The following is a 50,481-nucleotide window of genomic DNA, read 5'->3' as shown; positions in this document are numbered from 1 at the left end:
TGGAACTTCAGCAACCATTGCTTCTGTTGTGATCAGAAGGCTCGCAATTGAAGCCGCATTCTGAAGAGCAGAACGCAAAAACTTTCACGGGATCAACAATTCTTGAAAGCAATCAAATCACCAAATTCACCGGTTGGAAAACATGAAAAAGCATAAAAAAAACGGGCCCAGAAGGCCCGTTTCTTTATTACTTCTATGGAATAAGAGCTTAGAAATCCATTCCGCCCATTCCACCCATTCCGCCAGCAGGCATCGGAGGCATTGGTGTATCTTTCTTTGGAACTTCAGCAACCATTGCTTCTGTTGTGATCAGAAGGCTCGCAATTGAAGCCGCATTCTGAAGAGCAGAACGCACAACTTTCACAGGATCAACAATTCCCAAAGCAATCAAATCACCGAATTCACCAGTTGCGGTATTGTAACCATAAGTGTCAGCATTATTTTCCAGCACTTTGCCCACAATAATAGCGGCTTCTTCACCAGCATTGCTTGCAATCTGGCGCGCTGGTGCTTGTAGAGCACGACGAACGATACTAATACCAGCTTCTTGGTCAGGATTACTTCCCTTAACGGTCAACGCATTTGCTGCACGCAACAATGCGGTACCACCACCAGCAACAATACCTTCTTCAACAGCAGCACGTGTTGCATTCAAAGCATCATCAACACGGTCTTTCTTTTCTTTCACTTCAACTTCTGTTGCACCACCCACACGGATAACAGCAACACCACCAGCGAGTTTAGCAAGTCTTTCTTGCAATTTTTCACGGTCATAGTCAGAAGTTGTTTCTTCAATCTGAGCCTTGATTTGATTGACGCGAGCAGTAATTTCGCTCTTTTGTCCAGCACCATCAATAATGGTGGTGTTTTCTTTAGAAATATTCACTTTCTTTGCACGTCCAAGCATATCCAAAGTGACATTTTCAAGTTTAATGCCCACATCTTCAGAAATAACCTGTCCGGATGTCAAGATAGCGATATCCTCTAACATTGCTTTACGACGGTCACCAAATCCAGGAGCTTTTACAGCAGCAATTTTCAAACCACCACGCAATTTGTTGACAACGAGCGTTGCCAAAGCTTCACCTTCCACATCTTCAGCGATAATGAGAAGTGGTTTTCCAGACTGAACAACAGCTTCAAGCACAGGAAGAAGAGATTGCAAATTAGACAATTTCTTTTCGTGAATGAGAATGTAAGGATCATCAAGATCAGCGACCATTTTCTCAGCATTTGTGACAAAATAAGGGGAAAGATACCCACGGTCAAATTGCATTCCTTCAACGACTTCTAATTCCGTTTCAGCGGTTTTAGCTTCTTCCACGGTAATGACGCCTTCATTGCCCACTTTTTCCATAGCATCAGCGATCATTTTACCGATTTCAGCAGCGCCATTAGCGGAAATTGTTCCCACCTGTGCAATTTCTGCTGAAGTTTGAATTTTTTTTGCTTTTTTGAAGAGGTTTGCCACCACTTCTTCAACAGCAGCATCAATCCCACGCTTCAAATCCATTGGGTTCATGCCCGCAGCAACAGCTTTAACACCTTCTTGCACAATAGCTTGTCCTAAAACAGTTGCTGTTGTTGTTCCATCACCAGCGATATCATTGGTTTTAGAAGCAACTTCGCGCAACATTTGTGCACCCATATTTTCGAACTTATCTTCCAGTTCGATTTCCTTTGCAACGGATACACCATCTTTTGTGATGCGAGGTGCACCGAATGATTTATCAATCACCACATTGCGACCTTTAGGGCCGAGTGTCACCTTAACAGCATTAGCAAGGATGTCGACACCGCGCAACAAACGCTCACGCGCTTCACGGCCAAATTTGACTTCTTTAGCAGCCATTTAATTTCTCCTTGGAGTTTTCTCAAAATAGTACACAATGAAAAACTAAGTGCTTCAATTAGCCCATAATTCCCATAATGTCAGATTCTTTCATGATGAGGAGATCTTCCCCATTAATCTTGACTTCAGTTCCAGACCATTTTCCAAACAAAATACGGTCTCCTGTTTTGACTTCTAAAGGCACGCGCTTTCCGTTATCATCGAGAGCGCCATTGCCAACAGCAATCACTTCGCCTTCTTGGGGTTTTTCTTTTGCTGTATCAGGGATGATAATCCCACCAGCCGTTTTATTTTCAGATTCAACCCGACGGACAACGACACGGTCGTGAAGTGGGCGGAATTGTATATTAGCCATGTTTTAAATCCTTAAAACTGAACATAATTGAATTAATCTTAAAAGTTCTTGCTAGCACTCTCAAATTACGAGTGCTAGCATGTGTTAGATATAAAATCGGCATCTCTCAATGTCAAGAATAGCCATAAAAATAATTTCTCTAAATGAAGCTTCAAAGTCTTGCCTCTTATTGCACTTTCGCGTTATCTATCTTTTTTGAGAACCCGTGAACAAAAAAGGATCTTATCATGGTTGAAACACGTCAGGAAACGGATAGCTTTGGAACGATTTCGGTACGTCAAGATCGTTATTGGGGCGCACAAACTGAACGTTCTCTGCATAATTTTAATATTGGCAGTGAAAAGCAGCCTCTTGCCATCATCTATGCCTTAGTCCTTGTCAAAAAAGCAGCAGCGATTGTAAATATGGGCAAAGGAAAACTACCAGAAAATATTGGAAAAGCAATTATTGCCGCCGCTGATGAAGTGCTTGCTGGCGATTTTGATACGCATTTTCCACTGTCCGTCTGGCAAACAGGTTCTGGCACACAAAGCAATATGAATGTCAATGAAGTCATTGCTAATCGTGCTAGTAAGATTTTGGGAGGAAAACTTGGAAGCAAAAAACCAGTTCATCCCAATGACCATGTCAACATGAGCCAATCATCGAACGATTCCTTTCCCACGGCGCTTCACATTGCCACCACGTTGCAAACACGCCAACACTTACTGCCAATCCTTGAAGCTCTTATTGCGACATTAAAACAAAAAGAGCAAGAATTTGCAGATATCATTAAAATCGGCCGCACCCATACGCAAGATGCAACCCCTTTAACCTTAGGGCAAGAATTTTCAGGCTATCGTGCCGCATTAGAAGCCAATTTTCAGCGTATTGAAAATGCTCTAACCGATGTCCAAATGCTTGCTCAAGGTGGTACGGCTGTTGGCACAGGGCTGAATGCGCCAAAAGGTTTTGACGTTGCTTTTGCGCAAACAGTGAGCACTCTCACAGAAATAACGTTCCAAACTGCCAGCAATAAATTTGAAGCACTTGCCCATCATGGCGCCCTTGCGCATTTCCACGGGAGCTTGAATGCTCTCGCTGCTGATCTGTTTAAAATTGCCAATGACATTCGGTTTTTAGGCTCTGGTCCACGTTCCGGTTTAGGGGAACTCAGTCTTCCTGAAAATGAACCAGGCTCTTCTATTATGCCCGGCAAAGTCAACCCCACACAATGTGAAGCCTTAACCATGGTCGCATGCCAAGTTTTTGGTAATCACACCAGCGTAACCTTTGCCGCAAGCCAAGGACATTTTGAACTCAACGTTTATAAACCTGTTATTGGCTATAACGTTTTACAATCAATTACCCTTCTTGGTGATTGCATGCGTTCTTTTGATATGCATTGCATTCAAGGATTACGAGCCAATCGTGTTCATATTCACTCACTCATGGAGCGCTCACTCATGTTAGTCACAGCTCTTGCACCAGAAATTGGCTATGAAAAAGCTGCTGAAATTGCCAAAGCAGCGCATAAAAATGATACAACTTTGCGCACCGAAGCATTAAAAGCAGGTGTTTTTGTAGAGGATTATGACCGATTAGTTGATCCTAAAAAGATGATTGCTCCCCAATAAACAACCCACTAAAAAAGATGCAAACATCTTAAAACAAATCTTTCTGTCAAAAGATCGGGGTGTAAACACCCCGATGATGACCGATAACAATTACCCACAGCGTTCATTTTAGGCTCTGATCCGCATTTATGCTATGGGTGGTTTTGTTGCTTATATTGTACTTAAAAGGCACAACGGTTTTGCAAAGGCATGGATAGTCATAGCTCAACACCCAATGGCTATACTGGCAGAAAGTGATTTAAATGGATATGACCTTAAGGTGTTTTTCATTCTAGCTTCGCGTCTTGATTTTGAAAATCTATTAGCTATCAACCAAACAGAATTAGCTCAAAAAAATCGGTATTATCGGTATTAATAGACATAATTTCAATCAAAGTATAAAAAGATTAATGAATTCATCGTAGTTACGCTTTACAATGTTATCATTATTGATAACATTGGGTAGATAACTCTTATCTCAATGAGATAATGTGTTTATTTATAATGATAATCTAGCGTTATCCATATTGAACGAGAATCCTAAAGACCGTAAGATTTTCTCATTTTAAATCGGTCCCATGTTGCATCAATCAAAATCACTGACTTGCACATCACAAACGCAATGAATGTATGAATAGAAATTGTATCCGATAAGGACTACAAACGCCTCTAATGAACCACCTCAAGTGCCAAGGACTGTCACAACGGACAAAAGGGGCCTCTGTCACAACATTGTGGAGAGGACTGTCACAACACCCCACGAACTGGCAAATATAGTAATGGTACCGGCGTGCTCCTTTATGAAGCGTAAAAGAGGTGCTCAATAGATTTATTATTATACCATTCACAATCGCTGTCATGAAATGGGTTTAGGAACATTGAGAAATGTCTCCTTTATGAAGCATGAAGATGGGAGTGCTCAATAGAGGAACAGCTGTTGGAACAAAATTCAATGCACCGAAAGGTTTTGACCTTTGCTGAAACAATCAGCTCTCTAACGGGGATATCCTTGACAGCTCGCAAGAAATTGGAGGCATTTGCCCATTATAGCGCCCTCACCCATTTCCACAAAAACCTGAATGGCACGCGCTAATCTCTTTAAAATCGCCAACGACATTCAGTTTTTAGGCTCTCATCCACGTTCCGTCTTTAAGCGAACGGAACGGAGAGTTTATCCGTTTTACATGACGTATAAGAAACCTCATGAGACTTGAGATTCTCGCACTTTACTCCTTCTTATTCTTCGTATTCCATTCAATCAATCAAAACTATTCGCTTGGATTATCATAAGCAAAAGTGGCATATAGATAAAAAAGAAATAAAGTCGCTCATCCCCTCAAGTGCTCAAAAGGCTATCGCAATACAAAGCTACGCAACATCAGAAACGAGCAAAGAATATGATGGTGCCAATATGCATTTTTTACGATCAATTGAATATGTAAGCACATTGATGTCAATCATAATGGATAATACATTTAATAACAAAAAGTGTTTTAATATGTATAAAATAATGTTTTTTAAATAAGTAAAAAGCTTATTTACTATACTATAATTTTTTCTAAAACACAGAGAACACTGAAGGCGTATAAAAAAATCCTGAAAAATCAATATAAACCCGGCATAATAGCATGAAAACAAGTTTTAAGAACGCTTAAATATGGATAATTATAGAGTTTTTGAGTGTTTTAGTTTTCATAATGATATTAAGTATAGATTTTTTTAACCAATTTGTATATAATACGATTTGTATCTGAAATAAATTGGGGACGTTTTTATGAAAACAAAATGTTTAGTTGCACTATCTATTTTCACCTTCATTACCGCTTCAACAGCGCAAGCAGCAGATACGGTAATCTTTAAGCAATCAGAACCGAAGGTTTCATTGCAAGATGTTTCATCGTCACGTATTTCACCGGTTACTGTTTCTGCGCCTTTTTCTTGGTCTGGTTTTTATTTTGGAGGACAAATTGGATATTTTTCCAATAAAAATACTCTAAATTACGCACAAGAAGCTAGGGACGGAAAATGGGCTTGGGTTGATAGAGATTTATCACCGAAACTATCAGGATTGAGAGCAGGTTTGTATGCAGGTTCTAATATTGATCTGGGAGATCTTGTTTTCGGTTTTGATACCGATATGGTCTGGTCTGGAAGGAAAAGCACCCAAACAGACAATGGAAAGAAAATTCTAGATGAATCAAACTCCATTAACATTGCCTTTAAAAAAGCTGGGATTCCTATCATAAAACCTGCAGCTCAGGGTGAAACGATATCCAACTATGGTGACATTGTTGTTAGCAGTGTAACATTGAAAGAAACGTGGTCTGGTGCCACGCGCGCGCGTATTGGTTTTGCTTCCCATCGTCTTATGCCTTATATTGCAGGGGGTATAGCCTATAGACAGATGCAATATATCATGTCACTTTTATCAAAATCGCAAGAAGATTCGACAATTTTTGCTTCTGGCAATGTGTTAGATGAGACAAAAACAATGTTTGGTTACACTGTTGGTGGTGGTTTTGATCTTGCAATGACAGATAATATCATCATGCGTACAGAATATCGTTATTCAGATTTTTTTAAAAAGAAATTTGCAAACGATAACCTTAAAATCTCTTCTCAAACGCATGATGTTCGCTTTGGTATCGCTTATAAATTCTAAGTTTTGTAGAAAAATTGAACGATTAAAAAACCCTGTTAAAAACGGGGTTTTTTAATGCCCCTTTCCCCCTAAAAAGACGTAGATTCTAAAAACCTGTACTAAACTGTAAACAAATAGTCACGAAACAATAAAGCCTCTCCCTCTCTTAAAGCAAGCTCCTATCCTCTCAGCCTTTCATGTAATGCCTTTGGAATATAAAGCTTTACCATCATACCACTGGGCGCCATCGTAAAATAAATGAGAGCCGTTATTTAAGAGATATTTCTTTAAAATAAATATAGATATTGTGCATCAATTGCAGTTTTATAAGATGATGTTGACTTGGCCTCCCCGCTCTTAAAGGATAAAGATTCTAAAAACCCATTTTTAAACACCCATTTTTAAACACCATGTCCGTTTATAAAAGCACAAAAACCCTTGGAGACTCTTGGGAGATATTGGGGGATATTGGGCGGGCTTCTTTGGGCTCCTCCTCATGGAATGCCCTTAAATCTCAAGCAAGACAAACACTGAAGAATATCCAACACACACCGAAAAAAATACTGTAACGTTTCAAGGAAGTATGCCCTATATGACCACACTTCAAACAACAGTATTTTACCGCTATTATATGCCAAGAGTGGAGAGAGAATATTGCGGTTCTCTGTTTATGTAATTTCTGTAACGAGAAGACAGCTTCATTTGGAGAGAACATGAAGTTGTCAAGGTAAAAAAACAATTTCCAACCTTACCATTTCCCTCTGCTTTACAACTTTCAAAAGCCTCTAAAGCAAAATCTTTTAAGCCTCTCATGCTCCTGCCTTTTAAAGAGTGGAGATTACGCACTACCCCATGTTTTTGTTGCTCACATATCTTTTTGGCGATCACGCCCCTCATGTCATACGACAACGCTTCAAACCAAACACACTCAAATTCAAGACACTTTGGTTGCCAATTCACATGCGTGTTTTAAAGAAACAGCTCTCAAAACCCTCAAGCCCATTTTGCGAAAGCACCTACAAGAATATAAAATCTATAAAGCCTCTAAAGCATAATCTTTTAAGCCTCTCATGCTCCTGTCTTTTAAAGAGAGGAGATTACACATTGCCCCATGTTTTTGTTGCTCACATATCTTTTTGGCGATCACGCCCCTCATGTCATACGACAACGCTTCAAACCAAACACACTCAAATTCAAGACACTTGGGTTGCCAATTCACATGCATGTTTTAAAGAAACAGCTCTCAAAACCCTCAAGCCCATTTTGCGACAGCACCTACAAGAATATAAAATCTATAAAGCACCATCTCTACACTTCATAAAAGTGCAAGCAGGCACCCCCATCCATCATACACTTTAACCTCCAATGATGCCCTTGAAACGGCATAAGAGGCATTTTTATTCATTTTTTGTAAAATTTCACTCCACGCGAGCTCATCTAGCTTGTAACGCACGAGCGACATGATTTTGGTTGATTTACTATAAGCAGACTTGAAATGAGAGAATCCTACGGTATTCGAGGTTTTTCATTCAACATACAAAACATTGAACACGGTCTATAAATTCCATGTTTTATAAATCCCATGTTCTATAAAACAACGTGATGCACCATAACAGGATAAAGGAAAATATTTATGAAGTGGTGCGGGTGGTCGGACTCGAACCGACACTCCTCTCGGAACCAGATTTTGAGTCTGGCGCGTCTACCAGTTCCACCACACCCGCACACTGCTATAAAAGACAGGACTATAAAAGACAGACTTGTCGATTATTCCTTTGCACTATATGAAGAAGAACAGATTCGTCAACAGAAGACTTCTCATTTTTTAAGAATTCATATCATTTTCTTATCTATTTTATGAAATACTTTCTTTATTGGATTTCTCTACCGGATTTATAGCAATCTCATTTGTAAAGTCTTTACCTCTTAAACTTATAAAAGCCTCATGATATTAAACAAATTAAAGCTTTGGACGATTTCTTTAGCAAATCGGCGTACAGCACCACACTGGCTTGGTTTCATTGCCTTTATTGAAAGTTCTGTTTTTCCAATTCCCATAGATGTTTTATATATTCCGATGCTTCTTATCCATCAAAAGCGGGTTTATCGCTATGCTTTGATTGCGACAATCTGTTCTGTATTAGGAGGCATTGCCGGTTGGTTTATCGGACATTTTGCCTATGATACCCTTGCCAAACCCATTTTAGAAATTTATGGTAAGGTTGAAAGTTTTGAATCACTGAAAAATAGTGCAACCCTGCAATTTCTCATCATTTTACTGATAACATCAGGTTTTTTTCATCTTCCCCCCATCAAGATTGTCACAATTTTGGCCGGTGTAATGAGTGTACGTCTTGAACTTTTCATGCTTATTTGTATTTTTTCTAGAGGCGCTCGTTTTTATCTTCTCGCGTGGCTGATTAAACATTTTGGACAAAAAGCAATGAATTTTCTAGTACAGCATTTCAAATGGATTGTTCTCATTGGTTGTGTTAGCCTCCTTTTAATTTATGGGATTTTCATAGCTTTTTTAAACAGGAAGCTTTTATAAGGAACAGACTTAATGGCATGCGTTTTGTCTTCTCACCCACTTTTACACAAACACCTTCATCTTGAACCCAGCAGAAAAGAACAAAGTTTATGGGCTTTTTTTCTCGCTTTTTGCTTGTCTGCCACAATAGGGATTGCCCTTGGTTTTGAATATTTCGGAGGATATCTTCCTTGCGATTTATGTCTCATAGAGCGTTTTCCTTATTATGGAGCCATACCATTTTTGCTCTTAGCAGGTTTTGGAGCATGTTTTTTTCGCATAACTGCTTGGATACAACTTTTATTTTTTTGTGTTTTTGTCTTAATGTGCATCAGCCTTGTTTTAGCCGTCTATCATGCGGGTGTTGAATATGGCTTTTGGGAAGCTCCCCTCAGCTGTGGTTTAAGCGCAGTCAGAAAAACCTCAGACATTAACCAGCTGCTTAACCAATTAAACAACATTCATCCCCCTTCTTGTTCTGAAGCATCCGCACGCTTTCTTTTTCTCTCATTTGCCGGTTGGAATGTCGTCTCAAGCCTATTTTTCTCCCTTATAAGCCTCTATATTACTTCAAAAGGGCTCCTTTCAATCCATAAAAAACTCTAACCATAAAATAGAAACGAAACCGCGCGCACTCGTTCTCTCCAATCGCTTCCCCCTAACCAACACCCCTCCAATCACCAATCCCCACCCAAAACCACCCACCGCCAAACCAACCCACCCACACCAACGAGTCACCAACATCCCTCCTCTAGCGTTGTACTCAAAAGACAAAAATAAGCAGATACATCCATTTTATGGTTTCACCTCTCTGTACTTATAAGCAACATTTTGATAAAAACTCGTGATAGAAAAGCCGTAAAATAATAAGTGAGGGGACCAATAAATATAAATGGTCTGCTATGGCTGAAGATAAGAACACAGAGCCTTCTACCCTATCACCTATTTCCTTAGATATAACCAAACTTGAAGAACCATGTGTTATGATGGAACATGATCATAATGCATGGCGCGAGCATATAAAAGAAAGGGATTTAAATGCGCCTTACGAAAAACCACCTCATATAAAACCACGAATCAAATCGGCACCACGCATCAGGCAAGTTTTTTGGTGCGATTTTCCTCATGATTCGATACTCCCTGAATTTTGGAAAAAGCGGCCTGTTTTAGTGCTTTCTAAGAATGCAAAATTATATGGAAATGTGACAGTTTTACCTTTTTCAACGAAATCACAACCCAATAATCCCGCTGCGTATCCAATACAATCTCCCATAGAGAATAAAAAAGCATGGATTATCTGCAATTATGTCACAACAGTTTCTGTAAGTCGTTTAAGTTGCTCACGTACCGTTCCAAGGTTATCCTGCGAAGATTTTCATAAAGTTGTAGCTCTGATGCTCAAATATTTACCGCATTTACACTATTGACTTTTGAGAAAAATAAGTGTATCTATATCACCATACACGGCATCAGTAATGGTGGCCGCTTCCCCGCAAGGGGAGATAGGAACGAAGGAGTGGGAAACCGCTCCTTTCGTCATTTTTGGTATTTTTTTGAAAACTGCCATTTTTTGCAACCTTCCCTAGAACATATCCAACATTCATTCTCCACCGTTGTTGTTTTGAAATATCTGCGATTTGGGATAAGCAGAAGACAATATCCACACCTTGGATCCGGTAAAGTTTCCCATGGAGATTACCGAGATATTGTACATACTTATCATTTCATTGCACAAAAAATCGTGCTGCCGTTGCTTAAACTTTATATGATTTTCCGCAATAAGAATATCTTTCCAAGATTGAAAAAAATTTTTCATAATTTGGTATAACAAACAATCCCTTGTTCTTCGCGCTCTTGAAGTGTTCAATCGCTCAATTTACCAAAAGATATTCGACCTCACAACTTGTTTATTTACGTCCCTCAATACGGATGAAGCGGATGAAAAAGCCAGCATTTTTGAAAAGAAAAAAATAGTAAAGAGCATTTAATGATTCAAACGCTTTAAGACTACACAGAATACTCCATTCATCTTTGAACGCATCTGTTTCTGTTAAAGAGAGCTAATAATGCTTATATAATCTGAATAATATTAGTTTACTTACCATATGATAACCGATTGATAACGATAACGCTAAACACAGAACTTACATCACCACACCTCAAAATAGTATTTTTACGAGATAACAAAGAAAATTCTGTAGTAAAACAGAAATCAACACCCAACCGATTTCTATCTCTTCACCAATAACAATTGTTTATTGCCCTAACCGCATTATTTCACCTGTCACACGACCCAACATAGCTTTTGCAGATAGACTTTCTTCCTCTTCTCCTAGAAACGATATATTAAGCTATTTTGGGATTTACTGCTAAATTGCTTATGCTTGCACTTTGAATACCTTTTTCTCATTATACAAAAGGTAGATAAAAAAATAATTTCGTTTATCAGCTTTATTTTAAAGACACACCTATTTTTACAGGATACGTTCTCCTTTCTATCAGCCCTATCACATTTAATACACTTGTCGTTTCTAAACATGAACAACCAAGCATCACAATGGAGCAATAGACACCCATCACTTTCATGGGCACTTGCATTGACAAGAGATAAACAAGAGCATTGATCACCACACACAGAGCAAAAATCTATAGCGACTACGCCATAGACTTTCGCCACGCAAGGGTTATTCTTAAAGCATATTTATGATGAGATAATCATTTATGACATCCTTTTTGTTGCGCCATAGAACGGGTTTTGCTAACGAGTTTTACTATTGTGCAAATTTTTCAAGAGAAATCCTCACTCGCTCATAGATGACAAGATTTCTTTATGGAGAGCGCACATGACGCTCAGCTTTGACCTTTTCCATAACAAGGGTAAGTTCAAACTTTAACCAACACGACAATACACCTATTCTAAACGATTTACGCACCACCTCATCGGCAACAGGCTGCTCCAATATTGGTGTATTTATCGGTGCACTTACTTGAGAATTTTTTGCACTTCCACGCACCGTAAAAAAAGAAAGTATTTTTATCATATTTAAATCCATTTCAGTTGATTTGGATTTTAAAAGTGCCCCAAAAAATCAAACAAAAATAGAGAGGTAAGTTACGAAAACTACAGGGTAAATTTTACTGCCCCAAAATGTCTATTTTTCCCCGCCTGAACAGTCAGAGGAACACTATAAAAATTATTTTTATTGAAAAACAATTACTTATAATCTAGGGAAGAAAAGTAAAAATCTCCCCCAGAAAAAGAGTTTATCTTCAAAATTATCAAAAAAAACAGCGCAATTTTAGTGATCTTTTTATTTTTTTTCTTTTGATAAAAGAGAGCTGGCAGGTGTCTTAGGCGCCCCTCCGGTAGGTTCCCAATTCGCAACAGCCGCTAACTCCTCAATAACATCCTTTTTTAACTTACCACTTTTCTTATTGTGTAAATCATATTGATCAGCATTCTGTTGCAACCATTTTGCAAGCGTTCCTTTAACAGTTTTACCACCCTCAACCTCACTCACCGCTTCCCATGCCGCAACAATAGCAGCAAGCTTTGGAGCATAACGTGGATGCGTTGGATCTTGAAACGCATATTTTTGGTCCTTAGTCTCAGCAGAATCATCCTCAGGAAAAAAAACTTTAGGTCTCTTACCACACAATAAAAGCCATTCTTTCAAATCATCTAGGGAAACAGAAGAATATTCAACAATAGGATTCTCGTCCAAACGACCCCCCCGAAAATCACGATGATAGTACCATTCTACCCTTAATTTTCCCTCTTCTACTACTCTTACTATCTCATTATAAACAGCTCGGAACAAAGCAATTTTAGCGAGCGGTACTCGCTCCCCTCCTTTCGTAAATACCACTGTCTTTAGGTCTGTCTTCGTTGGTAAATTCACATATAAGTGGATTCAAGCCCACTATCAATAACGCTGCCTGCAGTATTGTTAGTTTTTGAGAACGTAAAAGCCATTCTAAACTTTCATCAATTTCCATATATTCCCCGCCTTTTTCTACGAAACTTAACATATTTTTTAAAACGCTAAGAGCAATCTCCTTCACTGACACGGAGATTATCCTCCCCTCACATTGCAACTTATCACACTTTTTAATAATCCCACACCCACACCCCTCCTTGTGATACACAAGAAAATGATTTGAATTGCTTCAATATAAGAAGTTTTGAAGTGAGAGGAATCCTACTGAATTTTGGGCTTTCATACAAGATATCAGGCAAGTTACAAGGCGATAAATGCCCCTTCATAAAGCATAAATTTTTATGCGTGATCAAACAATTTGATATGATAATATCTCTTTCATTTATGCACCCCCACCCTTAAACCTGCCCCTGCAATCACAGCACAAAAGATAATTCGTTACACGCTAACAAATCCACCTAAATGCAAAAGCTGTAACAACGCTAAAATGCGCGTAAATATCATAAGAATACCGTCTTACACCTCCACAAGCAGAATGAGTGGCGTAAAACTGTACAATAAAATGTCATGCCTATAATGAACAGTGCTAAAGACTGTCGCAACACTGGGAGCTAAGGTGTATGATGATGCCGGCTTGCTCTTTTATGAAGCGTAAAGATTAAGAAGACTCAATGGAGTTTATATTATTTCATGGAAATTTTGCCGCTCCACCCTTCTATACTCTTCACGGGGCCCCCTCGCGAAATGGGCTTTTATCCCTTGAATAAAGATCTCCTTTAAAGAATCATTTCAAATTCTAAGAGCTGACAGTCTTTTGAACGCATCGAATGAATGATGATGCTAGCTTATTCCTTTCCTATATTCTCGAGCATCAATACATTGAAATGCTCCATTCAAACGCCCCTTTAGCAAAATAAAGCACATTGTCTCTTAAATTTTTTCACGTAATCATTTCTTTCATGCGCCCCTGTCGTCTCCATTTGATGAATCTCCTTGTACTTTCTCAACATCCCAGCACCTTTTTTCTCAGTGCAACCTTTTTGTAATTTGTCAGTTTTTAACTTTTAGATTGACTTTCGGTTTATTTTTCTTATGTTTTAGAATTATTCTAAAGTGCAGAGGAACAGAAAATGTTGAGATCGTTTTTTTCATTTGTACAACGTAAAGCTCTGTCCTTTCGTTCAGCACAAAACGTGATACTTAAAGCGCTCAAATTAAAAGAGCAACATGCGGCGCTCTATTTAAAATATGCAAAAGCTCTAGAACCTTATTCCTCTAAGGAAGCCGCGGTTTTTACCGCCATGGGGCTTCAAGAGCTTAAAAATTATAAGCAACTTTTGTGCCTTTCTTGCCATAATCGTGCAAACACTATCGGTTCATTATGTGACAAAACTTCTCTTGTGAAAGGCAAGAACCGCCATCCCTCCCAAAAAACAACAGCGGCAAATCACACCATAAAAAAGCCTTCGAAAACGCAAAGACAAACACTTTTGACTTGGATTCAACCAGGTCTTGCAGGGTTAATGGATGGCTCTGTCTCTACCCTTGCCCCCATTTTTGCCGCAGCTTTTGCCACGGGAGACACGCATCAAACTTTTTTGATAGGGCTCTCAGCTTCAATTGGTGCGGGACTTTCAATGGGTTTCACAGAAGCAGCCCATGATGACGGAAAATTATCAGGGCGTGGTTCGCCATTAAAAAGAGGTCTTGCCAGCGGCATTATGACAACATTAGGAGGACTAGGTCATACTCTTCCCTATTTGATCAACTCTTTTTATGTAGCGACAATTATTGCTTTTATCATTGTTTTTTTTGAACTAGGCGCCATCGTCTGGATTCAGAACAAATTCATGTCCACTCCCTTTTGGCGCGCCTCTTTACAGGTTATCATTGGGGGAGCTCTGGTTTTTGCCACGGGTATTCTTATCGGTAGTATCTAAAAAATCTTATCTGTAACCATAATTTAGATCTCAAATAAGCGCATGCCCCTAGGCATAAGCCATCCTTGATGATGCCATTATTGAAAAATGCCTTTGATGATGTTAGGTGGTGTTGTGGAATATTTTAGGTCAGCAAGAGATGATAAGCAAGCTCTGGGGACAACCTATATCCACACACCTTTATCGACTTGGTTTTATAGATATCTTTTGTTAAAGTATCATTTTCTTCTAGACCTCATATTTTGGAAATGCCTTGATCATGTCGCACACTGAAACCAACGCCTCTCTAAACAACCATCCTGTCTCTTCTCAATCTTCACATGCCCAGACTTTATTTGTTCAGCGTCTTGCACACGGACAAGGTTTAGAACTTCCTTGCTACGCGACGGCGGGTTCTGCGGGTCTTGATCTACGGGCAGCAATTGGAGAAGAAGAAACGCTTGTTCTTGCCCCTGGGCAGCGGGCACTTATTCCAACAGGTCTCATTTTTCATTTATCACTTGGGTTTGAAGCACAAATACGTCCACGCTCTGGCTTAGCCTTAAAACACGGCATCACATGCCTCAACACTCCAGGAACGATTGATAGTGACTACCGTGGTGAAGTCAAAGTCCTTCTTATCAATTTAGGACAAGAAGACTTTTCAATCCAACGGGGCATGCGCATTGCCCAAACAGTTATCGCCCCCGTATCTCAAGTTAATGTTTGCGCCATTGAACCAGAGCAAAATACCCAAAGCCATAACGAGAGCCGTGGAACAGGAGGTTTTGGTTCAACAGGACACACTTAAGAAGCTCTGAAAAATCGCTATCCTTAAAATATAACACACACTTATTCTAATCACCTTTTCACTTAAAACCCCTTGGGCTTTTAAAGTGCACAAGGAGTGCGCATTTGCTTTCAAAGTTTTTTCACTAAACGCCCCTCTAAACAAGTATCCTTACTCTTCTCCTGTCTCTTCTCAATCTTCACACCCCCCTTGACTTTATCCGTTCAGCATCGCACGCTTGGGACAAGAAAGCTTCCTCACTACACAACGGCTGATTCTGCGGGTCTTGGATTTACAAGCAGCAATTGGTAAAGAAGAAACGCTTGTTCTTGCCCCTGAGCAGCGGGCACTTATTCCAACAGGTCTCATTTTTCATTTATCACGTGGGGCTTGTGAAGCACGCATCCGTCCACGCTCTGGCTTAGCCTTAAAACACGGGCATTACATACCTCAACACTCCAAGAACGATTGAGTGTGACTATCCGGAAGTGAAGTCAAACTCCTTCTTAATCAATTTAGGCCAAGAAGACTTTTCCATTTAAACGGGGCATGCGCGCCATTGCCCAAACAGTCATCGCCCCTGTATCCCAACTTAATGTTTGCGCCATTGAACCAGAGCAAAGTACCCAAAGCCATAACGAGAGCCGTGGAACAGGAGGTTTTGGTTCAACAGGACACACTTAAGAAGCTCTGAAAAATCGCTATCCTTAAAATATAACACACACTTATTCTAATCACCCTTTCACTTAAAACTCCTTGGGCTTTTAAAGTGCAAAAGGAATGCGCATTTGCTTTCAAAGTTTTTTCACTAAAAGCACCTCTAAACAAGCATCTCTCAATTACGTCTCGTGCACTATACAAAACTTCATTATCACCAGATACCCCTCCCTCATAACAAAAACATTGGCATTAACCATTGAGCGTTCACACACTACTTGTAATGTCGACAATCTATACATCATATTGATTTATAATAATAATGAATTGTCTTTCAACTTAAATGAGAAATCTCAATACTGTAAGATTGTTTTATGGCAAGCCTATTTATATTAAATCAATCAAAAGCATGTTTCTCACATTCCAAACGTGGCTAGCATGCAGATAAAAACTGGAAAAATGCCTATAATGAATACGTGTCCTAAACACTATTGCAACATTGGGAAAAAAATATAAATACGGTAATGGTGCTCGCTTGCTCTTTTGTTAAGCGTAAAGATGGTGATGTTTGATAGATTTTTTTATTATTTTACGGGGGCTTTACGGTTATACCATTTATGAACACCGCCGCAAAAAAGGCTTTAAGATGTATTAAGATACACAACAATCGCCTCTGCTGTTTTCTTGATCGCACCTCTTGCGGCAAGATGAGTAGAGCTTAATCCTAAAAAAACCGATTCGATATATGAACCCCCTGCATAATATCAAACCCATGCGTATTTGGTTTAACAAATCCACGGAACCCTCATCAATTTCACTCTACGACTTTGAGTAATATGCTTTGCTTCCTGCAACAAAGGCTGTTTTTTATCACTGATCAGAGACATCGGCTGGAATATTAGCGTTTCCCGCAGTGCCCGTTGTTACAGCATCCACATGCCCCACAACGTTACCACCCGCTCCATCGACAGCAGCATCCGCTATCCCTGTTGTTTTATTATTGATCTCACCTCTTGAAACAAGATTGGTAGAGTTTTGCAATCCTACAAGACCGATTTTATGATATCCAGCCATGCGTATTTGATTTAATAAATCGATGACAGTACCATAATCAATTTCGCTATCCGCTTTGATTAAAATTTTTGCCTCTAAATTTTGCGTCGTTTCCCTCAACAAAGCTTCTCTCAAAGCTGCTTGTTCTACAAGATGATCACCAATGTAAAGAGAACGATCTTTTTGCAACGTAACATAAAGAGGTTCATCAGACTGAACCACTGAAGGTGCTTGAGTTATAGAAGGAAGCTGAACGGAAATGGCAGATGTTGCCAAAGGCGCAGCAACCATAAAAACAATAAGCAACACCAATACAACATCAATAAAAGGGGTTACATTGATTTCGCTTTGCAACCCACTCTCGTCTATATCCCAATCATTATTAAGGCTTGCTTTCATTTTTTATGACTTTTCTGTTGTCTTTGTCTATCAAGTTCACGGCTCAAGAGCCTTTCAAGAGCAGCAGCGATATCGCCTAAATCACTGCGATAACCACTCAAAGCACGCATAAGGCTATTATACATAACAACGGCGGGAATAGCCACAAAAAGCCCAACAGCCGTTGCGAATAAGGCTTCAGCAATTCCAGGCGCCACCACATCAAGTCGCGTTGTTTGAGACTGAGCAATCCCAATAAAAGAATTCATAATTCCCCAAACAGTTGCAAAAAGACCAACAAAAGGAGCAATTGCGCCAATAGTTGCAAGAACAGCGCTTCCACATGCAACACGGCGTGTAGCAGCCAGCAAGCAGCGTGACAAAAGTGAATGAACCCTTTCTTTTAAACCTTCATGAACATCACGAGCCTTAGCATCGCGAACATCGCGGGAAACATCTTCATATTGATTGCTCTCCTCATAAAAGAGAATATCTTCAATCGTTTGTGCACTTTCCCCTGTACTGTTTTTTTCACCAGAGCTTTCGTTTATCCCTTCAGGAGCAGAAAAATGAACCTGTTGTGCAGAAAGATACACCTCTTTAAGGACTTCTTTGAGAAAAAACACACCAGCTCCTTTGCTTTCTTTCAAGCTAGCTGCCAAACGCGTAAGAGTCTGAGCATTTAGAACCAATTGAAGTTCATGACGTACTCTTCGTTTTACCAAAGTGATCTCGACAATTTTCACAAAAGCAATTGTCCAAGACACAAGTGAAGCAAGTAACAAAATAATGATAACGGCTTTCACCACCCAATCAGCAGCCATAAACATAGAAAGAGGAGAAAAATCATGCACTGTCAATACAGAAGACATATTATCTAAAGGGACTGTTTTATCTAAAGGGACTGTTTCAGATTCCATTTTTATCTCACATTCTTGTGCTCTTATCTTTATTTATGAGCTGGATCGTCACCCCGCATAGCATCACTCTTCCACAATGCCACGACCCTTTTAACGTCACTTGTGTATTCCTCTTAAGAAAGAAAACTTGATAAATCAAGTATAGTTTTATTTCACAAGCTCTCTCTCTTAATTCTAAAGAAATTACTCAAGAAATTTTTCTCTAACAATTCAACAAGTTTATCTTACCCAATCAATTTATTGCATAAATTAGGCAAAATGATAAACTTACAAGAAGTATCGCATATAATATTTTAATTTATAAGAATAATTTATCATCGTTCCTGTCAAATAAATCTCTCATATCGCAAAGCTTTTCTCATTTCAGCGGCTCTTTTAAATCCAACAAAATATTTTCTTACATGAAACAAGCAGCAAAAATATCATAAAACTCTTGAAGAAAAGGATATGCACATCTCTAACAACCCCTACACTGAAGTACCTCTCCTATCCTAAAATAAAAATATACCTTACGTTTTAAAAAAAGAACTATCGCAATATCTTAAACTGACCAAAAGTATCATGGGCAGCGCGTGTTGCCCCCAAATACATAGAGAGCAAAGAGCCGCAATATTCTTTTCTTTTTCTTTGCTTCAAAAGCATAAAAATGACAGTACTTCTGCCGCAAAATCGCAACAACGATGTTTTTTACCTGTCACAAGCCTAAAAAATAAACCTCAACACGCTTTTTAAAAAACTTTTATAAAAAAACTGCGCCACGAGAAACTGAAGAATGGTGCTAAATTACTGCAAAAGCATAAGACAATTCTCAACAGATGCGACCCTTTACAGACAAAGCATATCGTATAGGAAAGATTTATTTTATCAAAAACAGTTTTAAATTCGACAAAATGAAAGGAACCAAAAAAAGCTTTTGGCGTTACTCAAGCAGTGAAAATTTTCACTCCAATGCAAATGATCACTATGAACACACCAATACAAATATAATGAATCAAGAGGGAAAAATACCATGGCCCATAATAAAACAACACAGCACGATAAATCAGCCGTAGAAAAAGACCTACAAGGACAATTAGAAACGTTACGCACTGAAATTTCAGGGATTACCTCAACCCTAACAGATCTTGGTGCAAACAAATTCAACGCCGCCAAAGACAAAGCGGAAAAACTATATCACTCAGCGAAAGAAAGTGGTGAAGACATGATGTCTCAAGCAAAAGACAAAATCAGTGATCTTGAACAAACCATGAACCAATGCGTTCGCAAAAATCCTGGCAAAAGCGTTCTTTTTGCAGCAGGCGTTGGTTTTATTCTTTCTCAATTACTACGTCGTTAAGCAATGCATAAGTTTATCGCTCCTCTTTTAAACCATCTTGTCGGTGGAGGGCTTAAAAGCACAGTCAAGCAAGTACGCCTTCAAGCAATTTTCTATGGGTTTATTAGCATTTCATTCTTCATGTCTTTGCTTTTTTTATGTACCATCGGTTTTATTGCGTTATGTTCTGTTATGAAGCCTCTTGCTGCCGCCAGTATCATGTTTTTAATTTGTCTTTCTCTTGCGGGATTAGGTCTTATTATCAGTCGCGTTCTCAAAACTTATCAACGCTATGACCAACAAAAAAAGACAGAAGAACAACGCCACAAACTCATGACAGATGCGACCGTTTCCAGTCTTGCAGCTCTCAGTCAACATCTCCCTTTTGCCAAATTGGGTGTTCCCATTCTCGGACTTGCAACTTATTTTTTGTGGAAAAAAGATAAAAAAGACCGCTTTTCAGAGTAAAATATGTAAAGCTGTCACTCTAAATCCCCCTCTCAATGTGCTTTCTTTTGTTATAAAAGAAAGCACATTTTTTTCCTCATAGTCTCTTTAGCTTCTTCAAATACCTGAAAAAAATCCCCTTCATTTTGCTAAAAATTCCATAGAACCGCTACACTCTCTTTCAGATTGCAACCCATGTTTCATGAACATAGCAACATGAGGCAAAGCTTGCATTAAAAGTTCTGGTTTGATTTGAAGCAATTGATTGTTTTTTGAAGGCAAGGTATTTTCAGTTTTACCTTTTCTCTATTTTTTCATAAGCCTTTTTTCATGACCATAGGTCACATCAGTAGTTTGCATGTGTTTATATTTTTCTGAACACTCATGTTTGTTACAATGACTATTTTGTTTAGGGGAAGGAAACGCGCTCTCCCATAGCGCTGTAGTAAATAACCTATAGGATATTTTAAACACAACAATTTTCCATGAAGAGCGTTGTCCACCAAGGACTGTGTGGATTATCATTAACTTTTTTCTGATAAGATTTGCAGTAGAATATTGTCTTGATTTTTAAATAGCGCTTGAAAAGACGCTTTATCAATAATGGTCAATATTAATTATGGTCAATGGGATTATAGCTTCCATGATCTCTTCGCCAATCTTCTGGTTGTTGAAATTGGCTCGACCACAAGCCATTTTGTGCTTTTTGAGCAGCAGATTGTAGGGTTTTATAGTCTGCTGGGGATGGAAAATGATGCTGATCTTTTGTCAACACCATCAACCCTTCTGCCAGCCCCAACCGCGCCAGATCAACCCCATCTACAAAACATTGTGCATAATGAACCTGTTGAACGACACGTGCTTGCCGACAAGTAACCTTTTTATCAATTGTTTTTGAAACAAGCCAAGCCGTAACAAAAGCACCGCAAGGCCACTTAACTCCGTTGCGTGAGGCAAATTGTCGTGTTTCACAGCTTTCCACACCATATAATCGGATATCACGGATGATCTTTTTTCTCCATCCATCATCTACAAGCGTGATCATTTTAAAGGTCACACCACTTGTGACCTGTATAGCACCGGAATAGACCGGCACATTTTCTTCATAAAATTGTGATGCGATTGGTTCTGAATGCAATACCACATTTTGTTGATTTACGTCTTGTTGGTTTGCATAATCTATCAATTGTAACTTCGGATTTTGAACGGGGTTTTCTATTGTCTTTTCTGATCCTTCAAAAAGAGAAAATTGCATAATATTTTCATTATGTTGACTGAAATAAAAGTATCCTAAAATAATAATACAAATTAAGACAATATATTTAGGCGCTGCTCGAAGATATTTTAAAATTATCATTTTGAATATTACTATATTTTTTGTTCATTAAATAATAAAAGATTAAATATTATTAATTTATCGATAGAAAAATTTATTTTTTTCATTTATATGATTCCCGATTAATATTTTGAATATTAATTTTATGATCAACTTAAACATAAAGCGGGGGAATTTTCATGAAAAACATGAATAATTCGTTCATTAATGAACATACCTTACAAAAAACTATTCTATCCAACACCCAAAAGAAATGGTTAACAGCAGCATTGATGCTGTTTATTGCCTTCATGGCACTGAGTGAACCAGCATTTGCTGATGGCGGCTTCGGAAAAATTGAAACTGCTCTTCAAAAAATAGTTGATGCTTTAAAAGGACCAATTGCAAAATCAATCGCAACCATTGCGATTGCTGGTGTTGGGCTTGCATGGATTGCTGGTTATGTTGAAATGCGTAAAGCTTTCTTTGTTTGTGTTGGCATCGGCATTGTTTTTGGTGCATCGCAAATCGCATCAATGTTTATGTCTTAATTCGCTTAACTTTAGCCTTTCAAAGCCATGAAAGAGCACGACAAGCTAACAGAAGATACGTTATTTCTTGCTTGCACGCGCCCTGCAATGATTGCAGGCGTGACGGTGGAAGCTATGGGATTAAATGGGATAGGAACGATGATATTGTTCATTATGGCAGGCAATATTTTTTTTCTAACCTTTGGTGTGATGCTGCATTTCATATTCAAGGAAATCCTAAAGCATGACCATAACAAATTTCGTATTCTTCTGACATGGCAAAAAACAAGTATTTTTGCCAGAAATTCGAGTCTATGGGGTGGGGGAAGTATTTCTCCATTACGATTAATTCGTAATTATGAGGAATTACAATGAATAGAACAGAGCGCAAACGTGAAAAGCAGCCAGAGGCGATCATTCCTTATGTGCGCCATGTCAACAAGCACATCATTGCGCTGGATTCACGCGCTCTCATGAGCGTTATTAAACTTGAAGGGATTAACTTTGAGACAGCGGATATTATTGATCTGAATGTGCTTCACGAACAGCTCAATAATCTGTTTAAAAACATAGCGGATGAACGGATAGCGCTTTATAGCCATATTATCAGAAAGCGTGAAACGATTTATCCGAATGGGACTTTCAGATCGGCATTTGCCAAGCAATTAGATGATAAATATCGCGACCGGATGATTTCACAGGAGCTTTATCGCAATGATCTTTATCTTTCGATTTTGTGGAATCCACACATTGATCAAACGGATAAATTAGTGGAGTTTTTCAAACGTTTAGGCAAAGCCAAGCAAGAAAAGACAGAAGTTGATGCAGAGTCCATTCGCAAGCTTGAAGATATTACCACAGATCTTATTCAAAATTTAGAGCGTTATGGTGCAAAAAGACTGAGTCTTTATGAACATGAAGGTAATATTTATTCGCAGCAAAGTGAGTTTATCCACCAATTGGTGGGAGGTCGTCGTGAACGGATACCTCTCACATGGGGGACGATAGCTTCGACTGTTTATTCAGACCGTCTCATTTTTGGGAAAGAGATCATAGAAATACGCTATGAGGCGGCACAGCGGTTTGCGGGCATGTTTGGTTGGAAAGAATATCCAGCAAAAACCAGGGTAGGCATGGCGGATGGTTTGCTCACCCTTCCCTTTGAGTTTATTTTCACCCAATCTTTTATTTTCAAGAGCAAAAATGCTGCCAAACAGATTATGGGGCGCAAACAGAATCAAATGGTCAATGCAGGAGATCGAGCAGGTTCACAAATTATGGAACTGGATGATGCGCTTGATGATCTTGAATCCAATCGTTTTGTTTTAGGGGAGCATCATTTATCATTGGCAGTTTTTGCTGATACGCCGCAAGAGTTAGCGGATAATCTTGCCAAAGCGCGTTCTCGTCTTACAGATGGTGGGGCTGTGATTGCGCGGGAAGACTTAGGGTTAGCAGCAGCTTGGTGGGCACAATTGCCTGGCAATTATGCTTATCGCACCCGCTCTGGTGCAATAACAAGCCGCAATTATGCAGCGCTTTCTCCTTTTCATTCTTTTCCGGTTGGAAAAATAGATGGCAATGTGTGGGGACCAGCGGTAGCCTTGATGAAAACCTCTGCTGGTTCACCGTTTTATTTTAACTTTCACTTTGGTGATTTAGGCAATACGTTTGTTTGTGGTCCTTCTGGTTCTGGGAAAACGGTTATTGTCAATTTTCTTTTAGCGCAACTTCAAAAGCATGATCCCAATATGGTCTTTTTTGATAAAGATCGGGGTGCAGAACTTTTTGTCAGAGCGGGTGGCGGCACTTATATGCCCTTGAAGAATGGTAGACCGACAGGCATAGCACCGCTAAAAGGCTTAGACTATAACAATCCAGCAGATAGAGTTTTTTTACGCCAATGGATTATAAAGCTTGTTTCGTCTGAAGATCAAAAGATCAGTGAATCAGAAAGACAAGATATCACGGCGGCTGTTGACCAACTTGCCTTGTTGCCAAAAGAACAACGGACGATCTCCGCCTTACAAATGTTTTTTGACACCACGCACAGGGAGGGGATAGCGGGTCGTTTAGAAAGATGGTGTAAAGGCAATGCCTTAGGGTGGGTTTTTGACAATCCTGATGACGACATTGGCATTGATGCAAAATTTATTGGTTATGACATGACGGATTTTTTAGACAATAATGAAATTCGTCCCCCCTTAATGATGTATCTTTTTCATAGGATTTTGTCTCTGATTGATGGGCGTCGTATTATCATTGTCATTGATGAGTTTTGGAAAGCCTTAGAGGATGATTCCTTTAAAGCCTTTGCGCAAGACAGGCTGAAAACTATCCGTAAACAAAATGGTTTGATGTTGTTTGCAACGCAATCTCCCAAAGATGCGATCAATTCGACCATTGCCCACACCATTATAGAGCAATGCCCCACACAAATTTATTTTCCCAATCAAAAGGGCAATCATGGGGATTATGTAGAAGGTTTTAAATTATCGGACAGAGAATTTAACCTGATACAATCAGAATTAAGCCGTGAGTCACGGCGTTTTCTCATCAAACAAGGACAAAGTTCAGTTGTAGCAGAACTGAATTTACGCGGCTTTGATGATGAAATAGCCATTTTAAGTGGCACCACCAAGAATATTGAACTCCTAGAGACCATTATGGATGAAGTTGGACAATCTCCAGAAAAATGGCTTCCTATTTTTCAAGAAAGGTCAAAGCAATGAAAAAACTTTTATTGGCAACAGCTCTTTGCGCAATTTCTTTTGGACCTCAAGCAAATGCATTTGGAGGTGGTCCCTTTGATTATAAAATACTGCTGGAAAATATAGAGCAAGCCAAAAGATTGAGAGAACAAGTTGCAAAAGCAGAACAACAAATTCAACAAGGTGCACAACAGCTTGAGCAATTAAAGAGCCAACTCGATCAAGCGAAACAGTTATATAACTCCTTAAATGTCAAGCCTGACATTTCGGGATTGAAAGAGATGTTTAACAAGCAAGGGAGCAGTGGCGCCCTTCCTTCAGACTTTAACCACTTTCAACAATCGATGGGCAGTGGCGGCGGTGGCGGTGGCGGTGGCGGCAGCAAAAACACGCAAAAATGGCAAGAAGAACTTAAATACAAAGAGCCCGCGGGGGGTGCTGGATCAAAAGAGGCAGTAGATGCTTTTTACGCACAAGAAGTGAAAAAAGCCGAACAGAACACGGTAGGACAAGCAGCAAAAGGCCAAGACGTCTACGAAGAAGCCAGTGAAACACAAAAAACCATTACCAAGCTCCTTGACGAACTTGGAAGTACTGAAGATGCGGGTAAAATTCAAGGCATTCAAGCACAATTATCAGCGATACAAGCAAAACTCCAAACACAAGTTCTCCAAATGCAAGCCGCCGCGATGATTCAACAAGCAGAGTACAAAGCTGCCGAACAACGAGCTTACGAAGAATTTTCAGCGCGATATGCAGATTATGCCAAAAAACTGCGTGGTCAATAAAGAGTAAAAAAGAGGGGCTTGAATATGAACAAGATCATCATAACAACATTGCTACTTTGCACAGGGCTCATCACCACTGGATGTGAAAAAACCCACAGCGTAGAAGAACTTAAAAAAAATAAAAAACTGATGGAAGAAGTATTAGTGAAATGTTTGACGTCAGGGGATTTGAATTCGAAAAATTGTAAAAATGCAGAGCAAGCTGAATTTGAAACCCGTAAAAAATGGAGAGGCTTTGGCTCGACAAATGACGATAAACAAGAATCTGAAAAGAAACAGGACAATAAATAATGAATAAAGTTCTCATAACAACATTGCTACTTTGCACAGGGCTCATCACAGCTGGTTGTGAAAAAACTTATAGCGTCGCAGAATTTAAAAAAAATGAAAAATTGATGGAAGAATGGGGAGCAAGATGTGGATGGTCAGGAACTTCAAAAAATTGTGAAAACCTAAGAGTAGCAGCTTTAGAACTTGAAAAGGAACGCCGGAAAAAAGCTGAAGAACATAATCGCAAACTAGATGAAGAATTTAAAGCTGAACAAAAAGCTTGGATTGAAAAAATGAGAGCTGAGAATGAAAAATTCCGAGCTGAACAAAAAGCAAAAGAACAAGCCGAACGAGAAGCAGAAGAGCGCGCTAAACAACAACAGGACAGTCATTAATCATGAATAAAGTTCTCATAACAACATTGCTACTTTGCACAGGGCTCATCACAGCTGGCTGTGAAAAAACTTATAGCGTCGCAGAATTTAAAAAAGATAAAAAATTGATGGAAGAGTGGAATGCTAAATGTGGATTCGCAGGAACTGCCAAAAATTGTGAAAACCTAAGATTAGCACAACTTGAACTTCAAAAGGAATATTACCATAACCTTGCAAATGAACTTCTTGAAGATAATCAAGAACAAAAAGAGTCCGAAAAACAACAGGACACCCATTAATCATGAATAAAGTTCTCATAACAACATTGCTACTTGGCACTGGAATTATCGCTGCTGGCTGTGAAAAAACCTATAGCGTCGCAGAATTTAAAAAAGATGAAAAATTACGCCTAGAATGGGATGCTAAATGTGGATTTGCAGGAACTTCAAAAAACTGTGAAAACATGCGGTTAGCATTCTTAGAACTTGAAAAAGAATATAAAGCACAAGCTGAAGAAAGAAGTCGTAAAGCAGCAGAGGAACGGAAAAAAAGTATGGATGAACTTTGGGCTGAACAAAAAGCTAGACAAGAAAAATGGGAAGCTGAATTTGAAGCAAAACAACGAGCTAAAGCCGAACAAGAAGCAAAAGAGCGCGCTAAACAACAACAGGACACCCATTAATCATGAATAAAGTTCTCATAACAACATTGCTACTTTGCACTGGGCTCATCACAGCTGGATGTGAAAAAACCTACAGCGTAGAAGAATTTAAAAAAAATGAAAGCTTAATAAGAGAGTTTCAATGGAAGTGTGGAGCTTCTGATAATTCGAAAAATTGTCAAAATGTGCGACAAGCCGCGAAGGAACTTGATGAAGAACATTCTAAGAGAGCGTTAGAAAATTATAATAAAGCTCTAGAGAAAATAAATAAAAGGCGAGAAGAACGAGAAGCAGAAGAGCGCGCTAAACAACAACAGGACAATAAATAATGAATAAAGTTCTCATAACAACATTGCTACTTTGCACAGGGCTCATCACAGCTGGCTGTGAAAAAACCTATAGCGTCGCTGAATTTAAAAAAGATGAAAAATTACGCCTAGAGTGGGATGCTAGATGTGGATTTGCAGGAACTTCAAAGAATTGTGAAAACATGCGGTTAGCATTTTTAGAACTTCAGAAAGAATATGAAGCAAAAGCAGCAGAAAGAGAGCGTGAAGATGATGAAAAGTTTCAAAAAATGATTAGAGATTCCGAAGCTGAAATGAGAGCCAGAATTAAAAAAATGAGAGCTGAGAATGAAAAATTCCGAGCTGAACAAAAAGCAAAAGAACGCGCTGAAGAAGAACGAAGAGCAAAAGAGCGCGCGGCAGAAGAACAACAGAATAATAATTAAGACATAATGAAGAGCGGAGCATCTCAATGGCAATAGTAACCAAAGGTGTATTTACTGACATAGATAATACTGTAATGCATTCCCTTACAAAGACAATGGATAGCACCATTACACATCGCTATTGCGCTTTAGCTGCTCAACTTAAAGAGCTTCGTACACTCTAATATATTTATGGCAACATTATGTTTGTGCTCTAGATTTATCATCACTGGTTATAAAAACCGATAACACAAGCATAATTTAAAGATTGTGCTCAAACCTTGTAAAACTGAAAGGAAAAAGGGGAAATATCTATGAATAAAGTTCTCATAACAACATTGCTACTTTGCACAGGGCTCATCACTGCTGGATGTGAAAAAACCTATAGCGTAGCAGAATTTAAAAAAGATAAAAAATTGATGGAAGAGTGGAATGCTAAATGTGGATTCGCAGGAACTGCAAAAAATTGTGAAAACTTAAGATTAGCACAACTTGAACTTGAAAAGGAATATGAAGCAAAAGCTGAAGAAAGAGCGCGTGAACGCGAAGAAGAAAACCGTAAAGCGATGGAAAGATTTGACGCCGCAATGGAAGCTCAACATCAAGCAAGGCAAGCTGAAATAAAAAAACTAAAAGCTGAAATGGAAAAAAGAAAGGCTGAAGAAAAAGCAAAAGAACAAGCCGAAAGAGAAGCAGAAGAGCGCGCTAAACAAAACCAAGATAATAATTGAATCAGAAATAATCATATTTGCAAAAATTAGATAGAATGGACGTGCAATGACATTCGAAGAAGTAGCTTACTTTACCATGGTAGAAAATATGTTAACGAAACCTATAATGAAAATAATGAATGATTCCGTTGAACATCTCTCAACAGGTTTAAGTACTCCGCTTAAAGCATCTTGTACAATCTACATTATATTTATAGGGTACAATATCATCTCAGGGCGTTCTTCTATGCCCTTATGGGAATTTATAACGACAGCTTTCAAACTTGGCATCATTGTTTCACTCGCCACTAATGCTGCTCTTTATAATGAGTGGGTCGGTAATATATTTTTTGAGGCTCTGCCGAATGCCATTGCACATGCCACACAAGGTACAATACACTCAGATAAAAATATATGGGATGATCTGATAAATAAAGCTATTTCACATATTTTAGATTCAACAAAATCTTCATCATGGCTTGCACTGGGGGCGTATCTTGTTTCATGGATTTATGCTTCGCTCTGTTACACAATTGCTATTATTTTTTGCCTAATTGGTTTTATCGTCACACTGTTTGCTAAACTTGGTTTGTTTCTTGTCATATCAGTAGGACCGCTCTTCATAAGCCTCTATATGTTTTCATCAACAAGGCGTTTTACAGAGGCATGGTTAGGACAAGTTGCAAACTTCATCATTTTACAGGTATTAGTCATCTTGCTTGGTAGTATGTATATCGAACTTGCAATGAGTGTCTTTACAAAAAACATTAAAGATTTCGTGTTAGCCTACGGCGAATTCTTCGTGGTTGGCGTTGGTGGTATTTTTCTTTTCTTCAATTTACCTGGCATTGCTTCCGCTTTAGCCTCTGGGGGAGCCTCCCTTACAGGCTCAGGAGGAGCTAAAACGATAACGAACGGTGCAAAAAAATTAGCATCACTAATAGCACAATTAGCAAAGGCCTAAGTTCAAATGCGGAAATTTAAAAAAATTGGGATTATCCTACCATTTCTCTTTCTCAGTGGCTGTATGTCTTCACCAAACACACTGAAGTCACTCCCAAAATGTGATGGATATTCTAAACGTCCACTCAACAGATCAATGTGGAATTGGGAAGGGAAAAAACCCACGCCCACACCCATTATCATCAGTAACAACACCCCTTCACCCGTAGAAGGTAAGCTGGAAACGCTTCTGGCACAAAAATTAACGGATGAAGAAATCAAATCTTACAAAAATTGCGGGCAAAAAGCATGAAAGAAAAAGATATAGAACAATACATTGCTGAAGCGCGCTCGTTTGATCAAGATCGCATGCTCGCCTCACGCCGCACCACCCGCGTCTCGCTTGCCATTGCCGGCATCGCGGTTGCTGTTGCAATACTGTCTTCTCTCGCGGTCATCACCCTCACGCCCCTTAAAACCGTGGAACCTTTTGTCATCCGTGTGGACAATTCAACCGGTATCGTTGAAGTTGTGGAATCCTTAAAAGAAGGTCCCACCAATGTCGACGAAGCAATCACACGCTACTTTGCTGCAAAATATGTCCGCTCCCGTGAAGGCTTCACCACAGAAGAAACACAACACAACTTTCAAACCGTCTCCCTCCTCTCTTCTTCAGAAGAACAGGAAAGATTCGCCAGCTGGTATGGAGCAAGAAATCCCCAAAGTCCTCAAATTCTCTATAAACACGCCGCCGTTACAATAACAATAAAATCAATCTCCTTTATCAATGACGATGTTGCCCAAGTGCGTTACTACAGAACCATTCACGACAACGACAACAACAAAGAATTCATCACCCACTGGGTTGCAACACTTACCTTTGAATACATCAATGCCCCTATCTCTGTCCAAAACCGTTTGATAAATCCTCTAGGGTTTATTGTTAGTGAATATAGAACCGATCCGGAAGTGGTCAACTGATCATGACAAAAAAAATTCTTTTTCTCATTCTTAACATCGCTATTACCCTTTCTTTAACGCCTAGCCATGCCAGTATTTTTCCCACCCGTGCGCCAAGCGATAGCCGCATTCGCTTTATCAACTATGATGCCTATAATGTCACAAAAATTATTGGCTCCATACGCTCATCGGTACAAATAGAATTTTCTCCCAATGAAGAAATTGCCCATGTGGCAATTGGCAACAGCGTTGCATGGGAAGTCGCCCCCGCTGGCAATATTCTTTTCCTCAAAGCGCGGGAAGTCCAACCCATTACCAATCTCCAAGTCGTCACCACAAAGCTTGATGGCTCAAAGCGCTCCTATCAATTTGAACTCATGGTCAAAGATGGAGAAATTTCCTCTGGACAAGAAACATATTTCCTTGTGAAATTTCGCTACCCACAAGAAGAAGCAGAACAAAGAAGACTCGCAGCCCTTATGCGACAAGAAAAACAACAAGCCCAGCGTATCGATAATGTCTTCAACGCTTCTGAAACCTATGGACCACGCAATTGGGCTTACACCGCTCAAGGATCGAGCGTGCTCGAACCCTCCTCCGTTTATGACAATGGCAAAACCACAACATTTACATTTCCAGACAACCAAGAAATCCCTGCCATTTACATTGTCAGCAATGACGGTACAGAATCGCTGGTTCCCAAAACCACAAGAGGCAACATGGTGATAGTCCATGCCATTAGCGCACGCTTCACCCTAAGACAGGGAAAAAACGTCCTATGCGTCTTTAACGAAGCCTATCAACCAAAAGGCACAAATCCAAATACCGGAACAACCTCACCATCTGTTGAACGTAAAGTTGCATCAGATCTTTAAATAAGCGGGAATTGAAGGGGACAACACATGAGTGATAAACCAATCATCGAAGATCGCGGATCTATTGGGGATGGCAAAAACAATAGCGCCAAAAGCGCCGGCAAAAAAATAGTTGTCGCAATAGCCTGTATAGGAATCTGCGGCTATGTGCTCTGGAACATCTTATCCACCCCCACAGAACAAAAAGACACCGCAAAAGCTCATAAAAAACAAGCACAAAACTTTCACAATTCCCTCGCCCCTTTAGAGCTCGCGCCCTCTGACCCGCGTGCCAACATAGCGCCAATAACCTTACCACCCCCACAACCACTCGCACAAGAACCCAAAAAAGATGACCCACTACTTGATGCCGCAAGACGCGCCCCTGTTCTCGCTTTTGCCAAAGGCTCTAAATCTCAATTAAAAGACATCGTCAACACGACTCTCAACCCCTTTGACAAATTCCATGCCCTTGAAAATCTCGCGAATGCGCAAAATTCTCCTGCCCTTCAAGACACACAAAATTTTGCAACCCTATTAAAGCCTACCAAAACAGAAGAAGCAAAAGCAAAAGCAAAACTCATCGGCAATAGAAACTTTATCATCGCCATGGGAACCTCTATTCCCTGTATCTTAGAAACCGCATTAAACAGTGAGCAACCAGGCTTTGCAAGCTGCATCATCAACCGTGATATCCTCTCTGACAATGGGCGCGTTGTTTTGCTTGATAAAGGAACCCAAGTGATTGGCGAATACCGCGGAGGGATAAAACAAGGTCAATCTCGCCTCTTTGTACTCTGGACAAGAGCAAAAACCCCAACCGGTGTCATCATCGACCTTGCCTCACCCGCAACAGACAGTTTAGGAAGAGCTGGTTTTGATGGCAACATCAACACCCATTGGTGGGAACGCTTTGGCTCTTCCCTTTTGTTGACCGTTATTGATGGTGCCACAACAGTTTTAACAAATAAAATAGTAGGCAATTCCAATAAAGAAGGTTCAAACAACTCTGGAGGCGGCGGTTTTGAAGGCGCAAACAACACTGGAAAAGAGGCCGCCAGTATTGCTCTTGAAAATCAAATCAACATCCCTCCTACCCTAGAAAAATTTCAAGGCGAACTGGTCAACATCTTTGTAGCAAAAGATCTCGATTTTTCCTCTGTCTATAAACTAGTCGTAAAGAGCAAAAGAAACCGCTCTACTCCCAGCTATTCCTTTTTTCATTAAGCCAATAAAGTCACATTATGCCATCAGCAAAAAATGCAGAACGCGCCTCCATCGTCTTAACAAAATTAAAGATCTTAGATGATTTCCTCAATGATGAGAATTTATTTGAAATTGTCATAAATCGCCCTGGCGAAGTAATCGTTGAGGGTCCCAATGGTTGGCAAACCCACATCTTAAAAGAACTAACCTACGGCGAACTAGAAGGGATTGCAAAAGTTGTTGCTGCCTACACAACACAAAAAATTAGTGTAGAAAATCCCGTTCTCTCCGCAACACTGCCCAACAACGAACGCATACAAATTGTTATGCCTCCAGCAGTTGCAGCCAATACCATTAGCATGACCATTCGTAAACCTTCATCACGCACTTTTTCTCTTGAAAGTTTACATGAAAACAATCTGTTTTCTGTCGCCCAAAACACCAGTTTCACACCCACGCAACAAATGACAGAACGATTATCCGAACTCTCTGATACAGACAAAGAGCTAACAGATCTCTTTATCGCCAAAGATTTTTGCAACTTTTTAGAAAGAGCCGTTATTACACAACAAAATATCTTAATATCGGGCAAAACCGGTTCTGGTAAAACAACCCTCTCCAAAGCTTTGATTGCAAAAATCCCTGACTATGAACGAATTCTCACCATTGAAGACACGCCAGAACTTGTCGTTCCGCACGCCAACAAAGTGCAGCTCTTTTATTCAAAAGATAACCAAGGCTTAGCAAAAGCAGGCGCAAAAGAACTGCTTGAATCAGGATTACGCATGCGCCCCGACAGAATCCTTCTACAAGAGCTGCGTGATGGTACAGCCTTTTACTACATCCGTAATGTCAACTCTGGTCACCCCGGCTCCATTACCACCGTCCATGCCTCAACAGCCCTTGCAGCCTTTGAACAAATGACCCTTTTAGTCAAAGAAAGTGACGGTGGTGGTAATTTAGCACGCGATGATATCCGCGGCTTATTAATCTCGATGATAGATGTCATCATCCAATGCAAACGCCTCGAAGGAAAATTTCGTGTAACAGAAATCTATTACGACCCCTTCAAACGCCGTGATGCCTTTTAAAAACTGTCGAAATGACTTAAATAACTCATTCATATCTTTCGCAAAGTATACATCTTATCCTTTTGCATTCTTTTCAAAAATTTTAAGCGTTTTCGCATTAGAAATAGACATATCAAACGGCAATCCTCTTTCATCAACAACTTTAGCTAAGGAAATTCGTATGAAATCAGACACCGTAAGTCCTAAACTTGCTAATATTTCACCGGCTTCTTTTTTCAACTTCTTATCTATATTTGCTCGAATAACATCTTTTGAATCTACGGCTATGCCCATAGTAAACCTCCTTTAGTTACCTTCTTATGTATGGCTCAAATGAGTTATTATAACAAGTTTCTAATGTTCTAAATTTCTTTATCGTGTAATTTCTTTTGACATTGTTTGCGCTATCACATTATTTAGCTCTTTCGTATGTATCTGTTGCAAAACTTTAACTGCTGTTTGAAGCTCTTTCACAAGCTTTTTATCTTGAGGCTGATTTGGCGTGATTGCTTTTGACAAGTCAAAGTCTTGTTTATGAATAGCATCCTGTCCAAAACGTTTATCTAAAGCACTTTTCAGCTTTAAAAATTCTTCACCAACCTGCTCTGGTATCTTTGAATAACTATCACGACCAGCTTCAACATTTTTCATAAAAGTCACTGCTTCTTGTGAAAGTGACGGAACCTCTACTTTTAACTGTTCACGCTCCCGTGTAACACTAACCATCAGCGTCTCATAAGAATTCTCATAAAAGGATTGAAGCATTTTAATAGAAGAAATAGCAAGAGGAACATGATAAAGCGCTTCTTTTCGTTCTTTTCCTGTAGCCTTCAATTTATCGATAAAACGATCTGATCCACGCAGTTCGCCCGCTCTATCAGGTGCCCTATCCAAAATATCAGAGAGTTTATCGCCTTTACCTGCTAAAATCGTTTGCTCAATCCTAAACGCAGCCTCTTGTGGATCTCTATAAATAAATGCTAAACGACTGTTTAACTCCTTAAACATATTAACATAAGATTTTTCATTCCTAAGAGCGCTTAGCACCTTCTGTTCTAGATTAGAGTTATCCGTATAAGCCGCAAGGTATGGGGCTTTTTCCGTTGTTTTTGATGCAACATTCAAATCATTTTGTAATTGTTCAAGTTCTTCTTTTTGACGTTTAGCAAAACTTGTCTTTTCTCTATCCCAAGGAGTTTCAATCTTCTCTTTTTGTTGTTCCAAGCACTCTTTAATTAAGATCAACGCAAAAAGCAATATTTTTGCCAATACCTTGAGAAACATCATCCCTTTTATTTTCTGTAAACTTGGTAAGGTTCTTATAGATGAGTGCAGACAGATATTCTGAATTACCAAAATGTGCTTCAATTGACGCACGTGTCATTTCTTGTCGCTCAATACCCTTCCAGTTGATATGATAACCAGCTTCACGAGCAAGTTGCACCATAAATTCGCGCTGAGTACGCCCATTCCCCTCTCGAAACGGATGCAACGCATTCAACTCGCCCATGTAATATCCAGCCCTTTGGCTAAAGTCATAAGCACCAAGACCACGCAGATACTGTTCTTTTGCAAGCTTTTTTGTAATCTTCGGTGCATAACTTTCAATCTGATTATAACTAGCAAACATACTATTGCCTTTGGCAATATCCACTAAACGAACTTGTCCCGCCCATTCATATATGTCGCCAAACAGTCTTCTATGAATCTCTTTCATGTAATCCAGATCAAACTTACCACCAATAGGAGTATGTACAAATTCGAAAGATTTCACATAAGAAATCGTAGATTCTACACGTTGCAGCGTGGCTTTGTCTTTAATACCAAACCGATTATACATCACACCAGTTTCAGGATCAGTATAAGGATCACCGCTCCCCTTATACTTCTCCACGTTTTACCCTCTCCATATAATCTTTGAGGATATCACTTGTTTCAAACTCTCCAATAATAACACGTTCCATTTGCTCAACGACTTTTGGATCTGGCTCTAATCCCTCTAAACGTTGGCTTGCCAATGCATTTTCAGCATAGAGGCGACGCAGCTTAATTTCCTCTTCACTCAACATATTAAAACCCTCCTTTGCTTATATTTATTATAGCCAAACAGACTATAGAAACAAGATTTTATTCCTTGTCTTACCCGCGTTACATCTTTTGACCTTGTACGCTCATACGCATGATTTAGCTCTTGTATACGTTTCTGTTGCAAAAACTTAACTGCCATTTGAAACTCTTTTATGCAATCTTGATCATGGGACTGTTGTTAAGGATTTTTTTTTGATAGATCATAATTTGTTTGCATAGTAAGCCAAGCACGTGCTGTGCTTACACCAGCCATTTCAAGCCTAATAGCAAGATTAGCACTCATAGCGGCTTTTTCATTTAAAACTCTAGAAAGTGCTACACGAGATATACCAAGCCACTCTGCTGCTTCATTAAAGGATAAACCAAGCTCTTTGATCACATCTTCACGCAATAATTCACCGGGATGTGAAGGATTCTTCATCATTGTTTAGACCTGCTTTTTGATGATAATCCAGATAATCAAACATTTCGACATCTATGCTATCAAAGCGAAATATTACGCGACAATTTCCCTTTACAGTAATTGACTAATAATCCTTGAAATCGCCCTTTAGCAGATGTAATTAAAAGGACGGATAACTCAAATCTTTTGGCGATACATCTACTTCAAAAGCACCTAGAATACGCTTTAATTTTTGAGCATGGGCGGTTCTAATCCCTTCAGTCGTACCAGTATTATAGAAGGCTTCAATCCTTTTATGTTTAAATCCTAAAATCATAAATGAATATAGAGTGTACCCTTCCAAGATCCAAAAAATGTTCATTATTTTTACATCACATGGCTTTTTTACTTTATAAACATTAGAACTGTCGTGAAAAAATCGATCATTCTCATCTCTTTCTCATTATTCTACTAATTATTGGAAAAGTATAAGTTCATAATTAGGAGGAGCTAAACGTAATAGGAGCGTATCATATCTCCAATTGGCAGCGGCACTTAGAAACATCAAGATGATATAACCACAATGACCATTGCTGTTTGATATTCATGGGGCGCTGCACCCGCTGTATGTCCAGTAAAAAGAATGAATAACACTAATAAACTCCCACTACAAACTCTGTTAAACTAATAACCGGTTTACGAATAAGTAAAAGAAAAAGGAAAATCAAAAAAAAGCATATTTTTCATATCTTACGAACTATAGAGAAATCTATACGCATTGTAGTTATTAGAATTAGACTTTTCCCTTTTTTATTTAATTTGTTCGTAGATAGAGTATCCATTACCGTTATTACATCACTAACAGAGTTAATAATCATACCTTTTGTAATTGCCAAAATCCCGCATTAAAATCAGACCTTTATTCAAAGATGATCTGATAATTTTTTCAAAAAATTCAAGATTCCTCAAGTGCAGTCCCCATGCGTACATCATGATGAATAATAACATCCATCAACTCTGTCACGACAGTGTCCAATACTTCTCGTGCATCGCCTTCAGCCATAAGGCGGATAACCGGCTCAGTTCCAGAAGCGCGGATCACCAGCCTTGCCTCTTTTCCCAACCGCTTCTCTGCTTGATCAATGGCCGCTTTGACGGGATTTTTTTTCAAGACATTTTTATTTTTAATCGTTACATTTTTTAAAATTTGCGGTACAGGTTCAAACCGTTTACACAATTGGCTCATAGGGCTTTGACTTTCCTTCATACAGGCTAAAATCTGCAATGCAGCCACCAAGCCATCACCCGTGGTACCAAAATCACTAAGCACGATATGGCCAGAAGCCTCACCACCAACATTATATCCCTTTTGGCGCATGGCATCGACAACATAACGATCTCCAACTTTTGTCCTTACAAGGTGCAACCCTTTGCTATTCAAGAAACGCTCTAGTCCAAGATTTGACATAATCGTTGTGACAACACCATTGCACCGTAATCGTCCCATTTTATGCCAATTTTCAGCAATTACAGCAATCAACTGATCTCCATCAACCGTTTGTGCTTTTTCATCCACAATGAGAACACGATCTCCATCTCCATCAAGAGCAATCCCCACATCAGCACGCACTTCATGCACTTTTCGTTTTAAAGAGCTTAAATCGGTTGATCCACATTTTTGATTAATATTGGTCCCATTGGGTTCATCATGAATAGCAAAAACCTCAGCCCCCAATTCCCATAAAGCACGGGGAGCCGCTTTATAAGCAGCCCCATTAGCACAATCCACAACAATACGCACAGTATCTAAGCGAACATCACGCGGCAAAGTTCGTTTGGCATATTCAATATAACGATAAATATCTCCCTCAACCCGTTTTGCATAACCAATTTCGGCAGAACTTGCTAAAGATTTTGAAAGATCTGTATCGATCAATTGTTCAATTTTGGCTTCCATATCATCTGAAAGTTTAAAACCATCAGGACCAAAAAGTTTAATTCCATTATCATAGAACGGATTATGAGAAGCAGAAATCATCACCCCAAGATCCGCTCGCAAAGAGCGGCAAAGCATTGCAACAGCAGGGGTTGGCACTGGACCCAATAAAAAAGCTTCCATCCCCGCAGCAGTCAATCCTGAAACCAAAGCGTTTTCCAACATATAGCCAGATAATCGTGTATCCTTGCCAATCACCACACGATGAGATTGATGTTGTGAGCGAAATAAAACCCCTACAGCCATCCCCACCTTCATGGCAAAATCGGGTGTCATAGGAAATGAATTGGCTTTCCCCCGAATTCCATCTGTACCAAAATATTTTTGCACCATGCCTCTTTCCTTTAATATATAATTCTTCCCTTGTTTTTTTTAAAACCTAACAAGCCCCCTTGGTACAATAGTCCTCCTCTCCCCGTATAAAATCAGATCATTGATCTAAACCTTCATGCATTTAAACAATCAAGCCCCCTATTCACCATCTACACATCTAAACCACTCTCAAGCAATTATGTTTACACCCTCACACATAAAAGCAATATTATCTCCTCAAAATGCTCTATACATCCCTTTAACACAACCAACGGATAATTTCACACACTTGCTAAATCCGTAAAGAAACCCAGCACCAAACCTCATACCCTACCAAATCAGCAAGGAAATCTATCGCCTAACCTTACAACCCCCTACCACATTAGAAAAGCAACAGTCCACCTCGCCTTGTAGCATGCTAAAGCCGCCATCATACAACGGCTTTGCTTAATTTTTTGCTTTCATATTTTTGCAAATATTACAAGAAAGGCGCAAACAAAACTTGCGCCTTTCTCAAAAAAATTAGAAGTTTTCCTAAAACATCGTCACTCAAGCGATATTAAATAATTCTTATTTTTCTTTATCATGTCCCGCAGTATTGGACTTCTTTTCAGCATTACTTTTAGAGCGGTTGACTGATTTTGTGGTGCCTTTTGTGCTTTGCGCTTTTTTCTCAGTCTCATCCGATTGCACTTCTTTAGACTGAGCCTCCTTAGGCTCAACATTACCGGATTTTGCTGTTTTTTTCCCAACAGCTGCCTCTGCTTTGCCTGCCTCGCCTTTATCTGTCTCTGCTTTATGAAGCACTGTTTTAGGGGCTGCTTCAGCGTTTTTTTCATCTACCACTGTTGTCTCTGTCTTCATTTTTCCAGTTTTTGGAACAGAAGACCCCCGTGGCGCAGCACCCTCATCTTTCTGTGTGCGTGAAGGAGGCTTTCCTGCAATAACTTCGTTAATTTCAGCTCCCGTTAAAGTCTCATATTCCAACAAACCTTGTGCCAAAGCAAACCATTCTTTTCTTTTTGTTTTCAAAATGTTTGTCGCATTTTTATAGGCATCATCAATAAGCTTACGCACTTCCATATCAATCATGCGCGCTGTTTCTTCAGAGACATTTTGTGTTCGCGCAACAGAATGACCCAAAAAGACTTCATCTTGGTTATCGCCATAAGCTACATTTCCAAGCAGATCAGAAAATCCCCACCGTGTGATCATCGCGCGAGCTAATTTCGTTGCTTGTTCAATATCAGAAGAAGCACCAGATGTGATATTTTCCTTTCCAAACTTTAATTCTTCAGCCACACGTCCACCCATCATAATGGCCAGACGAGAAATCATCCACCGATAACTCATAGAATAGCGATCGCCTTCAGGCAATTGCATCACCATTCCCAATGCTCTTCCCCTTGGAACGATTGTTGCTTTGTGGACAGGATCAGCAACCGGCACATTAAGAGCCACAATAGCATGTCCTGCTTCGTGATAAGCAGTGAGTTCTTTTTCCTCTTGTGTCATAGCGGTTGAACGACGTTCCGCCCCCATCATCACCTTATCTTTGGCATCTTCGAATTCTTGCATCGTGACAACTCTTTTATTACGGCTTGCAGCCATAAGAGCAGCTTCATTGACCAGATTCATCAGGTCTGCACCAGAAAATCCTGGTGTTCCCCTTGCCAAAATTTTCAAATCAACGTTAGGCGCTAAAGGCACGTTGCGCACATGCACTTTCAAGATTTGTTCACGCCCAGAAACATCAGGGTTTGGCACAACAACTTGTCGGTCGAAGCGCCCTGGTCTTAACAAAGCGGGATCAAGCACATCGGGACGGTTTGTTGCAGCAATAAGAATAATACTTTCATTGGGCTCAAACCCATCCATTTCGACAAGCAACTGGTTTAAGGTCTGTTCACGTTCATCGTTTCCACCGCCAAGACCAGCCCCCCTATGGCGCCCAACAGCATCGATTTCATCAATAAAGATAATACAAGGTGCATTTTTTTTAGCCTGTTCGAACATATCGCGCACACGGCTTGCCCCAACACCAACAAACATTTCCACAAAATCAGACCCTGAAATGGTAAAGAATGGCACATTGGCTTCACCGGCCACAGAACGTGCTAGCAAAGTTTTACCAGTTCCTGGAGGACCAACAAGCAAAACACCGCGTGGGATACGCCCCCCTAAGCGTTGAAATTTTTGTGGTTCGCGTAAAAATTCAACAATTTCTTGAAGATCTTGCTTTGCTTCTTCAACGCCAGCAACATCTTTAAAGGTAATACGTCCTTGCGCTTCATTAAGCAATCTTGCTTTCGATTTCCCAAATCCCATTGCACCGCGTGATCCATTTTGCATTTGCCGCATAAAAAAGACCCACGCCCCCACGATAATAATAACAGGCAACAAGGAAAAGAGGAGATTGAGGAAAATGCTATTTCCAGAGCTTTCAGGAATAGCTTTAACATTGACGTTTTTGCTTTCCAATTTTTGTATCAAACCTGGATCGCGAGGAGCATAGGTTGAAATAGCTCTATGTTCAATGGTTTTTCCTGTTAATTTTTGACCTTGAATGGTCACAGATTTCAACTCATTATTCTCAACTTTTTGCAAAAATTCAGAATAGGAGACTTCTCCACCACCAGAACGTTGGCTATCTCCATTAAAGAGAGAAAACGACACAATCAAAATCAAGGCAATAACTCCCCAAATAAGGAGAGAGCGGTAATTGGAATTCATATTCAGCCCACTTAATCAAATATAGATTTCAAACAGTTCCCCTTAACATATAACCTTGTCAGCCCCTTGCCAAGGGATGAGAAGCTGTTTATTTTCTTTTAGAGTAATTTTCCTTTATCTTTTCACCTCAATATTAAAAAAAGGTTCCACAACATTCACCAAGGCAGCATCTTCTCGTGAGGAAAGCCAATCGAAAGGTGCCATAATCCGCTTGACGATAACATGTTTATGAACAACTGCTTGAGAAATCAACTCTGGAATATCATACCCTTTATGATTTGAGATCAGCAGCAGCGATTGTAAAGAGGGAAAATGAGGCTTTTCAAGCTCAAAATCGCTATTTTTTAATAAAAATTTCAGCTGTTCTAAATTTGCGGCTCCAACCTTTATAGCCTCATATCCATGATTTGTGATATGATAGCGCCCATCCCATATAAAAGTTTTATCTGGCTCAACGATAGCCTCTTTTATATTTCGCCCTTCACGCCACAAAGAAATTCCCTGCTTGTTATATTCAATAACAGAGCCCGCATAAGTAAAACGCCGCTTTTCTGAAGAATCGAGACAGAGTTTTTGAACAAGCATGCTTAATTTCTGATTGGGGAGCAAATAAAATCCCCCTCCCATCAGCACAGCAAAGAGCCCCACCACAAAAGGAAAACTGGAATGTTTCTGTAAAAACAGCGCAGGCTTTGCTATGAAACAACGCCCATGTTGGACAGTAATATCCAGCGCTAAGATCAAATCAGCAATATTTTTGGCTTGTTGACGACGCTGCAATGCGGCTTCATTTATTTTTTGAGCAATATAAGCCAATTTTTGTGGAGAAAGAGATTGACGCACGCGCACACGTTCAAAATTGCGATCTTCATTGGTTGGATCATCAATCCATGTTTGTCCTTGTAAGCGTAAATAATTCCGTAATGTTTGGCGTTTTACACCAAGGAGTGGCCGAATCAAACGCACTTTTCTATGCAACAGCGCCTCACGCGGAATACAGGATAAACCACGTTCATAGAGGGGACCATAGTTTTTTTCGGCAATATTTTTTCTTGTTTTTCTGGTATGATCCTCATCACGTATACCCTCGGCTTCACCGCGCAAAACACCAGCAAAACCACTGGCATAAACCTCATCGCGCATGGCAACAGCTTCACTATATAAAGCACCTCTATTCTTTTGGAGACGTTGATACCGCATTTGATAGGTCTCAACCTGATCATTGAGTGTATGCCCCGTCATAATAAGTGATGCGCCTTGTTTTTGTGCTTCTTTAACCAAGAGATCATAGCGTGCAACACGCGCGCTGGAAGCAATATGCGTCTTTGGCTTTTCGCCTTCCCATCGCACAGTGATATGTTGAATATCATGGACACGACAAATTTTCGCAACAGTTTCTGCCTCACGCATCGATTCTTTACGCAATTGATGATCAACCGTGACAACAAGCATTTCTGGAGGAAATGCGAGAGTTTCCAAATGCTCTTTGACCAAAAACATCAAAGCCAAAGAATCACTTCCCCCTGAGACGGCAAGAATCAACTTCTGACATTGAATAAAATCCGATGTTTTAAAGAGATTTCTTGCCAGTCTAACGCACACCGAAAACGACCTCGCTGTTTATTTTGCAGGTTTACAAAAAACAGATGCTAATGTTTGTTGACGTTTTGATTTTTTCACAAAATGAGCACAATCGTCTTTATTTGGCTCAAGAGCGACCATACTTCTTGCTAATTTCAGTAAAATCTCGGAGGTATAGAGCTTCTTTTTATCTGCATACCATGCGGTAAGATAAACTTGTGCTGCTTCATGATAGCGTTTTTGCCCCAACAAAGATTCGGCCAACCAAAATAAAGCATCATCACTCAAAGAATCTTTTTTGTAACGATTTTGAAAAGCGCAAAAGCTTTTTTCAGCATCAACATAGTTAGCAGAACGAATAAAATCATACCCTTCCTTATACAAAGCTTTAGAAGAAGAAAGATTGTCACTCTGATGTGCTTCAATTGGAGCACTTACTTCATGCGCTTTGTTAAAAGGTTGACTGTTTTCATGGTCATGGCTCTCCACCTTAGCTTCCACAGCAGTAACCTTTGTCTGATCACCTGTACTATGGTCCTGCTCCATCTCTTCCTTTACAGTCTGAGATTTTTCATCTACAGCAGACTTTTCAAAAGAACAAGAATAAACAGAAGAGACTTCTGTATCAAAAAGCTCGTGAAACTGCTTGTTAACATTTTTTAAACTGTTATGCTCAAGCACCATTCGTATCTTATGCAAAAGCTTATCTAAATCATAATCTTTAAATAAAGCCTGTTGATTCTCTAAAATAATCCCTTGGTGCTCCGCAACACTAGTAGCTTTTTCCACCACATCAGATGCTGCTTTATCAGCTGCTTCAGGTGCTTTCTTCACTGCATCAACAGCCTTATTAACGGCGTCAGTGGCTTTTTCTATCACATCAGATGCTGCTTTATCAGCTGCTTCAGGTGCTTCTTTTACAGCATCAATAGCCTTATCAACAGCGTCAGTGGCTTTTTCCACCGCGCTAGACGCTGCTTTATCGGCTGCTTCAGGTGCTTCTTTCACAGCATCAATAGCCTTATCAACAGCGTCAGTGGCTTTTTCCACCGCGCTAGACGCTGCTTTATCGGCTGCTTCAGGTGCTTCTTTTACAGCATCAACAGCCTTATTAACAGCGTCAGTGGCTTTTTCCTCCACATCAGATGCTGCTTTATCAGCTGCTTCAGGTGCTTCTTTCACTGCATCGACAGCCTTATTAACAGCGTCAGTGGCTTTTCCCACCGCGCTAGATGCTGCTTTATCGGCTGCTTCAGGCGCTTCTTTTACAGCATCAACAGCCTTATTAACAGCGTCAGTGGCTTTTTCCACCGCGCTAGATGCTGCTTTATCAGCTGCTTCAGGTGCTTTCTTCACTGCATCAGTTGCCTTATTAACAGCGTCAGTGGCTTTTTCCACCGCGCTAGATGCTGCTTTATCAGCTGCTTCAGGTGCTTCCTTCACAGCATCAGTTGCCTTATCAACAGCATCAGTGACTTTTTCCGCTGCATCAGATGCTGCTTTATCAGCTGCTTCAGGAGCTTCCTTCACAGCATCAACAGCCTTATTAACAGCGTCAGTGGCTTTTTCTATCACATCAGATGCTGCTTTATCAGCTGCTTCAGGTGCTTCCTTCACAGCATCAACAGCCTTATTAACAGCGTCAGTGGCTTTTTCTATCACATCAGATGCTGCTTTATCAGCTGCTTCAGGTGCTTCTTTCACTGCATCAACAGCCTTATTAACAGCGTCAGTGGCTTTTTCTATCACATCAGATGCTGCTTTATCGGCTGCTTCAGGCGCTTTCTTCACGTCATCAGTTGCCTTATCAACTGCATCAGTGGCTTTTTCCACCGCGCTAGATGCTGCTTTATCAGCTGCTTCAGGTGCTTTCTTCACGTCATCAGTTGCCTTATCAACTGCATCAACTTTATCCGTATCATGTGCAGGATATTCGGAAGCCTTTCGTGCCGCACTTTGAACAAGTGAAGTAGAACAAGCTATGAAAACCCCCATATAAAAGAGTGTTTTCCAATTGATTTTACGATACATTCTTTTTTCCCCTTAAGAGCTTATTGAATAGTTGAAACAAACAATCTTCTTTTTAATGATTATTCATGTCACTCAACGTTGTCACAGCACGTCGATTTTGATTCCAACAGGAAATATCATCACATACTGCTACAGGTCTTTCTTTTCCGTAAGAAATTGTTTGAATCCGTTGTGCGGACACACCAAGAGACACCAAATAGTTTCGCACAGCAACAGCACGGCGCTGTCCAAGTGCCAAGTTATATTCACGTGTTCCCCTCTCATCAGCATGACCTTCGATCATAATAGAATAATAAGGATAATGAAGCAACCATTCTGCTTGGCGCGTTAAAATACGTTCAGCATCAGCATCAAGTGAAGAAGAATCGAGACCAAAAAACACGCGATCACCCACATTAACCGTAAATTCTTGTCCTGAGCCTGGTGACACCTGATTCAAACCAGCATCATTCATATAAGCGCCATTCATACCGTTAAGTGCACCAACATTTTTTTTGCCACACCCACCCAGGCATAGTGAGAAAAGAAAGAGGATAGCTAAGGAATGAGAGATGGTTTTTTTGGTAGAGCGCATAGTCCGTTTCTCCTTGAATTTCGTAAAGAAGGGTCAATTCTTAAAAATATTTTTAAGAATAACCGTTAATTCCTAATGAAGAAGAAATTTTTTCTGTTTTTTCGTCCTCATTTTTACTTTTAAGTCTCTGCCAATTTTTCTTCTCTTCAGCCATTCCTCTAACATTTCCATAAGAAATGTTTCCCTTATGCGTCATGGCTTTTTATGCATCATCTTGATCTTGACGATTTTTTTGCAGCGCGTTCAGCTTTGCAAAAACTTTATCAGCGTCAAAAGTCTTATGCAGATTTTCTTCACTCTCATTTTCCTCTAGAGCAGCGTTTTCCGTCACAGAAGCGGGAAGCAACGACCTATCTTCTTCTGCTGCAACAGGACGATTTTTCGCCGCACGCTGGAGCTCAAAATCTAAATCGATTTGCGAACACAAACCAAGTCCTACAGGATCAAGAGGAACCAAATTTGCACTATTCCAATGGGTTCTAAGGCGGATTTGTTCAATTGTCGCTTTTGTTGTCCCAATCAACCGTGCAATTTGCGCATCTTTCAACTCGGGATGGTTCGTAACCAACCATAGGATACCATTGGGACGATCTTGGCGTCGAGAAAGAGGGATATAGCGCGCCCCTTTACGTTTTTTTTCAGGAATATGCACCCTCGATTGAGAAATTTTCAATCGTGCGTTTTGATCAGCCTCCACCCGTGCAATTTCACTGCGCGTCAATTGCCCAGAACTAATCGGATCTAAACCTTTAATACCATAAGCCGCATCACCATCGGCAATAGCTTTTACTTCCAAGACATGCAATTTACAAAATTCTGCAATCTGATCAAAAGAAAGAGCTGTATTATCAACCAACCAAACAGCTGTTGCTTTGGGCATCAAAAGTTGCGTTGCCATTTTTATAAATCCTCTTCTGCGCCTCTTCTATGAGGCAGGTTACCGCCCACTCAAGAGCACTGGAACTTTTTTATATGTTTAGGTCTCTCCAACCACTCCTAAAACAAAGCGAGGCATGGAATAAACCATTTTGCTATGAGATTACATTCTGTTATAGCGTTATTTTTGCTCAACGACAAGAGATCTCTCTTGTAATGATCCTCAACTAAGGTGTCTTTACCTTTAAGATGAATTTTCTTATAAAGGGTTTATTCGATTATTTCACCTCATGCTGTGGCACATTTATTCTGGTGGGATGCGTGCTTTATCGTCTTAAATTCTAAAGAGTATCCAACTGGAAAGAAAGCCCTCAAATAGGAAGGAAAACTATGGCAGGCCATTCACAATTTAAAAATATTATGCACCGTAAAGGGCGTCAAGATGCAATGCGCTCGAAAATATTTTCTAAGCTTGCGCGCGAAATTACCGTAGCAGCAAAACAAGGTGCTCCTGATCCAGCCATGAATCCACGTTTAAGGCTGGCTGTTCAAAATGCCAAAGCACAATCGATGCCGAAAGATAATATTGAACGCGCGATTAAAAAAGCGTCAGGCGCCGATGTCGAAAATTATGATGAAGTACGCTATGAGGGCTATGGACCAGGCGGCGTTGCCGTCATTGTTGAAGCTTTAACTGATAACCGCAACCGCACCGCTTCAAATGTGCGCGCCGCCTTCACAAAATCAGGAGGAGCCTTAGGGGAAACAGGATCGGTCAGTTTCATGTTTAATCGGATTGGTGAAATAATCTATAAGCCAGAAGCAGGAACAGCCGATAACATCATGGATGCAGCAATTGAAGCCGGTGCCGAAGATGTGCAATCAGAAGAAACCGGACATCATATTACCTGCGCATTTGAAGATATTGGTGAAGTTTCCAAAACACTTGAAGCAAAACTTGGTGAAGCAGAATCGATTAAAACGATTTGGAAAGCCACCACCCTTGCACCAATAGATGAAGAAAAAGCTTTGTCCGTTTTACGACTAATTTCAACATTAGAAGAAGATGATGATGTGCAAAATGTTTATGCAAATTTTGATGTCAGTGATGAGATTTTGGCAAAATTATCTGTATAATTGCCATCATTTGCATAAGCCCTCTCTTCATGCATGAGGGCTTCAAAAGCATCTGTCACCCCTCCTCTTTATCCGCACATATAAAAGCCCCGCGTCAATAGCGGGGTAAGCCATTGATGCAATAAAAAACCACAATCAATCGCAGAAAACATAATCCCAAAAAGAAAAGCATACACAAAACTCTGTAGCCTCACGCCTTTCTTACATGCCCCAAAGATTATCCCTATATTCCTCTCTATTTGATCTTTTTGTTCTTTAAGATTAACCTCCTCTCCCCACCCTCAAGTAATGAAATGATCTAGCCTCTAAACAATTAGGATTTTCCTAACGTATTCCTATAACGAATCACTCATGAAATTCACTTGAAACTTAAGGCTCAACAAACATGCATTCCCCTAAATATTCGCTACGCACTTAAAAAACACTTAGAATATATCAAGGAGATTTATACGCCCTATATCCCCACACCTCAAAGAGCAGTGTTTTTACAACATCACAGAATAAAAATAAGCAAATGGAAAGCCAGAGCTGATTGTTTAGCAAAGTATTGTACAAAAAGCCGGTACATCTCTCTAATCCGTTGCGGATAAATTTTTGACTTTATGGCATTAACTTTATGGCATCGTATATTTCTAAAATAACGTCATTTATCTTAAAAATCTGTCCTTTTGCTCTTACTGATCAATCAATATTCAAACCTAAAACAACCGCGTACTTGAATAAAACACATCAGAGAGCAACAGCCCCCCCCTGACAAGAGGACTCTTCACAAACAAAATCGAAGAGGAAGTTTAAAAATATAGCGACACTTTAAATAAAAAGTTGAAATCTAAAGACCTCAGAATTTTCGACTCTATTTTTTCAAGGTCTTGTTTTGAATTTTTTTAAGCATTTTCCCCCAAGGAAATTCCATTATCGATCAACAACCGTAGATGATAGATGAAATCTACATAACTCCCCATACCCACTATAATCAATTCCTTCTTTTAAATAATTAAAGACAATTGAGATTGTTTAAACTTGAGACTGTATAGACTATATTCCTTCTATATTCTGTTTTTAAGCATTTTGTTTTACTGTACATTGAGCAAAGGCGACCATGCTGGATCTGAAGCATCATTGGGGGTAGGGAGTTGTCGTTCATTGCGACCCGTAATATCAATCGTATAAATTTTTGGTCCCATACCGGGATTTTTGCGAAAGAACATCAGCACACGACCATTAGGGGCCCACGTTGGTCCTTCATTGTGAAACCCTGTGGTTAAAATTCGTTCTCCTTGTCCATCAGGGCGCATAACACCGATAGAAAATTGTCCGCTTAATTGTTTTGTAAAGGCGATATAGTCACCCCGTGGAGACCAAATAGGTGTTGAATAACTCCCATCGTTTGAAGAAATACGCTGAATATCACTCCCATCCGCATTCATTTTATAGATTTGCGGCTTTCCACTACGATCTGAAGAAAAGACAATTTGTTTTCCATCCGGTGAATAAGAAGCAGAAGTATCAATAGCAGAAGTTGTTGTAAGTCGCGTCATCGTACGGGTTCGTAAATCCATAGTGTAAAGATTGGCACTCCCATCATTTTGTAACAAACTCATGATAACTTTTTGTCCATCAGAAGAAAAACGTGGAGCAATTGTCATGTTATTAAACGTTCCGATCAACTCTCTTTGCCCCATTTCAATTTGTTGGAGATAAACATGAGGTACTTGATTGTCCTCGTAAGCCATATAGGTCAATTCTTGTCTTTTTGGTGAAAACCGCGGTGTAAGCACCAATTCACTTCCATCAGACATATAAATCAAATTTGCTCCATCTTGATCCATCATTGCTAAACGTTTAATGCGTGCATTTTGAGGACCTGTTTCATCGATAAAAACAATCCTTGTATCAAAATAACCACTTTCTCCTGTCATCTCACTATAGATCTCATCTGCGATCATATGTGCCACACGCCGCCAACGTTCTGTCGCGGTATAAAAACGCCGTCCTTTCAATTGTCTTTGTCCAAACACATCCCATAAACGAAAATCGACCCTCAAACGTCCATCGATTTCTCTCATGACTTGCCCAGTAACTAAACCTTGCGCTTTTATTTTCTGCCAAGAAGCAAAATGTGGTTGTTTATTAGGATTAGAAATGTTTTCAAAAAAATTTGCTTTATCAAGCGGTAAAAACAGCCCCGACCGTTCGAGATCGGCTGTCACCACAGCAGATATTTTCAACCCAATCGAATCATTGGAAATAAAGTCTGTAATTGCAATGGGAATGGGATTAAAATCAGCGCTCGAAATAGTTCCTTTCAATTGCGCATAACCCGATGAAATACTTGAAAGCCACAACCCACAAGTGACAATAAACCAAGCAAAAACTTTATGTCTCGTTATAGTCATCATGGAATGTGTCCTTTCGTTAAGCGCTTTTTTCTCGTTTATCATCTTATTTCTTGGAGGGGATCAACATTAAAGTCAAAACCTTGCCCCCATAGATCATATTGATCACGTGGGAGATCTGCATAAGGTTGGCATGAAAAGACAGCAGCATACACCTGCCTTATCATAATAGCTTGTTGACTCTCAAGGCCGCTTATGGGATCAATGATAGGATCGCCCACAACCATCCCTTCACGGTCTAAATAAAATCGCAACCGCACGACCGGACGATTTTTTAAATCGCCGCCAAGCGCCACAAGTTTAAGCTTCTGTTGAATACATCCCCCCGCAATATTGACCAATGTTTGTGCCATTTTTGTGGTATCATTAATATTTTTTCTTGCACCCAAAGCTTCTGGTGTATGAGAACGTTTTGCTCCCCCTCCTTGTGACCGCGCACGATTGAGCAAATTATTTTCCTCCAGAGCTAAAATATCTTCAATGGTCTGTTTCTCTTGGTTTTTCTTGTTAAGCTTTGGCGTCTTTTGATTCAATGCAGCCTCATTCTTCCTTGGAGATTTTTCGTCAAACTTTGGTTTAAACTGTGGAAGAAGAGATTTTTCTGGAAGTACAATTTTGGACGCTTGATGAACAATCTGCTCTGCTGGTACTTTTGGGACCGTTGGAGCCAATTCTTTTGGCGATATCATCTCTTCATTTTTGTGAGCAGGCTTGAGCGCATCCTTAGAGGCATCTTCCGGCACTCTCAAAGGCATCTCAGGCGCAACCTTGGGTGCATCCTCCGGTGCCTCCAAAGGCGTCTCAGGTGCAGCCTTGGGCGCATCCTCCGGTAGTGCCTCCAAAGGCATCTCAGGTGCAGCCTTGGGCGCACCCTCCGGT

52 protein-coding genes, 1 tRNA gene and 3 pseudogenes are annotated in these 50,481 nt (G+C 39.9%); 31 read left to right on the top strand and 25 right to left on the bottom strand.

Annotated elements, in window-relative coordinates; translation table 11 throughout:
• Positions 1-208 precede the first annotated feature (208 nt).
• Both groL and groES read right to left on the bottom strand, forming a co-directional pair.
• Positions 209-1,852, bottom strand: coding sequence for a chaperonin GroEL (groL, locus tag ACFIMA_RS02770; protein WP_273790908.1), 1,644 nt, complete (start codon positions 1,850-1,852; stop codon positions 209-211).
• 58 nt (positions 1,853-1,910) lie between these two features.
• Positions 1,911-2,207 (bottom strand): co-chaperone GroES, encoded by a 297-nt coding sequence (gene groES, locus ACFIMA_RS02765; RefSeq protein WP_005774667.1) that lies wholly within the window; start codon positions 2,205-2,207, stop codon positions 1,911-1,913.
• Between the two features lie 227 nt (positions 2,208-2,434).
• On the opposite strand from groES, the gene fumC reads away from it, so the two are divergent.
• The 4 genes and pseudogenes from fumC to ACFIMA_RS02745 all read left to right on the top strand — a co-directional run bounded on the left by fumC (position 2,435) and on the right by ACFIMA_RS02745 (position 6,464).
• Complete coding sequence (gene fumC / locus ACFIMA_RS02760) at positions 2,435-3,823, top strand: class II fumarate hydratase (protein ID WP_375611602.1); 1,389 nt, start codon at positions 2,435-2,437, stop codon at positions 3,821-3,823.
• A gap of 133 nt (positions 3,824-3,956) precedes the next feature.
• Positions 3,957-4,178: a hypothetical protein gene (locus tag ACFIMA_RS02755; RefSeq protein ID WP_375674055.1), complete on the top strand. Its 222-nt coding sequence runs from the start codon at positions 3,957-3,959 to the stop codon at positions 4,176-4,178.
• A 551-nt stretch (positions 4,179-4,729) separates the two neighbouring features.
• A pseudogene (locus ACFIMA_RS02750) lies at positions 4,730-4,947 on the top strand (lyase family protein); the annotation flags it as partial.
• A 629-nt stretch (positions 4,948-5,576) separates the two neighbouring features.
• Positions 5,577-6,464, top strand: a complete 888-nt coding sequence (locus ACFIMA_RS02745; RefSeq protein ID WP_375621582.1) for an outer membrane protein — start codon at positions 5,577-5,579, stop codon at positions 6,462-6,464.
• 1,618 nt (positions 6,465-8,082) lie between these two features.
• On the opposite strand, the gene ACFIMA_RS02740 is transcribed toward ACFIMA_RS02745, so the two are convergent.
• Positions 8,083-8,167 (bottom strand) — tRNA-Leu (locus ACFIMA_RS02740).
• Positions 8,168-8,388: 221 nt separating this feature from the next.
• On the opposite strand from ACFIMA_RS02740, the gene ACFIMA_RS02735 reads away from it, so the two are divergent.
• Positions 8,389-8,994 (top strand): YqaA family protein, encoded by a 606-nt coding sequence (locus ACFIMA_RS02735; RefSeq protein WP_273790911.1) that lies wholly within the window; start codon positions 8,389-8,391, stop codon positions 8,992-8,994.
• 12 nt (positions 8,995-9,006) lie between these two features.
• Positions 9,007-9,579 carry a disulfide bond formation protein B gene (locus ACFIMA_RS02730; RefSeq protein ID WP_375677902.1) on the top strand — a complete coding sequence of 191 codons (573 nt, stop codon included), beginning with the start codon at positions 9,007-9,009 and terminating at the stop codon, positions 9,577-9,579.
• Here the strand turns inward: ACFIMA_RS02730 and ACFIMA_RS02725 are convergent.
• Positions 9,559-9,711: a hypothetical protein gene (locus ACFIMA_RS02725; protein WP_375677903.1), complete on the bottom strand. Its 153-nt coding sequence runs from the start codon at positions 9,709-9,711 to the stop codon at positions 9,559-9,561. The two genes, ACFIMA_RS02730 and ACFIMA_RS02725, sit on opposite strands and share 21 nt — an antisense overlap.
• A gap of 164 nt (positions 9,712-9,875) precedes the next feature.
• On the opposite strand from ACFIMA_RS02725, the gene ACFIMA_RS02720 reads away from it, so the two are divergent.
• Entirely contained in the window at positions 9,876-10,400 is a 525-nt protein-coding gene (locus ACFIMA_RS02720; protein ID WP_375613249.1) for a type II toxin-antitoxin system PemK/MazF family toxin, read from the top strand.
• A gap of 1,401 nt (positions 10,401-11,801) precedes the next feature.
• Here ACFIMA_RS02720 and ACFIMA_RS02715 read toward each other — a convergent pair.
• From ACFIMA_RS02715 to ACFIMA_RS02705, 3 genes are all read right to left on the bottom strand, one after another.
• Positions 11,802-12,014 (bottom strand): hypothetical protein, encoded by a 213-nt coding sequence (locus ACFIMA_RS02715; protein ID WP_375693080.1) that lies wholly within the window; start codon positions 12,012-12,014, stop codon positions 11,802-11,804.
• Between the two features lie 270 nt (positions 12,015-12,284).
• Positions 12,285-12,842 carry a hypothetical protein gene (locus tag ACFIMA_RS02710; RefSeq protein ID WP_375693079.1) on the bottom strand — a complete coding sequence of 186 codons (558 nt, stop codon included), beginning with the start codon at positions 12,840-12,842 and terminating at the stop codon, positions 12,285-12,287.
• Entirely contained in the window at positions 12,802-13,044 is a 243-nt protein-coding gene (locus ACFIMA_RS02705) for a hypothetical protein (RefSeq protein WP_375693078.1), read from the bottom strand. The genes ACFIMA_RS02710 and ACFIMA_RS02705 overlap by 41 nt, the downstream gene beginning before the upstream one ends.
• A 1,000-nt stretch (positions 13,045-14,044) precedes the next feature.
• Here ACFIMA_RS02705 and ACFIMA_RS02700 point away from each other — a divergent pair.
• The 3 genes and pseudogenes from ACFIMA_RS02700 to dut (ACFIMA_RS02690) all read left to right on the top strand — a co-directional run bounded on the left by ACFIMA_RS02700 (position 14,045) and on the right by dut (ACFIMA_RS02690) (position 16,307).
• On the top strand, positions 14,045-14,854 hold the full coding sequence (locus ACFIMA_RS02700; RefSeq protein WP_375611594.1) for a VIT1/CCC1 transporter family protein: 810 nt from the start codon (positions 14,045-14,047) through the stop codon (positions 14,852-14,854).
• Between the two features lie 259 nt (positions 14,855-15,113).
• Complete coding sequence (gene dut / locus ACFIMA_RS02695; protein ID WP_375640903.1) at positions 15,114-15,644, top strand: dUTP diphosphatase; 531 nt, start codon at positions 15,114-15,116, stop codon at positions 15,642-15,644.
• Positions 15,645-15,818: 174 nt separating this feature from the next.
• Positions 15,819-16,307, top strand: a pseudogene (dut, locus tag ACFIMA_RS02690) (dUTP diphosphatase).
• Positions 16,308-17,150: 843 nt separating this feature from the next.
• Here dut (ACFIMA_RS02690) and ACFIMA_RS02685 read toward each other — a convergent pair.
• Positions 17,151-17,732 carry a biopolymer transporter ExbD gene (locus tag ACFIMA_RS02685; protein ID WP_375621588.1) on the bottom strand — a complete coding sequence of 194 codons (582 nt, stop codon included), beginning with the start codon at positions 17,730-17,732 and terminating at the stop codon, positions 17,151-17,153.
• The gene (locus tag ACFIMA_RS02680; RefSeq protein WP_375621589.1) at positions 17,729-18,631 is read right to left on the bottom strand and encodes a MotA/TolQ/ExbB proton channel family protein; all 903 of its coding nucleotides are present in this window, start codon (positions 18,629-18,631) and stop codon (positions 17,729-17,731) included. The genes ACFIMA_RS02685 and ACFIMA_RS02680 overlap by 4 nt, the downstream gene beginning before the upstream one ends.
• 1,009 nt (positions 18,632-19,640) lie before the next feature.
• Here ACFIMA_RS02680 and ACFIMA_RS02675 point away from each other — a divergent pair.
• Positions 19,641-19,967, top strand: a complete 327-nt coding sequence (locus ACFIMA_RS02675) for a YqjD family protein (RefSeq protein WP_375612522.1) — start codon at positions 19,641-19,643, stop codon at positions 19,965-19,967.
• Positions 19,968-19,970: 3 nt separating this feature from the next.
• Positions 19,971-20,414, top strand: coding sequence for a hypothetical protein (locus ACFIMA_RS02670; protein WP_375631986.1), 444 nt, complete (start codon positions 19,971-19,973; stop codon positions 20,412-20,414).
• 592 nt (positions 20,415-21,006) lie between these two features.
• On the opposite strand, the gene ACFIMA_RS02665 is transcribed toward ACFIMA_RS02670, so the two are convergent.
• Positions 21,007-21,750, bottom strand: coding sequence for a nuclease (locus ACFIMA_RS02665; RefSeq protein ID WP_375631988.1), 744 nt, complete (start codon positions 21,748-21,750; stop codon positions 21,007-21,009).
• 158 nt (positions 21,751-21,908) lie between these two features.
• Here ACFIMA_RS02665 and ACFIMA_RS02660 point away from each other — a divergent pair, with 158 nt between their 5' ends.
• From ACFIMA_RS02660 to virB11, 18 genes are all read left to right on the top strand, one after another.
• On the top strand, positions 21,909-22,259 hold the full coding sequence (locus ACFIMA_RS02660) for a TrbC/VirB2 family protein (RefSeq protein ID WP_375612518.1): 351 nt from the start codon (positions 21,909-21,911) through the stop codon (positions 22,257-22,259).
• 27 nt (positions 22,260-22,286) lie between these two features.
• Positions 22,287-22,613 carry a type IV secretion system protein VirB3 gene (locus tag ACFIMA_RS02655; RefSeq protein ID WP_375612517.1) on the top strand — a complete coding sequence of 109 codons (327 nt, stop codon included), beginning with the start codon at positions 22,287-22,289 and terminating at the stop codon, positions 22,611-22,613.
• Positions 22,610-24,970, top strand: coding sequence for a VirB4 family type IV secretion/conjugal transfer ATPase (locus ACFIMA_RS02650; protein WP_375693730.1), 2,361 nt, complete (start codon positions 22,610-22,612; stop codon positions 24,968-24,970). Before ACFIMA_RS02655 ends, ACFIMA_RS02650 begins: the two co-directional genes overlap by 4 nt.
• On the top strand, positions 24,967-25,737 hold the full coding sequence (locus ACFIMA_RS02645) for a type IV secretion system protein (RefSeq protein ID WP_375693075.1): 771 nt from the start codon (positions 24,967-24,969) through the stop codon (positions 25,735-25,737). The genes ACFIMA_RS02650 and ACFIMA_RS02645 overlap by 4 nt, the downstream gene beginning before the upstream one ends.
• A gap of 24 nt (positions 25,738-25,761) precedes the next feature.
• Entirely contained in the window at positions 25,762-26,028 is a 267-nt protein-coding gene (locus tag ACFIMA_RS02640; protein ID WP_375693074.1) for an EexN family lipoprotein, read from the top strand.
• A complete protein-coding gene (locus ACFIMA_RS02635) occupies positions 26,028-26,402 on the top strand; it encodes an EexN family lipoprotein (RefSeq protein ID WP_375693073.1) in 375 nt (124 codons plus the stop codon). The genes ACFIMA_RS02640 and ACFIMA_RS02635 overlap by 1 nt, the downstream gene beginning before the upstream one ends.
• A 2-nt stretch (positions 26,403-26,404) precedes the next feature.
• Complete coding sequence (locus ACFIMA_RS02630; protein WP_375655740.1) at positions 26,405-26,680, top strand: EexN family lipoprotein; 276 nt, start codon at positions 26,405-26,407, stop codon at positions 26,678-26,680.
• A 2-nt stretch (positions 26,681-26,682) separates the two neighbouring features.
• Positions 26,683-27,063, top strand: coding sequence for an EexN family lipoprotein (locus tag ACFIMA_RS02625; protein ID WP_375693072.1), 381 nt, complete (start codon positions 26,683-26,685; stop codon positions 27,061-27,063).
• Positions 27,064-27,065: 2 nt separating this feature from the next.
• Entirely contained in the window at positions 27,066-27,371 is a 306-nt protein-coding gene (locus ACFIMA_RS02620) for an EexN family lipoprotein (protein WP_375613231.1), read from the top strand.
• Positions 27,371-27,775, top strand: coding sequence for an EexN family lipoprotein (locus ACFIMA_RS02615; RefSeq protein WP_375693071.1), 405 nt, complete (start codon positions 27,371-27,373; stop codon positions 27,773-27,775). Before ACFIMA_RS02620 ends, ACFIMA_RS02615 begins: the two co-directional genes overlap by 1 nt.
• A 26-nt stretch (positions 27,776-27,801) precedes the next feature.
• Positions 27,802-27,939 carry a hypothetical protein gene (locus ACFIMA_RS02610; protein ID WP_375693070.1) on the top strand — a complete coding sequence of 46 codons (138 nt, stop codon included), beginning with the start codon at positions 27,802-27,804 and terminating at the stop codon, positions 27,937-27,939.
• Positions 27,940-28,068: 129 nt separating this feature from the next.
• Positions 28,069-28,485: an EexN family lipoprotein gene (locus tag ACFIMA_RS02605; RefSeq protein ID WP_375664766.1), complete on the top strand. Its 417-nt coding sequence runs from the start codon at positions 28,069-28,071 to the stop codon at positions 28,483-28,485.
• 46 nt (positions 28,486-28,531) lie between these two features.
• Positions 28,532-29,428, top strand: coding sequence for a type IV secretion system protein (locus ACFIMA_RS02600; protein WP_375664765.1), 897 nt, complete (start codon positions 28,532-28,534; stop codon positions 29,426-29,428).
• A 6-nt stretch (positions 29,429-29,434) separates the two neighbouring features.
• Positions 29,435-29,719: a type IV secretion protein VblB7 gene (locus ACFIMA_RS02595; RefSeq protein WP_375693069.1), complete on the top strand. Its 285-nt coding sequence runs from the start codon at positions 29,435-29,437 to the stop codon at positions 29,717-29,719.
• Complete coding sequence (locus ACFIMA_RS02590; protein WP_375660647.1) at positions 29,716-30,387, top strand: virB8 family protein; 672 nt, start codon at positions 29,716-29,718, stop codon at positions 30,385-30,387. The genes ACFIMA_RS02595 and ACFIMA_RS02590 overlap by 4 nt, the downstream gene beginning before the upstream one ends.
• Before the next feature lie 2 nt (positions 30,388-30,389).
• The gene (gene virB9, locus ACFIMA_RS02585) at positions 30,390-31,241 is read left to right on the top strand and encodes a P-type conjugative transfer protein VirB9 (RefSeq protein ID WP_375620970.1); all 852 of its coding nucleotides are present in this window, start codon (positions 30,390-30,392) and stop codon (positions 31,239-31,241) included.
• Positions 31,242-31,268: 27 nt separating this feature from the next.
• Entirely contained in the window at positions 31,269-32,447 is a 1,179-nt protein-coding gene (gene virB10 / locus ACFIMA_RS02580) for a type IV secretion system protein VirB10 (RefSeq protein WP_375620971.1), read from the top strand.
• 17 nt (positions 32,448-32,464) lie between these two features.
• Positions 32,465-33,517 (top strand): P-type DNA transfer ATPase VirB11, encoded by a 1,053-nt coding sequence (gene virB11, locus ACFIMA_RS02575; protein ID WP_375693068.1) that lies wholly within the window; start codon positions 32,465-32,467, stop codon positions 33,515-33,517.
• Positions 33,518-33,571: 54 nt separating this feature from the next.
• On the opposite strand, the gene ACFIMA_RS02570 is transcribed toward virB11, so the two are convergent.
• From ACFIMA_RS02570 to ACFIMA_RS02510, 13 genes are all read right to left on the bottom strand, one after another.
• Entirely contained in the window at positions 33,572-33,790 is a 219-nt protein-coding gene (locus ACFIMA_RS02570) for a type II toxin-antitoxin system RelB/DinJ family antitoxin (protein WP_375652724.1), read from the bottom strand.
• A gap of 78 nt (positions 33,791-33,868) precedes the next feature.
• On the bottom strand, positions 33,869-34,720 hold the full coding sequence (locus tag ACFIMA_RS02565; protein WP_375693067.1) for a hypothetical protein: 852 nt from the start codon (positions 34,718-34,720) through the stop codon (positions 33,869-33,871).
• A gap of 7 nt (positions 34,721-34,727) precedes the next feature.
• The gene (locus ACFIMA_RS02560; RefSeq protein WP_375693066.1) at positions 34,728-35,390 is read right to left on the bottom strand and encodes a Fic/DOC family protein; all 663 of its coding nucleotides are present in this window, start codon (positions 35,388-35,390) and stop codon (positions 34,728-34,730) included.
• On the bottom strand, positions 35,377-35,565 hold the full coding sequence (locus ACFIMA_RS02555; protein WP_375632029.1) for an antitoxin VbhA family protein: 189 nt from the start codon (positions 35,563-35,565) through the stop codon (positions 35,377-35,379). The genes ACFIMA_RS02560 and ACFIMA_RS02555 overlap by 14 nt, the downstream gene beginning before the upstream one ends.
• A 197-nt stretch (positions 35,566-35,762) precedes the next feature.
• Positions 35,763-36,008 (bottom strand): HigA family addiction module antitoxin, encoded by a 246-nt coding sequence (locus ACFIMA_RS02550; RefSeq protein ID WP_375632031.1) that lies wholly within the window; start codon positions 36,006-36,008, stop codon positions 35,763-35,765.
• A gap of 139 nt (positions 36,009-36,147) precedes the next feature.
• Complete coding sequence (locus ACFIMA_RS02545; protein WP_375693065.1) at positions 36,148-36,348, bottom strand: hypothetical protein; 201 nt, start codon at positions 36,346-36,348, stop codon at positions 36,148-36,150.
• 573 nt (positions 36,349-36,921) lie between these two features.
• Positions 36,922-38,295: a phosphoglucosamine mutase gene (glmM, locus tag ACFIMA_RS02540; protein ID WP_375613213.1), complete on the bottom strand. Its 1,374-nt coding sequence runs from the start codon at positions 38,293-38,295 to the stop codon at positions 36,922-36,924.
• A 549-nt stretch (positions 38,296-38,844) separates the two neighbouring features.
• Positions 38,845-41,007 carry an ATP-dependent zinc metalloprotease FtsH gene (gene ftsH / locus ACFIMA_RS02535; protein WP_375632033.1) on the bottom strand — a complete coding sequence of 721 codons (2,163 nt, stop codon included), beginning with the start codon at positions 41,005-41,007 and terminating at the stop codon, positions 38,845-38,847.
• A gap of 114 nt (positions 41,008-41,121) precedes the next feature.
• Complete coding sequence (tilS, locus tag ACFIMA_RS02530; RefSeq protein WP_375693064.1) at positions 41,122-42,609, bottom strand: tRNA lysidine(34) synthetase TilS; 1,488 nt, start codon at positions 42,607-42,609, stop codon at positions 41,122-41,124.
• Positions 42,610-42,627: 18 nt separating this feature from the next.
• Positions 42,628-44,619, bottom strand: a complete 1,992-nt coding sequence (locus tag ACFIMA_RS02525; RefSeq protein ID WP_375693729.1) for a tol-pal system protein — start codon at positions 44,617-44,619, stop codon at positions 42,628-42,630.
• A 52-nt stretch (positions 44,620-44,671) separates the two neighbouring features.
• Positions 44,672-45,193, bottom strand: a complete 522-nt coding sequence (gene pal / locus ACFIMA_RS02520; RefSeq protein WP_375611765.1) for a peptidoglycan-associated lipoprotein Pal — start codon at positions 45,191-45,193, stop codon at positions 44,672-44,674.
• 52 nt (positions 45,194-45,245) lie between these two features.
• The gene (locus ACFIMA_RS02515) at positions 45,246-45,389 is read right to left on the bottom strand and encodes a hypothetical protein (protein WP_375613210.1); all 144 of its coding nucleotides are present in this window, start codon (positions 45,387-45,389) and stop codon (positions 45,246-45,248) included.
• A 6-nt stretch (positions 45,390-45,395) separates the two neighbouring features.
• A complete protein-coding gene (locus ACFIMA_RS02510) occupies positions 45,396-46,091 on the bottom strand; it encodes a DUF1013 domain-containing protein (protein ID WP_375611764.1) in 696 nt (231 codons plus the stop codon).
• Positions 46,092-46,459: 368 nt separating this feature from the next.
• Between ACFIMA_RS02510 and ACFIMA_RS02505 the strand changes: the two genes are divergently transcribed.
• A complete protein-coding gene (locus tag ACFIMA_RS02505) occupies positions 46,460-47,206 on the top strand; it encodes a YebC/PmpR family DNA-binding transcriptional regulator (RefSeq protein ID WP_254492472.1) in 747 nt (248 codons plus the stop codon).
• A 1,073-nt stretch (positions 47,207-48,279) separates the two neighbouring features.
• Here ACFIMA_RS02505 and tolB read toward each other — a convergent pair.
• Positions 48,280-49,605 carry a Tol-Pal system beta propeller repeat protein TolB gene (gene tolB, locus ACFIMA_RS02500; protein ID WP_375611763.1) on the bottom strand — a complete coding sequence of 442 codons (1,326 nt, stop codon included), beginning with the start codon at positions 49,603-49,605 and terminating at the stop codon, positions 48,280-48,282.
• A gap of 38 nt (positions 49,606-49,643) precedes the next feature.
• Positions 49,644-50,481 (bottom strand): annotated as a pseudogene (locus ACFIMA_RS02495) (cell envelope biogenesis protein TolA); the annotation flags it as partial.

Origin of the sequence: Bartonella sp. AP88HLJMH, assembly GCF_042195605.1 — a bacterium.
Classification (GTDB): domain Bacteria; phylum Pseudomonadota; class Alphaproteobacteria; order Rhizobiales; family Rhizobiaceae; genus Bartonella.
This window is presented reverse-complemented; position numbering and strand designations above follow the sequence as displayed.

What these genes read in the sequence shown, in the direction of transcription:
- groL (WP_273790908.1), bottom strand. Translation starts at nt 1,852, where the DNA reads ATGGCTGCTAAAGAAGTCAAATTTGGCCGTGAAGCGCGTGAGCGTTTG.
- groES (WP_005774667.1), bottom strand. Translation starts at nt 2,207, where the DNA reads ATGGCTAATATACAATTCCGCCCACTTCACGACCGTGTCGTTGTCCGT.
- fumC (WP_375611602.1), top strand. Translation starts at nt 2,435, where the DNA reads ATGGTTGAAACACGTCAGGAAACGGATAGCTTTGGAACGATTTCGGTA.
- ACFIMA_RS02755 (WP_375674055.1), top strand. Translation starts at nt 3,957, where the DNA reads ATGGGTGGTTTTGTTGCTTATATTGTACTTAAAAGGCACAACGGTTTT.
- ACFIMA_RS02745 (WP_375621582.1), top strand. Translation starts at nt 5,577, where the DNA reads ATGAAAACAAAATGTTTAGTTGCACTATCTATTTTCACCTTCATTACC.
- ACFIMA_RS02735 (WP_273790911.1), top strand. Translation starts at nt 8,389, where the DNA reads ATGATATTAAACAAATTAAAGCTTTGGACGATTTCTTTAGCAAATCGG.
- ACFIMA_RS02730 (WP_375677902.1), top strand. Translation starts at nt 9,007, where the DNA reads ATGGCATGCGTTTTGTCTTCTCACCCACTTTTACACAAACACCTTCAT.
- ACFIMA_RS02720 (WP_375613249.1), top strand. Translation starts at nt 9,876, where the DNA reads ATGGCTGAAGATAAGAACACAGAGCCTTCTACCCTATCACCTATTTCC.
- ACFIMA_RS02715 (WP_375693080.1), bottom strand. Translation starts at nt 12,014, where the DNA reads ATGATAAAAATACTTTCTTTTTTTACGGTGCGTGGAAGTGCAAAAAAT.
- ACFIMA_RS02700 (WP_375611594.1), top strand. Translation starts at nt 14,045, where the DNA reads ATGTTGAGATCGTTTTTTTCATTTGTACAACGTAAAGCTCTGTCCTTT.
- dut (WP_375640903.1), top strand. Translation starts at nt 15,114, where the DNA reads ATGTCGCACACTGAAACCAACGCCTCTCTAAACAACCATCCTGTCTCT.
- ACFIMA_RS02685 (WP_375621588.1), bottom strand. Translation starts at nt 17,732, where the DNA reads ATGAAAGCAAGCCTTAATAATGATTGGGATATAGACGAGAGTGGGTTG.
- ACFIMA_RS02680 (WP_375621589.1), bottom strand. Translation starts at nt 18,631, where the DNA reads ATGGAATCTGAAACAGTCCCTTTAGATAAAACAGTCCCTTTAGATAAT.
- ACFIMA_RS02675 (WP_375612522.1), top strand. Translation starts at nt 19,641, where the DNA reads ATGGCCCATAATAAAACAACACAGCACGATAAATCAGCCGTAGAAAAA.
- ACFIMA_RS02670 (WP_375631986.1), top strand. Translation starts at nt 19,971, where the DNA reads ATGCATAAGTTTATCGCTCCTCTTTTAAACCATCTTGTCGGTGGAGGG.
- ACFIMA_RS02665 (WP_375631988.1), bottom strand. Translation starts at nt 21,750, where the DNA reads ATGATAATTTTAAAATATCTTCGAGCAGCGCCTAAATATATTGTCTTA.
- ACFIMA_RS02660 (WP_375612518.1), top strand. Translation starts at nt 21,909, where the DNA reads ATGAAAAACATGAATAATTCGTTCATTAATGAACATACCTTACAAAAA.
- ACFIMA_RS02655 (WP_375612517.1), top strand. Translation starts at nt 22,287, where the DNA reads ATGAAAGAGCACGACAAGCTAACAGAAGATACGTTATTTCTTGCTTGC.
- ACFIMA_RS02650 (WP_375693730.1), top strand. Translation starts at nt 22,610, where the DNA reads ATGAATAGAACAGAGCGCAAACGTGAAAAGCAGCCAGAGGCGATCATT.
- ACFIMA_RS02645 (WP_375693075.1), top strand. Translation starts at nt 24,967, where the DNA reads ATGAAAAAACTTTTATTGGCAACAGCTCTTTGCGCAATTTCTTTTGGA.
- ACFIMA_RS02640 (WP_375693074.1), top strand. Translation starts at nt 25,762, where the DNA reads ATGAACAAGATCATCATAACAACATTGCTACTTTGCACAGGGCTCATC.
- ACFIMA_RS02635 (WP_375693073.1), top strand. Translation starts at nt 26,028, where the DNA reads ATGAATAAAGTTCTCATAACAACATTGCTACTTTGCACAGGGCTCATC.
- ACFIMA_RS02630 (WP_375655740.1), top strand. Translation starts at nt 26,405, where the DNA reads ATGAATAAAGTTCTCATAACAACATTGCTACTTTGCACAGGGCTCATC.
- ACFIMA_RS02625 (WP_375693072.1), top strand. Translation starts at nt 26,683, where the DNA reads ATGAATAAAGTTCTCATAACAACATTGCTACTTGGCACTGGAATTATC.
- ACFIMA_RS02620 (WP_375613231.1), top strand. Translation starts at nt 27,066, where the DNA reads ATGAATAAAGTTCTCATAACAACATTGCTACTTTGCACTGGGCTCATC.
- ACFIMA_RS02615 (WP_375693071.1), top strand. Translation starts at nt 27,371, where the DNA reads ATGAATAAAGTTCTCATAACAACATTGCTACTTTGCACAGGGCTCATC.
- ACFIMA_RS02610 (WP_375693070.1), top strand. Translation starts at nt 27,802, where the DNA reads ATGGCAATAGTAACCAAAGGTGTATTTACTGACATAGATAATACTGTA.
- ACFIMA_RS02605 (WP_375664766.1), top strand. Translation starts at nt 28,069, where the DNA reads ATGAATAAAGTTCTCATAACAACATTGCTACTTTGCACAGGGCTCATC.
- ACFIMA_RS02600 (WP_375664765.1), top strand. Translation starts at nt 28,532, where the DNA reads ATGACATTCGAAGAAGTAGCTTACTTTACCATGGTAGAAAATATGTTA.
- ACFIMA_RS02595 (WP_375693069.1), top strand. Translation starts at nt 29,435, where the DNA reads ATGCGGAAATTTAAAAAAATTGGGATTATCCTACCATTTCTCTTTCTC.
- ACFIMA_RS02590 (WP_375660647.1), top strand. Translation starts at nt 29,716, where the DNA reads ATGAAAGAAAAAGATATAGAACAATACATTGCTGAAGCGCGCTCGTTT.
- virB9 (WP_375620970.1), top strand. Translation starts at nt 30,390, where the DNA reads ATGACAAAAAAAATTCTTTTTCTCATTCTTAACATCGCTATTACCCTT.
- virB10 (WP_375620971.1), top strand. Translation starts at nt 31,269, where the DNA reads ATGAGTGATAAACCAATCATCGAAGATCGCGGATCTATTGGGGATGGC.
- virB11 (WP_375693068.1), top strand. Translation starts at nt 32,465, where the DNA reads ATGCCATCAGCAAAAAATGCAGAACGCGCCTCCATCGTCTTAACAAAA.
- ACFIMA_RS02570 (WP_375652724.1), bottom strand. Translation starts at nt 33,790, where the DNA reads ATGGGCATAGCCGTAGATTCAAAAGATGTTATTCGAGCAAATATAGAT.
- ACFIMA_RS02555 (WP_375632029.1), bottom strand. Translation starts at nt 35,565, where the DNA reads ATGTTGAGTGAAGAGGAAATTAAGCTGCGTCGCCTCTATGCTGAAAAT.
- ACFIMA_RS02550 (WP_375632031.1), bottom strand. Translation starts at nt 36,008, where the DNA reads ATGATGAAGAATCCTTCACATCCCGGTGAATTATTGCGTGAAGATGTG.
- ACFIMA_RS02545 (WP_375693065.1), bottom strand. Translation starts at nt 36,348, where the DNA reads ATGAACATTTTTTGGATCTTGGAAGGGTACACTCTATATTCATTTATG.
- glmM (WP_375613213.1), bottom strand. Translation starts at nt 38,295, where the DNA reads ATGGTGCAAAAATATTTTGGTACAGATGGAATTCGGGGGAAAGCCAAT.
- ftsH (WP_375632033.1), bottom strand. Translation starts at nt 41,007, where the DNA reads ATGAATTCCAATTACCGCTCTCTCCTTATTTGGGGAGTTATTGCCTTG.
- ACFIMA_RS02525 (WP_375693729.1), bottom strand. Translation starts at nt 44,619, where the DNA reads ATGTATCGTAAAATCAATTGGAAAACACTCTTTTATATGGGGGTTTTC.
- pal (WP_375611765.1), bottom strand. Translation starts at nt 45,193, where the DNA reads ATGCGCTCTACCAAAAAAACCATCTCTCATTCCTTAGCTATCCTCTTT.
- ACFIMA_RS02515 (WP_375613210.1), bottom strand. Translation starts at nt 45,389, where the DNA reads ATGACGCATAAGGGAAACATTTCTTATGGAAATGTTAGAGGAATGGCT.
- ACFIMA_RS02510 (WP_375611764.1), bottom strand. Translation starts at nt 46,091, where the DNA reads ATGGCAACGCAACTTTTGATGCCCAAAGCAACAGCTGTTTGGTTGGTT.
- ACFIMA_RS02505 (WP_254492472.1), top strand. Translation starts at nt 46,460, where the DNA reads ATGGCAGGCCATTCACAATTTAAAAATATTATGCACCGTAAAGGGCGT.
- tolB (WP_375611763.1), bottom strand. Translation starts at nt 49,605, where the DNA reads ATGATGACTATAACGAGACATAAAGTTTTTGCTTGGTTTATTGTCACT.